The 54984-nt window shown below is 65.7% G+C and carries 56 protein-coding genes, 1 tRNA gene and 1 pseudogene (1 of these 58 only partly in view); 36 read left to right on the top strand and 22 right to left on the bottom strand.

The features are described from left to right. The 4 genes in view from VFW84_RS01280 to VFW84_RS01265 are tightly spaced (at most 26 nt apart) and all read left to right on the top strand, a layout consistent with a single transcriptional unit that may run on beyond the window. On the top strand, positions 1 to 11 hold the 3' portion of the coding sequence (locus tag VFW84_RS01280) for an indolepyruvate ferredoxin oxidoreductase family protein (RefSeq protein WP_329678617.1). It extends 3565 nt beyond the left edge of the window; the window shows 11 of its 3576 coding nt (coding positions 3566-3576); its start codon lies off the left edge, out of view; it ends in the stop codon at positions 9 to 11. Between the two features lie 18 nt (positions 12 to 29). Continuing rightward, positions 30 to 323, top strand: coding sequence for a 2Fe-2S iron-sulfur cluster-binding protein (locus VFW84_RS01275; protein WP_329678616.1), 294 nt, complete (start codon positions 30 to 32; stop codon positions 321 to 323). 1 nt (position 324) lies between these two features. Beyond that, positions 325 to 999: an MgtC/SapB family protein gene (locus VFW84_RS01270; RefSeq protein WP_329678615.1), complete on the top strand. Its 675-nt coding sequence runs from the start codon at positions 325 to 327 to the stop codon at positions 997 to 999. A gap of 26 nt (positions 1000 to 1025) precedes the next feature. Beyond that, entirely contained in the window at positions 1026 to 1271 is a 246-nt protein-coding gene (locus VFW84_RS01265; protein WP_329678614.1) for a DUF1653 domain-containing protein, read from the top strand. 3 nt (positions 1272 to 1274) lie between these two features. Here the strand turns inward: VFW84_RS01265 and VFW84_RS01260 are convergent, their stop codons facing one another. From VFW84_RS01260 to VFW84_RS01215, 10 genes are all read right to left on the bottom strand, one after another. Continuing rightward, positions 1275 to 2702, bottom strand: a complete 1428-nt coding sequence (locus tag VFW84_RS01260) for a serine hydrolase (RefSeq protein ID WP_329678613.1) — start codon at positions 2700 to 2702, stop codon at positions 1275 to 1277. After that, positions 2699 to 3292, bottom strand: a complete 594-nt coding sequence (locus VFW84_RS01255) for a TetR/AcrR family transcriptional regulator (RefSeq protein WP_329678612.1) — start codon at positions 3290 to 3292, stop codon at positions 2699 to 2701. The genes VFW84_RS01260 and VFW84_RS01255 overlap by 4 nt, the downstream gene beginning before the upstream one ends. Before the next feature lie 84 nt (positions 3293 to 3376). Further along, the gene (locus VFW84_RS01250) at positions 3377 to 3625 is read right to left on the bottom strand and encodes a hypothetical protein (protein WP_329678611.1); all 249 of its coding nucleotides are present in this window, start codon (positions 3623 to 3625) and stop codon (positions 3377 to 3379) included. A gap of 38 nt (positions 3626 to 3663) precedes the next feature. Then, positions 3664 to 4563: a 3-keto-5-aminohexanoate cleavage protein gene (locus tag VFW84_RS01245; RefSeq protein WP_329678610.1), complete on the bottom strand. Its 900-nt coding sequence runs from the start codon at positions 4561 to 4563 to the stop codon at positions 3664 to 3666. Continuing rightward, entirely contained in the window at positions 4563 to 6539 is a 1977-nt protein-coding gene (locus tag VFW84_RS01240) for an acetyl/propionyl/methylcrotonyl-CoA carboxylase subunit alpha (protein WP_329678609.1), read from the bottom strand. The genes VFW84_RS01245 and VFW84_RS01240 overlap by 1 nt, the downstream gene beginning before the upstream one ends. Then, positions 6536 to 7366, bottom strand: coding sequence for an enoyl-CoA hydratase/isomerase family protein (locus VFW84_RS01235; RefSeq protein WP_329678608.1), 831 nt, complete (start codon positions 7364 to 7366; stop codon positions 6536 to 6538). Before VFW84_RS01235 ends, VFW84_RS01240 begins: the two co-directional genes overlap by 4 nt. A gap of 14 nt (positions 7367 to 7380) precedes the next feature. Further along, positions 7381 to 8535 carry an acyl-CoA dehydrogenase family protein gene (locus tag VFW84_RS01230; protein WP_329678607.1) on the bottom strand — a complete coding sequence of 385 codons (1155 nt, stop codon included), beginning with the start codon at positions 8533 to 8535 and terminating at the stop codon, positions 7381 to 7383. Positions 8536 to 8574: 39 nt separating this feature from the next. Further along, positions 8575 to 10188 carry an acyl-CoA carboxylase subunit beta gene (locus tag VFW84_RS01225; protein ID WP_329678606.1) on the bottom strand — a complete coding sequence of 538 codons (1614 nt, stop codon included), beginning with the start codon at positions 10186 to 10188 and terminating at the stop codon, positions 8575 to 8577. 17 nt (positions 10189 to 10205) lie between these two features. After that, positions 10206 to 11099, bottom strand: coding sequence for an SDR family oxidoreductase (locus VFW84_RS01220; RefSeq protein WP_329678605.1), 894 nt, complete (start codon positions 11097 to 11099; stop codon positions 10206 to 10208). A gap of 15 nt (positions 11100 to 11114) precedes the next feature. Continuing rightward, entirely contained in the window at positions 11115 to 12275 is a 1161-nt protein-coding gene (locus VFW84_RS01215) for an acyl-CoA dehydrogenase family protein (RefSeq protein WP_329678604.1), read from the bottom strand. A 129-nt stretch (positions 12276 to 12404) separates the two neighbouring features. On the opposite strand from VFW84_RS01215, the gene VFW84_RS01210 reads away from it, so the two are divergent. After that, positions 12405 to 12875, top strand: coding sequence for a MerR family DNA-binding transcriptional regulator (locus VFW84_RS01210; RefSeq protein ID WP_329678603.1), 471 nt, complete (start codon positions 12405 to 12407; stop codon positions 12873 to 12875). Here VFW84_RS01210 and VFW84_RS01205 read toward each other — a convergent pair. Further along, complete coding sequence (locus VFW84_RS01205; protein ID WP_329678602.1) at positions 12864 to 13817, bottom strand: alpha/beta fold hydrolase; 954 nt, start codon at positions 13815 to 13817, stop codon at positions 12864 to 12866. The two genes, VFW84_RS01210 and VFW84_RS01205, sit on opposite strands and share 12 nt — an antisense overlap. A 136-nt stretch (positions 13818 to 13953) precedes the next feature. Continuing rightward, positions 13954 to 14256, bottom strand: coding sequence for a flagellar basal body rod protein (locus VFW84_RS01200; RefSeq protein WP_329678601.1), 303 nt, complete (start codon positions 14254 to 14256; stop codon positions 13954 to 13956). A 237-nt stretch (positions 14257 to 14493) separates the two neighbouring features. On the opposite strand from VFW84_RS01200, the gene VFW84_RS01195 reads away from it, so the two are divergent. From VFW84_RS01195 to VFW84_RS01185, 3 genes are read left to right on the top strand one after another with little or no spacing between them, the layout of a single operon-like run. Further along, positions 14494 to 15345: a DUF4394 domain-containing protein gene (locus VFW84_RS01195; protein WP_329678600.1), complete on the top strand. Its 852-nt coding sequence runs from the start codon at positions 14494 to 14496 to the stop codon at positions 15343 to 15345. Positions 15346 to 15364: 19 nt separating this feature from the next. After that, positions 15365 to 15949, top strand: coding sequence for a sigma-70 family RNA polymerase sigma factor (locus tag VFW84_RS01190; RefSeq protein WP_329678599.1), 585 nt, complete (start codon positions 15365 to 15367; stop codon positions 15947 to 15949). Beyond that, the gene (locus VFW84_RS01185) at positions 15946 to 16674 is read left to right on the top strand and encodes an anti-sigma factor (RefSeq protein ID WP_329678598.1); all 729 of its coding nucleotides are present in this window, start codon (positions 15946 to 15948) and stop codon (positions 16672 to 16674) included. The genes VFW84_RS01190 and VFW84_RS01185 overlap by 4 nt, the downstream gene beginning before the upstream one ends. Positions 16675 to 16689: 15 nt before the next feature. Here the strand turns inward: VFW84_RS01185 and VFW84_RS01180 are convergent, their stop codons facing one another. Next, positions 16690 to 17331, bottom strand: coding sequence for a TetR/AcrR family transcriptional regulator (locus VFW84_RS01180; RefSeq protein ID WP_329678597.1), 642 nt, complete (start codon positions 17329 to 17331; stop codon positions 16690 to 16692). A 289-nt stretch (positions 17332 to 17620) separates the two neighbouring features. Between VFW84_RS01180 and VFW84_RS01175 the strand changes: the two genes are divergently transcribed. The 6 genes from VFW84_RS01175 to VFW84_RS01150 all read left to right on the top strand — a co-directional run bounded on the left by VFW84_RS01175 (position 17621) and on the right by VFW84_RS01150 (position 25671). After that, positions 17621 to 18775: an acyl-CoA dehydrogenase family protein gene (locus VFW84_RS01175; RefSeq protein ID WP_329678596.1), complete on the top strand. Its 1155-nt coding sequence runs from the start codon at positions 17621 to 17623 to the stop codon at positions 18773 to 18775. A gap of 49 nt (positions 18776 to 18824) precedes the next feature. Beyond that, the gene (locus VFW84_RS01170; protein WP_329678595.1) at positions 18825 to 20030 is read left to right on the top strand and encodes an acetyl-CoA C-acetyltransferase; all 1206 of its coding nucleotides are present in this window, start codon (positions 18825 to 18827) and stop codon (positions 20028 to 20030) included. A 13-nt stretch (positions 20031 to 20043) separates the two neighbouring features. Continuing rightward, the gene (locus VFW84_RS01165; protein WP_329678594.1) at positions 20044 to 22194 is read left to right on the top strand and encodes a 3-hydroxyacyl-CoA dehydrogenase NAD-binding domain-containing protein; all 2151 of its coding nucleotides are present in this window, start codon (positions 20044 to 20046) and stop codon (positions 22192 to 22194) included. Beyond that, a complete protein-coding gene (locus tag VFW84_RS01160; protein ID WP_329678593.1) occupies positions 22191 to 23249 on the top strand; it encodes a CaiB/BaiF CoA-transferase family protein in 1059 nt (352 codons plus the stop codon). Before VFW84_RS01165 ends, VFW84_RS01160 begins: the two co-directional genes overlap by 4 nt. Before the next feature lie 63 nt (positions 23250 to 23312). Continuing rightward, positions 23313 to 24488, top strand: coding sequence for a GGDEF domain-containing protein (locus tag VFW84_RS01155; RefSeq protein WP_329678592.1), 1176 nt, complete (start codon positions 23313 to 23315; stop codon positions 24486 to 24488). A 10-nt stretch (positions 24489 to 24498) separates the two neighbouring features. Then, positions 24499 to 25671, top strand: coding sequence for a GGDEF domain-containing protein (locus VFW84_RS01150; RefSeq protein WP_329678591.1), 1173 nt, complete (start codon positions 24499 to 24501; stop codon positions 25669 to 25671). On the opposite strand, the gene VFW84_RS01145 is transcribed toward VFW84_RS01150, so the two are convergent. The 4 genes from VFW84_RS01145 to VFW84_RS01130 all read right to left on the bottom strand — a co-directional run bounded on the left by VFW84_RS01145 (position 25672) and on the right by VFW84_RS01130 (position 30510). After that, the gene (locus tag VFW84_RS01145; protein ID WP_329678590.1) at positions 25672 to 27057 is read right to left on the bottom strand and encodes an L-serine ammonia-lyase; all 1386 of its coding nucleotides are present in this window, start codon (positions 27055 to 27057) and stop codon (positions 25672 to 25674) included. Between the two features lie 54 nt (positions 27058 to 27111). After that, positions 27112 to 28599, bottom strand: a complete 1488-nt coding sequence (locus VFW84_RS01140; protein ID WP_329678589.1) for a flavin monoamine oxidase family protein — start codon at positions 28597 to 28599, stop codon at positions 27112 to 27114. Positions 28600 to 28705: 106 nt separating this feature from the next. Further along, positions 28706 to 30055: a tRNA (N6-isopentenyl adenosine(37)-C2)-methylthiotransferase MiaB gene (gene miaB / locus VFW84_RS01135; protein ID WP_329678588.1), complete on the bottom strand. Its 1350-nt coding sequence runs from the start codon at positions 30053 to 30055 to the stop codon at positions 28706 to 28708. After that, a complete protein-coding gene (locus VFW84_RS01130; RefSeq protein ID WP_329678587.1) occupies positions 30052 to 30510 on the bottom strand; it encodes a hypothetical protein in 459 nt (152 codons plus the stop codon). The genes miaB and VFW84_RS01130 overlap by 4 nt, the downstream gene beginning before the upstream one ends. A gap of 496 nt (positions 30511 to 31006) precedes the next feature. On the opposite strand from VFW84_RS01130, the gene VFW84_RS01125 reads away from it, so the two are divergent. The 6 genes from VFW84_RS01125 to VFW84_RS01100 all read left to right on the top strand — a co-directional run bounded on the left by VFW84_RS01125 (position 31007) and on the right by VFW84_RS01100 (position 38254). After that, the gene (locus VFW84_RS01125) at positions 31007 to 31771 is read left to right on the top strand and encodes a hypothetical protein (protein ID WP_329678586.1); all 765 of its coding nucleotides are present in this window, start codon (positions 31007 to 31009) and stop codon (positions 31769 to 31771) included. A gap of 264 nt (positions 31772 to 32035) precedes the next feature. After that, positions 32036 to 33073, top strand: a complete 1038-nt coding sequence (locus tag VFW84_RS01120) for an SPFH domain-containing protein (RefSeq protein WP_329678585.1) — start codon at positions 32036 to 32038, stop codon at positions 33071 to 33073. Between the two features lie 5 nt (positions 33074 to 33078). Beyond that, on the top strand, positions 33079 to 34689 hold the full coding sequence (locus tag VFW84_RS01115; RefSeq protein ID WP_329678584.1) for a DUF4178 domain-containing protein: 1611 nt from the start codon (positions 33079 to 33081) through the stop codon (positions 34687 to 34689). Between the two features lie 33 nt (positions 34690 to 34722). Then, positions 34723 to 34947, top strand: coding sequence for a DUF350 domain-containing protein (locus tag VFW84_RS01110; RefSeq protein WP_329678583.1), 225 nt, complete (start codon positions 34723 to 34725; stop codon positions 34945 to 34947). Beyond that, positions 34947 to 36524: a polyamine aminopropyltransferase gene (locus tag VFW84_RS01105; protein ID WP_329678582.1), complete on the top strand. Its 1578-nt coding sequence runs from the start codon at positions 34947 to 34949 to the stop codon at positions 36522 to 36524. The genes VFW84_RS01110 and VFW84_RS01105 overlap by 1 nt, the downstream gene beginning before the upstream one ends. A gap of 2 nt (positions 36525 to 36526) precedes the next feature. Then, positions 36527 to 38254, top strand: a complete 1728-nt coding sequence (locus VFW84_RS01100; RefSeq protein WP_329678581.1) for an FAD-dependent oxidoreductase — start codon at positions 36527 to 36529, stop codon at positions 38252 to 38254. Here VFW84_RS01100 and speD read toward each other — a convergent pair. Further along, entirely contained in the window at positions 38212 to 38640 is a 429-nt protein-coding gene (gene speD, locus VFW84_RS01095; protein WP_329678580.1) for an adenosylmethionine decarboxylase, read from the bottom strand. The genes VFW84_RS01100 and speD overlap by 43 nt on opposite strands. A gap of 76 nt (positions 38641 to 38716) precedes the next feature. Between speD and VFW84_RS01090 the strand changes: the two are divergent. From VFW84_RS01090 to hypE, 6 genes and pseudogenes are all read left to right on the top strand, one after another. Next, positions 38717 to 38923: pseudogene (locus VFW84_RS01090) on the top strand (hydrogenase maturation nickel metallochaperone HypA); the annotation flags it as partial. 62 nt (positions 38924 to 38985) lie between these two features. Continuing rightward, positions 38986 to 39843, top strand: coding sequence for a hydrogenase nickel incorporation protein HypB (hypB, locus tag VFW84_RS01085; protein WP_329678578.1), 858 nt, complete (start codon positions 38986 to 38988; stop codon positions 39841 to 39843). Then, entirely contained in the window at positions 39843 to 41009 is a 1167-nt protein-coding gene (locus tag VFW84_RS01080; protein WP_329678577.1) for a carbamoyltransferase HypF, read from the top strand. The genes hypB and VFW84_RS01080 overlap by 1 nt, the downstream gene beginning before the upstream one ends. A 6-nt stretch (positions 41010 to 41015) precedes the next feature. After that, complete coding sequence (locus VFW84_RS01075; protein ID WP_329678576.1) at positions 41016 to 41249, top strand: HypC/HybG/HupF family hydrogenase formation chaperone; 234 nt, start codon at positions 41016 to 41018, stop codon at positions 41247 to 41249. Further along, positions 41246 to 42367, top strand: coding sequence for a hydrogenase formation protein HypD (gene hypD, locus VFW84_RS01070; RefSeq protein ID WP_329678575.1), 1122 nt, complete (start codon positions 41246 to 41248; stop codon positions 42365 to 42367). Before VFW84_RS01075 ends, hypD begins: the two co-directional genes overlap by 4 nt. Continuing rightward, positions 42364 to 43428, top strand: a complete 1065-nt coding sequence (hypE, locus tag VFW84_RS01065) for a hydrogenase expression/formation protein HypE (RefSeq protein ID WP_329678574.1) — start codon at positions 42364 to 42366, stop codon at positions 43426 to 43428. The genes hypD and hypE overlap by 4 nt, the downstream gene beginning before the upstream one ends. A gap of 16 nt (positions 43429 to 43444) precedes the next feature. Here hypE and murU read toward each other — a convergent pair whose 3' ends face one another. Then, the gene (gene murU / locus VFW84_RS01060) at positions 43445 to 44161 is read right to left on the bottom strand and encodes an N-acetylmuramate alpha-1-phosphate uridylyltransferase MurU (protein WP_329678573.1); all 717 of its coding nucleotides are present in this window, start codon (positions 44159 to 44161) and stop codon (positions 43445 to 43447) included. Positions 44162 to 44320: 159 nt separating this feature from the next. Here murU and VFW84_RS01055 point away from each other — a divergent pair, with 159 nt between their 5' ends. From VFW84_RS01055 to VFW84_RS01045, 3 genes are all read left to right on the top strand, one after another. Further along, entirely contained in the window at positions 44321 to 45895 is a 1575-nt protein-coding gene (locus tag VFW84_RS01055) for a methyl-accepting chemotaxis protein (RefSeq protein WP_329678572.1), read from the top strand. A 94-nt stretch (positions 45896 to 45989) separates the two neighbouring features. After that, positions 45990 to 46286 carry a type II toxin-antitoxin system MqsR family toxin gene (locus tag VFW84_RS01050; protein WP_329678571.1) on the top strand — a complete coding sequence of 99 codons (297 nt, stop codon included), beginning with the start codon at positions 45990 to 45992 and terminating at the stop codon, positions 46284 to 46286. Positions 46287 to 46288: 2 nt separating this feature from the next. Next, positions 46289 to 46690 carry a type II toxin-antitoxin system MqsA family antitoxin gene (locus VFW84_RS01045; RefSeq protein WP_329678570.1) on the top strand — a complete coding sequence of 134 codons (402 nt, stop codon included), beginning with the start codon at positions 46289 to 46291 and terminating at the stop codon, positions 46688 to 46690. Between the two features lie 99 nt (positions 46691 to 46789). On the opposite strand, the gene VFW84_RS01040 is transcribed toward VFW84_RS01045, so the two are convergent. Continuing rightward, positions 46790 to 46866: transfer RNA gene (locus tag VFW84_RS01040), tRNA-Met, on the bottom strand. Between the two features lie 173 nt (positions 46867 to 47039). Here VFW84_RS01040 and htpG point away from each other — a divergent pair. Next, on the top strand, positions 47040 to 48920 hold the full coding sequence (gene htpG, locus VFW84_RS01035) for a molecular chaperone HtpG (protein ID WP_329678569.1): 1881 nt from the start codon (positions 47040 to 47042) through the stop codon (positions 48918 to 48920). Between the two features lie 31 nt (positions 48921 to 48951). Here the strand turns inward: htpG and VFW84_RS01030 are convergent, their stop codons facing one another. Both VFW84_RS01030 and VFW84_RS01025 read right to left on the bottom strand, forming a co-directional pair. Beyond that, positions 48952 to 49707: a DUF2726 domain-containing protein gene (locus tag VFW84_RS01030; RefSeq protein WP_329678568.1), complete on the bottom strand. Its 756-nt coding sequence runs from the start codon at positions 49705 to 49707 to the stop codon at positions 48952 to 48954. Positions 49708 to 49880: 173 nt separating this feature from the next. Continuing rightward, positions 49881 to 50579, bottom strand: a complete 699-nt coding sequence (locus VFW84_RS01025; protein ID WP_329678567.1) for a GNAT family N-acetyltransferase — start codon at positions 50577 to 50579, stop codon at positions 49881 to 49883. Positions 50580 to 50882: 303 nt separating this feature from the next. On the opposite strand from VFW84_RS01025, the gene rplM reads away from it, so the two are divergent. The 6 genes from rplM to erpA all read left to right on the top strand — a co-directional run bounded on the left by rplM (position 50883) and on the right by erpA (position 54492). Continuing rightward, positions 50883 to 51311 (top strand): 50S ribosomal protein L13, encoded by a 429-nt coding sequence (gene rplM, locus VFW84_RS01020; protein ID WP_329678566.1) that lies wholly within the window; start codon positions 50883 to 50885, stop codon positions 51309 to 51311. A gap of 9 nt (positions 51312 to 51320) precedes the next feature. Beyond that, positions 51321 to 51716, top strand: a complete 396-nt coding sequence (rpsI, locus tag VFW84_RS01015; RefSeq protein WP_329678565.1) for a 30S ribosomal protein S9 — start codon at positions 51321 to 51323, stop codon at positions 51714 to 51716. Between the two features lie 109 nt (positions 51717 to 51825). Next, positions 51826 to 52863, top strand: coding sequence for an N-acetyl-gamma-glutamyl-phosphate reductase (gene argC / locus VFW84_RS01010; protein ID WP_329678564.1), 1038 nt, complete (start codon positions 51826 to 51828; stop codon positions 52861 to 52863). Beyond that, positions 52863 to 53582, top strand: a complete 720-nt coding sequence (locus tag VFW84_RS01005) for a DUF6776 family protein (protein ID WP_329678563.1) — start codon at positions 52863 to 52865, stop codon at positions 53580 to 53582. Before argC ends, VFW84_RS01005 begins: the two co-directional genes overlap by 1 nt. A gap of 105 nt (positions 53583 to 53687) precedes the next feature. Then, positions 53688 to 54080 (top strand): polymer-forming cytoskeletal protein, encoded by a 393-nt coding sequence (locus VFW84_RS01000; protein WP_329678562.1) that lies wholly within the window; start codon positions 53688 to 53690, stop codon positions 54078 to 54080. Positions 54081 to 54108: 28 nt separating this feature from the next. Then, complete coding sequence (gene erpA / locus VFW84_RS00995; protein ID WP_329678561.1) at positions 54109 to 54492, top strand: iron-sulfur cluster insertion protein ErpA; 384 nt, start codon at positions 54109 to 54111, stop codon at positions 54490 to 54492. The last annotated feature ends 492 nt before the right edge of the window (positions 54493 to 54984 follow it).

Below are 54984 nucleotides of genomic sequence, written 5' to 3'. Positions count from 1 at the left end.
GAGACGGCTGAGCGCCGGCGCGAGGCCTGATGCCGCGCGTCACCCTCGAACCTCAGGGCTGGAGCTTCCACGCGGATGAGGCGGTCACGCTGGTGGTGGCCGCTCAGCAAGCCGGCATCCGGCTGGCACGCTCCTGCCGCAACGGCACGTGTCGCGCCTGTCTGTGCCGCTTGCGCAGTGGATCGATCCGCTACACCATCGACTGGCCCGGTGTCAGCGCCGATGAAAAGGACGAAGGCCTGATCCTCCCATGTGTGGCCTGTGCCCTGGGGCCCCTCGTCATCGATGCGCCGTCCGCCACCCTTCTGACGCCCGAGGCCTGACATGGACCTGCTCACCTTTTTCTTGCAATTGATCGCCTCCTTGCTGCTGGGCTCGGTGGTCGGGCTGGAGCGGCAGTGGCACCGCCGCCTGATGGACCTCAAGACCAATGCCCTGGTCAGCATGGGCGCCTGCCTGTTCATGGCCGTCGCCGCCACACCGCTGGGCTATGTCGAGCCCATCCGCATCGCGGCCCAGATCGTGGTGGGCGTGGGCTTCATCGGCGGGGGGCTGCTGTGGCGTCAGGGCACCATGCCCCGGGGCATCAACACCGCGGCCACGCTCTGGTGCTCGGCGGCCATTGGCACCTTGTGCGGCATGGGGCAGTGGCAACACGCGGTGGTGGCCACCTCGGTGCTGGTGGCGGCCAACACCGTGCTGCGGGACGTGGCGCACCGCTTCAACCTGCGCATGGGTTACACCGACACGCTCAGCGAGCAGGTGGTCTTTGATCTGGAGTGCGATCCGACACGGGTCGTGCAGGTGCGTGAGCATCTGCTGCGTGCGGTGGCCAACGCCGATGTGCGCGCCATCACCGAGACCCGCACCGACCGTGGGCAGGCCCTGATCTCCGTGGTGGCCTTGTTCGAGTCGGCGGACATCCGCGGCGAGATCAAGGGGGTGCTCGACGCCGTGCCGGTCGACCTGATTCACACGGTGTCCTGGCGCAGGGCCTGAGCGGTGCGTCTCCGTATCATGTCGGCATGACCGACGATCGACCTGTTCCCCCGCTGCCCGCCATCACACCGGGCATCTATGTGCACTACAAGGGCCAGCGCTACCAGGTGTATGGCGTGGCACGCCACAGCGAAACCCTGGAGCCTTTGGTGCTCTACCGGCCCCTCTACGGCGAGGGCGCCCTGTGGGTGCGCCCCCATGCGATGTTCACGGGCCAGGTCGAGGTGGATGGGCAGTCGAGGGCGCGGTTCCAGTGGGTGGAGCCGGGCTGAGGCTCAGGGCTGATCCAGCAGGTCCGCGACGGCGCTGAACACGCGGCGAATGGTCTCAGGCTTGTCGAACGAGGCCCCCATGCGCGCCACCACCACCTGCCGGCTGGGCACGATGACCACATACTGACCCATGTGGCCCGCGAACCAGACCAGATCGCCGGGCAGGCGTGCGCGCAGCTCTGCAGGGATGGCTTGTGCGGGTTGACGCCAGATCATGCCGCCGTACTCAGCGGAGGCAGGCGACGGCGCCAGCAGAAAGTCCATGGTGGGTGGGTCGATCAGCGTCTGCCCGCGCCACACACCGCCTTGGGCCACCAGTTGACCCAGGCGCAGCCAGTCCACGGGGCGCAACACGCCCCGTGCGCCGCCCACCGGGGTGCCCGATGCGTCGGGCTCGATCACGCCCCCCGTGATGCCCAGCGGCGCGAACAGGCGTTGCTGGTAGTAGTCGTACAGGGCCTGGTGACTGCCTCCCAGGATCTGACGCATGCGCCACATCGCCACATTGGCAAAGCCGGTGGAGTAGGTGAACACCGTGCCTGGTGTCGAGGTGAGCGGGCGATCCGCCGCCCATTGCCCCTCATTGCCCTGAGAGAAGAGCATCTCGGTGGCATCGCTGGCGCCTTCGTAGCCTTCGTCCCAGGCCAGGCCGGGGGCCATGTTGAGCAACTGCCGCCAGGTGATGGCGGCCTTGGGGCTGCCTGACCACTGAGGCAGGCCCACCGGTGCATCCAGTGACAGGCGTTGGTCGGTGGCCATGGCTCCCGCGAGCATGGCCGTGAGGGATTTGGTCATGGACCAACCCAGTTGCGCTTGCTGACGCTGATAGCCTTTGGCATAGCGTTCGTAGATCAGATGACCATCGCGTGCCACCAGGAAGGCGATGGTGTTCTGCTTCTGATTGGCCTGCGTCGTCGTCTCGGCGAAGATCGCATCGCCATGCGAGGCCAGCAGGCGGGCTTGCTCCGGGCTGGACAGATGGGATTCCACCGGGCCATCGCCCAGGGGCCAGGCTTGCGTCGAACTCGCAGGCGTCGCCACGGCTCGGAAAGCCTGCGCGCGCACGCTGCTTTCACTGATGCCCGGTGGCACGATGGTGCATCCCAGGCCCTGGCGGAAGATGGCGGTGCGCTTGTGGGTGATGAAGGGCACGTAGCTCTGCACATCCACCTTGACGCCGGCCTTGTAGTTCACGAGCCAGACGGCGGGCAGGGGCTGCACCTTCGGCACCACATAGTTCCAGCGCACCTTGAGGTAGTCGTCGCCACTTTGCATGGTGCGAGTGCACAGGTCCAGGGCGGCATAGCCCGTGCCTGCGGGGATGTCGTCGATCAGGTTGGCCTGGGCGGATCCGACGGCCAGCACGCAGGCCGACAGGCACAGCAAGGCAGGGCGTGTCAGGCGTGAGCGAGAGAGGGGCTTGAGGGTCATGGGGTCTCCTGTGGCTCGTGGGATGAGGTGTGTCGTGCGTACCAGCGGATGGCCTGTGTGGTGCCTGCGCGATCACCCGTGGTGATCAGATCCAGCATCAGGCCGCGCATGAGGGCCAGCTCCACACGCGCGCGGGCTCGGGCGGCGCTGGGGCTCAGGCCGTGTTGTCGTGCCATGGCCGGGGCCAGGCGCTCCAGCCAGCCGTGGATGACTTGTTCCAGAAAGGCGCTGAAGCGCTCGCGGTCGCGCAGGGCCTTGATGTAGATCTCGAACATCAGCTGGAACACTGGCAGATGGCTCGGCGAGGTGAAATAGGTCCACACCTCTTCGATGGGGGGCAAGCGGGTGGTGGATGCCGCCAGGAAGCCCGCCTGGCGGTGGGCTTCGGTCTCCCGCAGGTGATCGATCACGGCCAGCCAGAAGCCATCGGCATGGCCGAAGTGGTAGCTGAGCATGCGGTGGCTGGTACCCAACTCGGTCGCGATCGTGCGCAGGGACTGGTCGGTGTAACCCACCACCAGCAGATGCTCGATGGCTCGCTCCAGGATCGCCCGGGCGGGTTCTGTGAGGGGTGTTGAGGTGGGGGTCATGGATTGGCAGTGTACCAAGTGGTACATGCTCGGCCATGCGTGCTTACCCTGCAGACCGCCCAGGTCACGTTTGCATGCGGGGGGTCAGCGCTGCCGTGTGATGTACAGGGCCGCGCACAGGCCCGCCCCCAGGCCGTAGAGCAGCCGGGTGTCGGTCACGGCATAGGGGTAGAACATCAGCACCACGCCCAGCCAGCGTGTCCAGGCGTTCTCACGGATCTTGCCCACCCGCCAGGCCGCAAAACCGATGAGGCCAAAGAGGATGGAGCCAAAGATGTAGGCGGGTGATGGCAGCGCAAAACCCAGGGACTGGAGCGAAGGGGCTGGATTCATGCCCCCAGTGTAGTGTTTGACGCTGCCTTGTCGGGGCCTCAGGCGGCTGCGCGGGCGGCCGCCACACCGTGGGCGGCGCTGTCCTGCAGGCCCAGCATGGCGCGGGCTTCGGCCGGGCTGGCCACCGCGCGGCCGGCGTTGCGGGCGCATTGCGCCAGGGCCTCGATCAGGGGCCCATTGCCGCTGGTGCGCTCGCCGCCGGGCAGGTAGAAGGTGTCTTCCACTCCGGTGCGCAGCATGCCGCCCAGATCGGCGGTGGCCTGGTGCACAGCCCAGATCTCCTCGCGGCCGATCAGGGTGGTCTGCCAGACGGTGTCCGGTTCGCGGTACTTGACCAGCAGCTTGAGCAGGTCCGCATCGACCGGCATGCCCGAGGCCACGCCCATCACAAAGTTGTACTCCAGGTGGTCGGCCATGCCGGCTTTGCGGTACATGCCCACCGATCGCACGATGCCCACATCAAAACATTCGAACTCCGGGCGGGTGCCGGTGTCCTTCATCACGTCCAGCATGCCCTTGACCTTGTCGACCTGGTTGTCGAACAGCATCGGGGGCCAGGCCCACTGACCGTTCTCCTTGATCTTGAGGTAGTTGAGGCTGCCGGCATTGCAGGCGGCGATCTCGGGGCGCACCGCGCGGATGCAGGCCACCGGCCCGGAGATGTCGGGGCCGACCACGCCGGTCGTCAGGTTGATGATGACGCCGGGGCAGGCCGCGCGGATGGCGGTGTCGATCTCGGCGGCCACCGCCGGGTCCCAGCTGGGGAAGCGCCCCATGCCGGGCTCCTGGCGACGCAGGTGCACGTGCATGATGGAGGCGCCTGCGTTGTAGGCTTCGCGTGCGGCAGCGGCCATCTCCTGGGCCGTGACAGGCACAGGATGCTGGGTGGGATCGGTCAGCACGCCCGTGAGCGCGCAGGTGAGAATGGCCTTGTCCATCAGTCTTCCTTGGTGATGTCGATGTCGATCAGCAGGGTCTTGGCCTGCACCTGTTCGCCCGCGGTGGCGTAGACCGCCTTGACCACGCCCGGGGCTTGCGCAGACAGCCACATTTCCATCTTCATGGCTTCGATGCTCAGCAGCGGCTGGCCGGCCACCACGCGGTCGCCCGCCTGGACCAGCACCTGGGCCACCGTGCCTGCCACCGGAGACAGGCCGCGGCTGGGGTCCTGTCCGGCGCCCTGATCGGGCCAGGCCGAGACCTCCTGGAACACGAAGATCGCGGCGTCGACCACCAGGTGGAGCTCGTCACCACACCACACGCCACGCACGCGCCGCTGGATGCCATCGAGTTCAAAGCGCACCCAGCCGGTGGCCGGGTCCTGTGAGATCAGGCGCAAGGGCTGGGCCGGTGCATCCGGTGCGGGGTGCACCCGATAGCTTGGGCCGCTGCTGTGCTGCACACGCAGGGTGCGCTGGTTCTGATCGCACGACAGGGCCAGGTCATAGCCTGTGACGCTGGCGGCGCGCAGCCCCGTGGCATGGCCTTCGCGGTGCGCGGCATGCAGGGCCGCTGCGAGCCACCAGGTCGACTCCGCAGGCAGAGGGCGCTGCAGCAAGGGCTCGCCATCCGTCTGCCACTGATCGATCAGGGTGGTGGTCATGGTGCCGGCGCGGAAGCGCTCGTGATCCACCAGGTCCCGCAGGAAGCGGGCGTTGTGCTTGAGGCCGATCAGGGGGGCATCGTCCAGCGTGGCGATCAGTCGACGGATCGCGTCCGCGCGGTCCTGGCCATGCACGATGAGCTTGGCCACCATGGGGTCGTAGTGGGGCGTGACCTCGCCGCCTTCCCGGATGCCGTCGTCGATGCGCACCCCGGGATACAGTGCCAGTTGAGGGCGCCACCAGGCGATGCGTCCGGTCTGCGGTGCAAACCCCGCATAGGGATCTTCGGTGTAGAGACGCGCCTCGATGGCATGGCCGCTCAGGGTGATCTGGTCCTGCCTCAGGGGCAGCGGCTGACCGTCGGCCACGCGCAGTTGCCAGGCCACCAGATCCAGCCCCGAGACCATCTCGGTGACCGGATGCTCCACCTGCAGGCGGGTGTTCATCTCCAGGAAGTAGTGGTTCAGATCCTGGTCGACGATGTACTCGATGGTGCCGGCACCGCAGTAGCCAATGGCCTGAGCGGCCCGCACGGCGTCACGGCCCATGGCCTCGCGCAAGGCGGGGCTGACCACGGGCGAGGGCGATTCTTCGATGACCTTCTGGCGTCGGCGCTGCGCGGTGCAGTCGCGCTCGCCGATGTAGACGGCGTTGCCGTGGCTGTCGGCAAAGACCTGGATCTCGATGTGGCGGCCATCAAGGATCAGGCGCTCCAGCATCAGGGTGCCATCGCCAAAGGCGCTCTGGGCCTCACGGCGGGCGCTGACGATGGCCTGGGCCAGCTCGTCGTGGCGGTGGACCAGGCGCATGCCCCGGCCGCCGCCGCCGCTGACGGCCTTGACCAGCAGGGGATAGCCCAGGCGCTCGGCCTCGGCGATCAGGTGCTGATCGTCCTGGTTGGCGCCCAGGTAGCCCGGAGCGGTGGGCACGCCAGCCTTCATCATCTCGGCCTTGGCCCCGGCCTTGTCGCCCATCACGCGGATGGCCTCGGGCGAGGGCCCGATGAAGACCACGCCGGCGTCACGGCTGGCCTGGGCAAAGTCGGCGTTTTCCGACAGGAAGCCGTAGCCGGGGTGCAGGGCATCGGCGCCCGTGCGGCGGCAGGCGTCCAGCAGCACCTCGGCCTTCAGGTAGGACTCGGCCGCCGGTGCCGGGCCGATGCAGACGGCCTCGTCGGCCAGCGAGACATGCGGTGCCTGCGCATCGGCTTCGCTGTACACGGCCACCGTGCGGTAGCCCAACTGGCGCGCGGTGCGGATGACCCGGCAGGCGATTTCCCCGCGGTTGGCAATCAAGATCTTGTTGATCATGTGTTCCACACTGGTTTGCGTTTTTGCATGAAGGCGCTCGTGCCTTCCTGGCCTTCCTCGCTCAGCACGGCGCGGGCAAACAGCGCCGCGGCGTCGTCGATCAGGTCTTCGGCCGGGGTCTGGCGGGCGCGTTGCAGCAGGCCCTTGGTGGTGGCAATGGCCTGGGGGCCGCAGGCCAGGATGCGCTCGACGGTCTGTTGCAGGGCATCTTGCAGGCTGGCGGCGTCACCGTGCACCTCATGCACCAGGCGGATGCTCAGGGCTTCAGCAGCAGCGACCTTGGCACCGGTGACGGACAGGCGCTTGGCCTCGGCATACCCCAGGCGCTCGACCAGGAAGGGCGCGATCTGGGCCGGGATGATGCCCAGCGAGGTCTCGGGCAGACGAAAGCTCACGGTGTCCAGGGCCAGGCTGACGTCGGACACGCAGGCCAGGCCGAAGCCACCGCCCATCACGGTGCCTTCCAGCACGGTCACGATGGGCAGGGGCGAGCGGGCGTAGGCCAGACACAGGCGCCCGAAGGCGGCGTTGACTTCCTCGATGGGGTTGCGGGCCTGTGGCGTCTGGCCTGCTGCGGCCTCGGCCTGCTGCTGGGCCAGTTGCATGCGGGCCCGGGCCATGTCGCCGATGTCGCCCCCGGCGCAGAAGTGGCCGCCTGCGCCTCGCAGCACCAGCACGCGCACGGCGGGGTTGGCCTCGGCGTCCTGCAAGGCCTGCAGCAGCTCGTGGACCATGGCCAGGGACATGGCATTGCGCACCTCGGGTCGGTTCAGCGTGAGGGTGCAGACGCCCTGGTCCAACTGGACCTCAAGGGTGGATGTGCTCATGGTCAAAGGGCCTCTCAACGGGCTTTCTTGGGCAGGGTGCCTTCGAGCTTGGCGATGATGCCCAGCATGATCTCGTCGGCGCCACCGCCAATGGACACCAGTCGGCCATCGCGGTAGGCCTGGGAGATGGGGTTGTCCCAGGTGAAGCCCATGCCGCCCCAGTACTGCAGGCAGGAGTCGGCCACTTCGCGGATCAGGCGGCCACACTTGAGCTTGGCCATGGAGGCCAGGCGGGTCACGTCCTTGCCGGCCACGTACTCTTCGACGGCGCGGTAGGTCAGCGAGCGCAGGGCCTCGACCTCGGTGCGCAGCTCGGCCAGGCGGAAATGGATGACCTGGTTGTTGATCAGGGGCTGGCCGAAGGTATGGCGCTCCTTGCAGTACTCGATGGTCTGGTCGATCAGTCGGTCGAGCATCTTCAGGGAGTTGGCCGCGCCATAGAGGCGCTCTTCCTGGAACTGCAGCATCTGCATCATGAAGCCTGTGCCTTCGATGCCGATCAGGTTGCGGCGCGGCACGCGCACGTTGTCAAAGAAGATCTGGGCCGTGTCCGACGAGTTCATGCCGATCTTCTTGATCTTCTGCTTGTCGATGCCCTTGGCGTCCATGGGCACGATGATCAGGGACTTGTTCTCGTGGACCTTGCCTTCGGAGGTGTTGGCCAGCAGGCAGCACCAGTCGGCCTGCATGGCGTTGGTGATCCACATCTTGGAGCCGTTGATGACGTAGTCATCGCCGTCCTTGCGGGCCGTGGTCTTGAGGGCCGCCACATCCGAGCCACCGCCGGCCTCCGACACGCCGATGCGGCCGACCATGTCGCCCGCGATGGCCGGGGCCAGGTACTCGCGCTTGAGCTCGTCCGAGCCGAAGCGGTGCAGGGCGGGGGTGCACATGTCGGTCTGCACGCCAATGGCCATGGGCACCCCGCCGCAGGGGATGGCGCCCAGGGTCTCGGCCATCACCATGGAGTAGGAAAAGTCCAGGCCCATGCCACCGTAGGCGGTGTCGTACTTCACGCCCAGCAGGCCCAACTGGCCCATCTTCTTGAAGACCTCGTGGGCGGGGAAGATCTCGGCCTCTTCCCACTCCTTGACGTAGGGGTTGATCTCGGCCTCGCAGAAACGCTGGACAGTGTCGGCGAGTTGGGTGTGTTCGGGGGTGAATTGCATGGGTCGTCCTCGGTCGGGTATGGGGTGCGGTGGCCGGGCTTACAGGCGGGCCACACCAAAGGTGTTGGGGCGCAGGGTGCGCTGCTCGGCCTCGCGGGCCATGTCCAGGCACATGGACAGCACGCGGCGGGTGTCGCGCGGGTCGATGACCCCGTCGTCCCACAGACGGGCGGTACCGAACAGCACATGGGCCTCGGCATCCAGGCGCTTTCTGATCTCGCCGGACATGCCCTCGAGCATGGCGTCGTTGACGGGCATGCCGGCGCGCTCCATCTTGCCGCGCGTGATGATGTCCATCACCTTGGCGGCCTGGGCACCACCCATCACGGCGGTGCGGGCCGATGGCCAGGAGAAGATGAAGCGCGGATCAAAGCCGCGTCCGCACATGCCATAGTTGCCGGCCCCGAAGGAGCCACCCAGCACCACGGTGAACTTGGGCACCCGTGCGTTGGCCACGGCCTGGATCATCTTGGAGCCATGCTTGATGGCGCCGCCGTGTTCGGCGGCCGAGCCCACCATGTAGCCGGTCGTGTTCTGCAAAAAGAGCAAGGGCGTGCCCGACTGGTCGCACAACTGGATGAACTGCGCGGCCTTGGTCGAGCCTTGCGGCTGGATGGGCCCGTTGTTGCCCAGGATGCCCACCACGTGGCCGTGGATGCGGGCATGGCCGCACAGGGTCTCGCTGCCGTACTCGGCCTTGAACTCCAGGAAGTCTGAGCCATCGACGATGCGGGCGATGACCTCGCGGGTGTCGAAGGGCTCACGCTCATCGGCCGGGATGCAGCCCAGCAGTTCTTCTTCCGGAAAGAGCGGGGCGGCGACATCGGCACGCGGAGGCGTGGCGCTGTCCCAGTTGAGCTTGTCGAGCAGGTCGCGCGTCAGGGCGATGGCGTGGGCATCGTTGTCGGTGAGGTACTCGCCCAGACCGGTCACGCTGGCATGCATCTCGGCGCCGCCGAGGTCTTCGTCGGTGGCATCTTCGCCGATGGCTGCCTTGACCAGCGGGGGGCCCGCCAGGTAGATGCTGGAGCGTCCCTTCACCAGCACCACATAGTCCGACAGGCCGGGCAGGTAGGCGCCACCGGCGGTGGACGAGCCATGCACCACGGCGATCTGGGGGATGCCCATGGCCGACAGGCGGGCCTGGTTGGCAAAGCTGCGGCCGCCGTCGACAAAGATGTCGGCCTGGTACATCAGGTTGGCGCCGCCGCTCTCGACCAGGCAGATCAGGGGCAGCTTGTTCTCGCGGGCGATTTCCTGGGCGCGCAGACCCTTCTTGAGACCCATGGGCGAGATGGTGCCGCCCTTGAGGGCGCTGTCGCTGGCGGTGATCAGGCAGCGCTTGCCGGCCACCAGGCCCACACCGATGATGGTGCCGCCACCGAGCACGGATTTCTTGCCATCGTCATCGTGCATGCCCAGACCGGCCAGGGTGCTGAACTCCAGGAAGGGCGAACCGCGATCGAGCAGGCGGGCCACGCGTTCACGCGGCAGCAGCTGGCCGCGTTGGTCGAACTTGGCACGCTTGGCGGCCGAGCCATCGCGCACCTGGGCTTCCAGGGCGCGGACCTGATCCAGGCGCTCGGTCATGCGCGCCACATTGGCGGCAAAAGCGTCGGACTTGGGGTTGAGGGAGGAGCGCAGTGCGGGCATGTCGGTGATCTGGTGAATCAAAGGCCTTGCAGCACCTTGGGTTGCGAGGCACGGTGGAAGCCGTCGAAGGTGGGGGCGGGCGCGTGGTCGGCGATGGGGTAGAGCGGGCTGTTGAGCGGCGCCCCCCCGTCAATGGGGATGGTCACCCCCGTGACAAAGGCGGCTCCGGGGCTGAGCAGGAAGCAGATGACGGCACTGACCTCGGCCTCCAGGCCCATGCGCTTCATGGGGGTGTTGTCCTTGAGGCTGCGGATCACGCCAGCCATGCCGGGGCCATAAGCGTCCATGCCACTGGAGGCGATCCAGCCCGGGGCCACGGCGTTGACCCGCACATTCGAGCCCGACCATTCGTAGGCGGCGGTCTTGGTCAGGTTGACCATGCCGGCACGGGCGGCGCCGGAGTGCCCCATGCCGGGCATGCCGTTCCACATGTCGGCCACCATGTTGACGATGGCGCCCCCGTGCTTCTGCATGCTCTGGTTGAAGACCTCGCGTGCCATCAGGAAGCCGCCGGTGAGGTTGTTGGCCACCACCGCATCAAAGCCACGCTTGGAGATCATCTGCAGCGGCGATGGGAACTGCCCGCCCGCGTTGTTGACCAGGCCATGCAGGCGGCCATGGCGCTCAACCAGGGCGGCCACCGCGGCCTTGACCTGGTCCTCGTCGCGGATGTCGAAGGCGGCGGTGTCGACCTGGCCGCCATCTTCGGTGATCTCGGCGGCCACCGTGTCGAGCTTGGCCTGGGTGCGGCCCGTGATGACCACGGTGGCGCCCAGCGAGGCCAGCTCATGGGCCACGCAGCGCCCGATGCCGCTGCCGCCGCCGGTGACGATGTGCACCTGACCTGCGAAGGCGTCGGGCCGCAGGATGCTGGCGTAGCGTGAGGGAGGAGGGGTGTGTGTCGAAGACATGGTGTGGGGTTCAGTTCACAGGCCGATCTGCTTGGCGATGATCTCGTTCATGATCTCGTGCGTGCCACCGCCGATGGAGAGGATGCGGTTGTCGCGGTAGAGCCGCTCGACCAGGGATTCGCGCATATAGCCCATGCCTCCGAAGATCTGCACCGCCTCGTAGGTGACGTGATCCGACACCTCGGTGGCGAAGTTCTTGGCCATGGACACCTCCTTGATCACCTGCTCGCCCGCATCCATGCGGGCGGCGCAGCGCAGGGTGTACTCGCGGGCCACGTCCACCTTGGTGGACATCTCGGCCAGCTTGTGGCGGATCACCTGGTGCTTGGACAGGGGTTTGCCGAAGGTGACGCGCTCATGCACATAGGCCATGCAGGCCTCCAGGGCCATCTGGGCGGTCATGTAGGCCATCACCGCCAGGGCCAGACGTTCGGACTGGAAATTGGCCATGATGGTCAGGAAGCCCGAGTTCTCGGGGCCGATCAGGTGGCTGGCGGGCACGCGGCAGTTCTCAAAGAACAGCTCGGCGGTGTCCGAGCACCACCAGCCCATCTTGCGCAGCTTGCGCCCCACCGAAAAGCCCGGCGTGTCCTTGTCGACCAGCAGCAGGGAGATGCCGGCAAAGCCTGGCTCGCCCGTGCGCACGGCCACGGTGATGTGATCGGCGCGCGTGCCCGAGGTGATGAAGGTTTTGGCGCCGTTGATGACATAGTGATCACCATCGCGCACGGCGCGGGTGCGCAGATTGGCCACGTCCGAGCCGCCACCCGGTTCGGTCACGGCCAGGGCGGCGATCTTGTCGCCCGCCAGCACACCGGGTACCACGCGCTGCTTGAGGTCTTCGCCGCCCATGCGCCACACAGGCGGCAGGCCGATGTCCAGCGAACCCAGTCCTGCAGCGAAACCGCCTGAGCCACTGCGCATGAACTCTTCGGCCACGGCCAGCTTCATGAAGACGTCACCCTCGCCGCTGCCGCCCAGGGCCTCGGGATGGCCGATGCCCAGCAGGCCCAGATCACCCGCCTTCTTGTAGATCTCGCGGGGGAATCCACCGGCTTCTTCCCACGCGTCGATGTACGGTGTGACCTCCTGGGCGATGAAGCGCCGGGCTGTCTCGCGCACCATGTCGTGGGTCTCGTTGAAGTAGCCGAGTGCTGATCTGTCCTGCGCGCCCATGACCTGATCCTGTCGTGGAGAGAGTGTGAATGGACATGAATCTAGCGCTTGTTGACGTTAACGTCAACCAAATAACTCATAGGTTATTTACCAATGCGGACCTGAAAGTCGGGGCAGAATAATGACGGTATGGACAGCACTCATGACAAGCATGCCACGTCAGCCCAGGCGCGTGGTGACGATCCTGCAGCGATGGCGGACAGCGATGCCCTGATGGGCATCGCGGACATGTGCGCGGCCTTCGATGTGTCGCCCCGAACCCTGCGCTTCTACGAGACCAAGGGGCTGCTCGCCCCTCGGCGCATCAATGGCACCCGTGTCTATTCCAAGGTGGATCGTGCCCGTCTGTCGCGCATCCTGCGCGCCAAGTCGCTGGGCATGCCCCTGGCCGAGATCAAGGCCTATCTGGACATGTACGGGGACCACGGCGAAGGGCGGGTGCAGCAGCTCTCGTATGTCATCGAGATGACTGGCAACGCCATCCGGGATCTGGAGGCCAAGCGTGCCGAGATCGACACCTCGCTGGCGGAGTTGCGGCTGATCCATGAGCGCAGCCGCCAGATGCTGGAGGCCAAGCGCAAGGGGCGTTCAGGCGCTTGACAGCTCCTGCCGGATTGGCGCCTGGTGGCGCTCGACGAAGCGCACGAAGCGCCGCACGGCGCCTGCCATCTCGGTGGTATGGGACAGCGGCATCCAGTGGCCGGCATGGAACTCGCGGCGCCACAACACGGTGACCCATTTGCCCACGTCCTCGGTGAGGGCCGGGCTGACAAACAGGTCCTTGCGGGGCACCAGGATCTGCACCGGGGCATGGGCCCGGCGCTCGCGCGGCGCCAGCAGGCGCTGGAACACGTTGGCACGGTAGAGCTGCACGCCATGGCAGCCATCGGAGACCTGGGTGGGGCGGGCCTCTGTCTTCACGCCTTCGAGCAGCCGGAGCAGGCTCGGCCAGATGCGACCCAGACCCAGGCGCCATTGCAGGCCGGGCAGCAGGGGCAACTGGAACATGAAGACATACCAGGACTTGAGGGTCTGCAGGGCGATCTGACCCAGACCCTTGAGGGTGGGCTGACGCAGGCGGTCGCGGAACCAGTGCCCCATGTGGTCCAGGCACGGCCCGGAGCAGGACGTGAAGGAGGCGATGCGGCCCTGCATGGAGGGGTCGGTCACGCTTTCCCAGCTTTGGACCGAGCCCCAGTCATGTGCCACGATGTGCACAGGACGGTCGGGGCTCACGTGGTCGATCACGGCCTTGAAGTCCGCCATCAGCAGGGGCAGCTTGTAGTCGGCGCGGCGGGCTGGCTTGTCGGAGGCGCCTGCGCCTCTCACGTCATAGGCGACCACATGGAAGTGGCTGGACAGCAGCTGCGCCAGGGGGTGCCAGACATCGCTGGCGTCCGGGTAGCCATGCACCAGCACGATGGTGGGCTGGCTGGGGTTGCCCCAGCGCTTGGTGGCCAGCCGGACATCGCCCGAGCGCACCACGCCCAGCAAGGGATCGCTGACGGCAGGAGCGGCGGGTGGGTGAGAAGGGGCGGCCATGACGTGTCTGTGCAAAGGTCAGCAGGCACTGTAGTGGATTCAAGGCCGCCAGGCGAGGATGGCGAGCGACAGGCAGGAAGCATGGGCGACAGCGCCGCCCCAGGGTTCTCCCGGGGTGGTGCTCGGTCTGGCGCGTTCAGGCTTGCGTGTTGAGCAGGGTGCCGCTCATCTCGCTGGCCGTCTCGATCACCTGCAGATTGGCTTTGTAGGTGTAGCTGGCGCTGAGCTGGGTGATGATGTCCGTGGACAGCTCCGCGCCGCTGGCGGGCAGGCGCTGCACCGTGGCGCTCACGCCGCCGGTGGGTTGCTCCACCTGGGTCACCACCTGTCGCCTGAACTGCGGTGTCTGCGCATTGGCGATGTTGTGCGAGGCGGTGTCGAGGTGGGCTGTGGCGGCGGCGATGCCGGACAGGGCAATGGAGTTGACAGTACTGCTCATGGCCAGGGGCTCCTTGCGGCCTTGTTGGCCGTTACGCGTTCTATCGGAGCGCCGGGCATCGACTTGAGTCCCACCCTGGTGGGACCGTGATGGATGACACGTTCGAAAAAAATTCTTACCCAACTGCATCCGTCCGGCGTGCTCATGCGTAGTGACTGCTGTGAGCGTGGATGGACCGACCGGTCCCGAATACGCGTCACGCATCCACACCTTGTCAACCACACGGAGAACATCCCTATGCGCAAACACCTCACCCTGTCCCTGCTTTGTGCCCTGCTGAGCGCCGCCTCTGCCGCGCAGGCCTCGTCCTGGTTCCGGTCCGCCGACCGGGCGGATGATCTGGATGTGGTCGCCCTGACCCGCGATGGTCGGCTGGTGGATTTCCACCTGAAGCGTCCAGGCAAGGTGCGCGTGCTCGCCACCGTCAGCGGTCTGCAGGGCGACGCCCGCCTGGTGGGCATCGACTACCGCGTGCAAGATGGCCGCCTCTATGGCGTAGGCGACGCCGGGGGGATTTACACCCTGGACACCCGCACCGGCGCTGCCACCCTGGTCAATCGTCTGAGCGTGACCTTGTCGGGCACGGCCTTCGCGGTGGACTTCAATCCCGCGGCCGATCGTCTGCGCATCATCAGCAATGAGGGGCAGAACCTGCGTCACAACGTCAATGCCGGCGGGGTCACCGTGTCCGACGGTGCCTTGAACTACACCGCAGGTGCCGTGGTGACGGGCGTGGCGGCGGCGGCCTACACAAACAACGATCTGAGCGCGACCACGACAGCCACCACCTTGTTCGTGCTGGATGCTGCGCTGGACCAGGTGGCGCTGCAGTCGCCTCCCAATGCCGGTGTTCTGGTGGGCACGGGCAAGCTCGGCGTGGATGCGGGGGCCGATGTCGGCTTCGACATCTACAGCGAGGTTCGGGATGGTGTCTCGGTGAGCAACCGAGGGGTGGCGGTGATCACTGCCAGCAATGGGGTGGTCGGCCTCTACGATGTGGACCTGTTGACGGGTCGTGCCACCTTGCGGGGCCAGATGTCTGGTGACGTCCCCATCATCGACATGGCCATCCCGGTCCATCAGAATTGACGTTTCACGCCCGGCATCCATGCATCGCATGCGTGCCGGGCAGCCGCTGATCGACCTGGATGCCGCCATGTCTGCCGATTTCGACTATGACGCCGCGCTGGAAGCCTGCGCCCGAGGGGAGCGCTTCGCCTTGCAAGCCCTCTATGAGCGCGAGTCCCGCTGGTTGCTGGCCGTGGCGCAGCGCATCGTGCGTGACCGTGATCTGGCGCACGATGTGCTGCAGGACGCTTTTGTCCAGATCTGGCAGCGCGCTGGCAGCTTCGAGCGTGCATTGGGCACCGGGCGCGGCTGGATCTATACCGTGGTGCGTCACCGCGCGCTGGACGAGGCGCGCCGATCAGGGCGTGAGATCCCCATGGGCGAGGAGCTCACCGGGATCATCGACGCCAGCCATGCCCACCACGACGAGGATCCGCACATGGATGAGCAGGCGCTCATGCGCTGCCTGGATCAACTCGACGAGAGCAAGCGGCAATGTGTGATCGACGCCTATGTCGAGGGCTACACGCATGAGCAGATGGCTCAGCGGCGCAACAAACCCGTTGGCACCATCAAATCCTGGGTGCGGCGTGGGCTGCAAGCCCTCAAGGAGTGCCTCACATGAATCTGCAAGACACACAGGAGCGCAGCGCCAATGCGGGGGAGTACGTGCTGGGCACGCTGTCCGAGCAGGAGCGCGACACTTTCGAGGCGCAGCTCAAGCGAGATCGTGCACTGCAGGCAGAGGTCTATGCCTGGCAAGACCATCTTCTGGGTTTCCATGCCCGCGCCGTGCCTGCCGATGTTCGGCCTGAGCTATGGCGGCGCATCGTTGAGCGCCTGGGGCCTTGGACCGGCGCGCGGCACGATGGCGCGCGCGCGCCTGCTGCCAATGAATCGCTGTGGCAAGGTGTCGCAGTCTGGCGCTTGATCAGTGGCGTGGCGCTGGCGGCGTCCCTGGTGCTGGCGACGGTGCTGCTGACCTCGCGCCTGCAGTCGCCCGCAACGCCTGAGGCCCGTTACCTGGCGGTGCTGCAGGCGCCGGACCGATCCACGGCCTGGATCGTGGAGGCCCAGGCCAGCGGCGACGTGCGCCTGGTGCCGGTGGGCGTCATGCCGCCGGTGCCTGCGGGCAAGGCGATGGAATTCTGGACCAAGCCCGAGGGGGCCAAGGGCCCGACCTCGCTGGGCCTGGTTCAGCGCGGTCAGACCTATGTGGTGCCCGCCTCGAAGCTGCCCGCGCTGGGCGCGCGCCAGCTCTTCGAACTGACGATGGAGCCAGCCACGGGCTCGCCCATCGGGCGGCCCACCGGCCCCATCCTGGCGGTGGGGCAAACGGTGCGGCTGTGAGGGGCGCACGCGGCGTCAGTCATCCGACATGGCGCGCCACACGATGTTGAAGAGTTCGTCGAACTGCTCGATCAGCGAGGCCTTTTCGCGGCGCACGATGTGCATCAGCACCACGCGCCCGATGATGCCCATGAAGACATCGAGCAGGATCTTGCTGGAGACCCGCTTGTTGAGCACGCCCCGCTGCTGCCCGTCCTTGAGCACGCCCATGAAGGCGCCCATCAGCTCGGGGCTCTCGTAGATGCGGATGTTGCGGTGCCGCGAAACCGGCACAGCCGTGAACAGCAGCAGCATCACCGCCGGGTGGCGGTCCATGTAATCGAGTGTCACCCAGCAGGTCTTGCGCAGGCGCTCGCGCGCATCGTCGATGCCTTGCAGGTGGTCGATCATGCGCTCGGCCAGACGGCCCAGCATCACGTCCAGCATGGCGTAGACCAGCACCTCCTTGCTGCCGAAGTACTTGTAGATGGTCTGCAGGGACACGTGCGCCGCCTTGGCCACATCCAGCAGGCTCACTTCATGGAAGTCGCGGTACGCGAACAGCTCCAGCACCGCCTTTTCGATGCGCTTGAGGGTGTCGGGCCGCATGGTGGACAAGACGGCTCTCCGGTCGTCGTGGCCGGGGTCGTGCGCGGGACGTGGGGGCAGGGAGCTCATGACAAGGGTTCATTCCACAGTGGAAATCCATATTACCAAATGAGCGCGAAATGCCGGAAATTGCACCAGCGGGCTTGCCAGATGACAGCGCAATTGACACCATGGTCAGGCGTTGACGTGCACGTCATGCAGAGGAATTTCCGGCGACAAAACCACCCACTCTGTCGCCGGGAAAACCCTGGAGTGGGGGTGATGCGGTGGTAATTGAAATTACCGTTTCAGCCGTTCTTCCCTCTCCCTGGCGTGCCGTCCCCCTGTGTGAACATTGACCGAGGAAAGACAAGAAGCCATGGCGATTCAGAACTTTGCCCCTGCGTGGATGACAGAAGAGCACACCATGCTCTACGACTCTGCCACCCGTTTCTTCAAGGAGCAATGGTCTCCCAAGGATGAAGCCTGGCGCGCGGCCGGCATGATGGACCGTGAAGCCTGGCGCGAAGCCGGTGCCAATGGCTTCCTGTGCGCCTCCATGCCCGAGGAATATGGCGGTGCGGGCGGTGACTTCGGCCACGAGGCCGTGCTGATCCTGGCCCAGGGCGAGGCGGCCATCTCGGGCTTCGGGGGCTCGCTGCACTCGGGCATCGTGGCACCCTACATCCTGCATTACGGCACCGAAGAGCAGAAAAAGCGCTGGTTGCCCAAGCTGGCCACGGGCGAGCTGGTGGGGGCCATCGCCATGACCGAACCCGGCACGGGCTCGGACCTGCAAGGCGTGCGCACCCTGGCCCTCAAGGACGGCGACACCTACAAGATCAATGGCAGCAAGACCTTCATCACCAACGGCCAACTGGCCAATCTGGTGATCGTGGTCTGCAAGACCGACAAGGACAAAGGGGCACAGGGCATCTCCCTGTTCGTGGTCGAAACCGACGAGGCTCCAGGCTTCCGCCGGGGCCGCAACCTCGACAAGATCGGCATGGAAGCGCAGGACACCTCCGAGCTCTTCTTTGACGACGTGGTCGTGCCCGCCGCCAACCTGCTGGGCGGCCAGGAAGGCCTGGGCTTCTTCCAGCTGATGCAGGAACTGCCCCAGGAGCGCCTGATCGTGGCCGTGGCCGGCATTGCCGCCATGGAGCTGGCCATGAAGGTCACGCTGGAGTACACCAAGGAGCGCAAGGCCTTTGGCAAGCCCATCTTCTCCTTCCAGAACACGCGCTTCAAGCTGGCCGAATGTCAGGCCTTGCTGATGGCCTCGCGCGCCCTGGTCGATGCGGCCATGGTGGCCCACCTCAAGGGCGAGCTGGGCGTGGACCGTGCGGCGCTGCTCAAGTACTGGATCACCGACAACCAGTGCAAGCTGATCGACGAATGCCTGCAACTCTTTGGTGGCTATGGCTACATGAAGGAGTACCCGATTGCGCGCCTGTGGGCCGACGCCCGTGTGCAGCGCATCTATGGCGGCACCAATGAAATCATGAAGGAGCTGGCTTCGCGCTTCCTGTGAGGCGCCAGGCTCCGACACACCGCAGACACAGTCCATTGAAGGAACTTCCATGATCGAAGCCTATATCTACGACGCCGTGCGCACCCCGCGCGGCAAGGGCAAGAAAGACGGCAGCCTGCACCAGGCCACGCCCGTGTGGCTGCTGCGCACCTTGCTGCAGGCCTTGCAGCAGCGCAACCAGCTTGACACCTCGCTGGTCGACGATGTCATCCTGGGTTGCGTCACCCCCGTGGGCGAGCAGGGCGCGGACATTGCCCGCACCGCCGTGCTGGATGCGGGTTGGGCCGAGTCCGTGGCCGGCGTGACCTTGTCGCGCTTTTGTGCCTCGGGCCTGGAGGCCATCAACATGGCGGCCGCCAAGATCCGTGCAGGTCTGGACGACATGGTTGTGGCCGGCGGCGTCGAATCCATGAGCCGCTGGCCCATGGGGTCGGACGGCGGCGCCTGGGTCATGGACCCCCGCATCAACACCGGCACGGCCTTTGTGCCTCAGGGCATCAGTGCCGACCTCATCGCGACGCTGGAAGGCTTCAGCCGCGCCGACCTGGACGCCTTTGCCGCCGAGTCGCACCGCCGTGCAGCCCTGGCCCAGGCCGAGGGGCGCTTTGACCGCTCTGTCGTGCCGGTCACGGACATCAACGGCATGCTGATGCTGGCCAAGGACGAGACCATCCGCCCCGGCACCTCGGTCGAGACCCTGTCCAAGCTGATGCCCTCCTTCGAGATGATGGGCACCATGGGCTTTGACGCCACGGCCCTGGACAAATACACCACCATCGAAAAGATCCTCCACGCCCACCATGCCGGCAATTCCTCTGGCATCGTTGATGGTGCGGCCCTGGTGCTGCTGGGCAGCAAGGAAGCGGGCCAGAAGGCCGGCCTCAAGCCCCGTGCTCGCGTGCGCATGGCCGTGGAGTGCGGCTCCGAGCCCACCATCATGCTGACCGGCCCGACCCCGGCCTGCCACAAGGCCCTGAACAAGCTGGGCATGACCGCAGGCGACATCGACCTGTGGGAAATCAACGAAGCCTTTGCCACCGTGCCCATGAAGACCGCCCGAGACATGGGCGTGTCGCTGGACCGTGTGAACGTCAACGGCGGCGCCATCGCCATGGGCCACCCCCTGGGGGCCACGGGCGCCATCATCCTGGGCACGGCCCTCGATGAGCTCGAGCGCACCGGCAAGGCCACCGCATTGGCCACCCTGTGCATCGGTGCCGGCATGGGCATCGCCACCATCATCGAACGCGTCTGAAGAGGGCCGCACCATGAATCAAGCACAAGCCTTCACCTTTGAACTCGATGCCGACGGCATCGGCCTGGTCACCATCGACATGCCCGATCGGGCCATGAACGTGCTCAACCCGACCCTGACGGCACCGTTTGCCGAGCTGGTGCAGCGTCTGGAAACCGACGCCGCGCTCAAGGGTCTGGTGATCACCTCGGGCAAGCCCACCTTCATCGTGGGCGCCGACATTGACCAGCTCACCCGGATCACCACGGCCGAAGAAGCCTACACCCTGTGCGAAGCCCTCAAGGGCATGATGCGTCGCATGGAAAAGTGCGGCAAGCCCGTGGTGGCCGCCATCAATGGCACGGCCCTGGGCGGCGGCCTGGAGCTGGCCCTGGCCTGCCATGCCCGCATCGCGCTCGACGACCCCAAGCTCAAGCTGGGTCTGCCCGAGGTCAAGCTGGGCCTGCTGCCCGGCGGTGGCGGCACGCAGCGTGTGCCCCGCCTGATCGGCATCCAGAAAGCCATGGACCTGATCACCCAGGGCAAGGAGCTCACCGCCGCCAAGGCCAAGGAGATGGGCCTGGTGACCGACATCGCCGCCACGCGCGACGAGCTGCTGGCCAAGGCCAAGGCCTGGTGCCTGGCCAACCCCAAGGCCGCCGCGCCCTGGGACACCAAGGGCTTCCGCATCCCCGGTGGCGACAGCAAGAGCCCGGCCGTGGTGCAGGTGCTGGCCATTGCGCCGTCCATGGCCAATGCCAAGGCGCACGGCAACTACCCGGCCCTCACCCACATCATGTCCTGCCTGTTCGAGGGCTGCCTGCTGGACTTCGATGCCGGCTCGCAGGTGGAGTCGCGTTACTTCGCGGCCTGCGTGGTCTCCCAGACCAGCAAGAACATGATCAACACGCTGTGGCACCAGCTCAACGCCATCAAGAAGGGGCAGTCCCGCCCCAAGGGTGTGGCCGAATCCTCGGTCAAGAAGGTGGGCATCCTGGGCGCGGGCATGATGGGCGCGGGCATCGCCTATGTGTCGGCCAAGGCCGGCATCGATGTCGTGCTGCTGGACACCACGCAAGAGAACGCCGACAAGGGCAAGGCCTATTCGCAAGGCCTGCTGGACAAGGCCATCTCGCGGGGGCGCAGCACGCCGGACAAGCGTGATGCCCTGCTGGCCCGCATCCAGACCACCACCGCCTATGAGGATCTGAAGGGCTGCGACCTGGTGATCGAGGCCGTGTTCGAAGACCGTGGCATCAAGGCCGAGTGCACCCGCCAGGCCGAGGCCGTCATCGCCGCCGATGCGGTGTATGCCTCCAACACCTCGACCCTGCCCATCACTGGTCTGGCCAAGGCCAGCGCGCGTCCTGGCAACTTCATCGGCCTGCACTTCTTCTCGCCCGTGGACAAGATGCCGCTGGTGGAGATCATCGTGGGCCAGGAGACCTCCGACGAGACCCTGGCGCGTGGCTTCGACTACGTGCAGCAGATCGGCAAGACCCCCATCGTGGTCAACGACAAGCGGGGCTTTTACACCTCGCGCGTGTTCACGACCTACATCATGGAAGGCATGGCCATGCTGGGCGAGGGCATCCACCCCCGCTCGGTCGAAGTCGCCGGCCTGAAGGCGGGCATGCCCATGCCGCCGCTGGCCCTGCAGGACGAGGTCTCGCTGGCGCTGTCCCTGCACATCGCCGAGCAGACCCGCAAGGACCTGGAAGCCGAAGGCACCACGATTCCCGTGCACCCCGGTTTTGCCGTGGTGCAGAAGATCGGTGGCGAGCAGGGCCGCATCGGCAAGAAATCCGGCCAGGGTTTCTACGATTACCAGGGCAAGGACAAGTCCCTGTGGCCTGGCCTGCTGGACATCTACCCGCCCAAGGCCGTTCAGCCCAGCCAGCAGGAGCTGGTCGACCGCCTGCTCTATGCCCAGGCCAACGAGGCCGCGCGCTGTTATGAGGAGAAGGTGGTGCGTTCGGTGGCCGACACCAACATCGGCTCGATCTTCGGCTGGGGCTTTGCGCCCAACCAGGGTGGCGCCTTGCAGTTCATCAACGCGGTCGGGGCGAAGAAGTTCGTCGAGCGTGCGCGTGAGCTGGCCCGAGCCTACGGCCCGCGCTTCGAGCCGGCGGCCATCGTCGTGCAGCAGGCGGCCGAGGGCGGGCGCTTCGAGGACGTGGCGTGAGCCTGCTCACCGCCCTGGGGCCCCTGGCGGGCCTGCTCGACGGCGTGCGCGTGATCGATCTCACGCGCAACCTGCCCGGGCCCTTTGCCACGCGCATGCTGGCGGACCTGGGGGCCGAGGTGATCAAGGTCGAACCACCGGAAGGTGACCCGGCCCGTCCCCTGGCTCCCTTGTTCGAGGCGCTCAACCACGGCAAGGACTGCCGCACGATCGATTTTCGGCAAAGCGCCGACCTGGACCGCCTGCGCGAATGGGTGAGCCAGGCCGACCTGATGATCGACAGCTTCCGGCCGGGCATCCTGGCCTCGATGGGGCTGGGGCACGAGCGCCTGGCGGCACTGAACCCTCGCTTGCTGATGGTGTCCATCACCGGCTACGGTCAGCAGGGCCCCTGGGCTCAGCGGGCCGGTCATGACCTCAACTTCATGGCCATGTCGGGGGTGCTCGATCAGATGCGCTCGCCCCTCACGGGGGAGCTGGCCTTGTCCAATGTGCAGTGGGGCGACATGGCGGCGGGCAGTTCCATGGCCTGCATCGCTGCGCTGGCGGGCTTGCTGGACGCGCGTCGTCGCGGCCGGGGGCGCCACATCGACGTGAGCATGACCCATGGTCTGCACGCGCATCTGGTGATGCCCCAGGCCACGGGCAGCCTCATGGCGCCCCTGCTGGGGCGCTGGCCTGGCGCGGGGGAGGACCTGCTCAGCGGTGTGCTGCCTTGCTACAACCTCTACCGCACCCAAGATGGCCGTACCCTGGCGGTGGGCGCGCTGGAGTTCAAGTTCTGGAAGCTGGCCTGCGAGGCCTTCGAGCGGCCCGACTGGGTGAACCAGCACTGGCAACGCGGGCAGATGCCACACTCACCCGAGAGCCTGGCCTTGCGTGAGGCCGTGGCCACCCTGGTGGCCAGCCGCCCCCTGGCGGACTGGGTGGCGCGCTTCGACTCGGTGGACGCCTGCGTCACGCCGGTGCTGACCCTGCAGGAGGCCCAGGCCCATCCCCTGTTTGCCTCGCAAGGGCCTCAACCCTGGGCCGAGGTGGGGGCGCTTCCCACCTGATGAGATGCGCGGGGCTTAACCTTCACGTCAAGGTGGCCGATAAGAGGGTGACAAGTGCAGTCCATGACGTCACCCTCCTTTTTCACCTCTCTCCTTGATCTGCTGATCGGGCACCACACGCTGGTGCGGCGGTACAGCGGCTTGACCCTGGCCACCGCGCAGTTCTATGTGATCAGCATTGGGGTGACCTACCACGCTGCATCGGCTGGGCTGGTGCCCTGGCCGGTGGCGCATGGTCTGGCTGCCACCATGGTGCTGGTCTTTTCCCTGTTCTACGCCCTGGTGCGCAGCGGCTGGTCCCTGCGCTGCAGCGACCCGGTGCTGACGATGCAGCACGTCCTGCTGTCCCAGTTGATCGTGGTGGCGGCGTATGTGCTCATCGGCCCCACGCGGTCCAACATCGTGGTGCTGATGGGACAGGGCATCGCCGTGTCCATGTTCCGGCTCAAGCCCCGTCAGACCCTGATGCTGGGCTTGTGGTCCGTGGGCTGGCTCAGCCTGGCCCAGCTCTGGCTGGTGCTGTCGGGGGCGCCTGGTTTCTCCGGGGCCCGTGCACTGGGGCATTTCCTGGTCAGCTCCTCCGGCCTGATGGCCCTGGCGCTGGTGGCCATGTGGATCAGCGCCATCCGTGTGCGCATCTCCAGCCAGGCCGAGGAACTGCGGGCCACCTTGACGCAGGCCCAGTCGCTGGCCACCATCGATGTGCTCACCGGCCTGCTCAATCGCCGCTGCATGATCGAGCGTCTGGAGGACGAGCTGACCCATAACCGCCGCGCCGGGCGGCCCCTGAGCGTGGCCCTGATCGACATCGATCACTTCAAGCGCCTCAACGATGTGTACGGTCACCGCTCGGGTGACGAGGTCTTGCGTGAATTTGCCGCACGCGCACAGGCCGAACTGCGGCAGGTCGATCACTTGGCCCGCTGGGGCGGTGAAGAGTTCCTCCTGCTCATGCCCGCCGTGGACGAGGCTCAGGCCTGGACGGCGGTGGATCGTCTGCGCCAGCGCGTGGCCGCCCACCCCATGGGCGAGAGCGGGGCCCTGAACGTCACCTTGTCTGCGGGCGTGGCGCAGTGGCAGCGAGGTGAGTCGATGGAGAACTGGCTGGAGCGGGCCGACAAGGCCATGTACGCGGCCAAGCAGGATGGACGCAACCGCTGCCTGATGGCCGGCAGCGTGGATGTCCCTACACCCGTTCCGCCCCCGACGCCGTCCCTGGCCGAGGCGGGATCGCCATGAGGTGGACACCATGTCGCAGCCACTGACTTTTCAGCAGGCCATCACGCCCCTGATGCACTGGGTGCTGGGCCCCGACCGTGCCACCCGCTCACGGGTCATAGGCGTGGCGCTGTGCCTGATGGTTTACCTCTTGTGCTGCCTGGCCGCCAGCGAGGCGGCCAAGGTGGGCATCATGGCCAGTTGGGCCATCCCGGTGCTGCTGAGCGTGACCATCCCCATCAACGTGCTAGTGCTGGTGCTGGTGCGCATGGGCAAGACGCGCCAGAGCAAGGATCCGGCCTTGATGATGCCGCAGAACATCTTGGCGCTGGCGTCCATCACCCTGTCCTATGTGGCACTGGGGCCCGAGGATCGCGGGCTGGTGTTCGTGCTGCTGACCCTGGTCATCGTCTTCGGCATGTACACGCACACGCCTCAGCAGACCATGATGTTCGGTGGCGCGGCCATGTTGCTGCTGGGCGGGATCATGGCCGTCCTGTCTCGCGTTAACCCGACCTACTATCCACCTACCGAAGAGCTGATCCGCTTCGAGTTGCTGGCCGGTTGCGTGCCGGTCCTGATCTACACCGCGCACCAGTTGGTGCAGTGGCGCAACCGCCTGCGCCAGCAGCGCGCCGAGCTGACCCAGGCCCTGGCCACCGTGCAGCAGCTCGTGACCCGGGACACCCTGACGGGCCTGGTCAATCGCCGGCACATGCAGGAGAAGCTGGAGGCCTGTGTCTACCGCCAGGAGCGCTATGGCGAACACTTCTCCGTGGCCCTGATCGATCTGGACCACTTCAAGCGCATCAATGACCAGTATGGCCACCGCGTGGGTGACGAAGTGTTGCTGGGCTTTGCACAGGCGGCATCGTCGGTGCTGCGCGACTCGGATGTGCTGGCACGCTGGGGCGGCGAGGAATTCCTGATTCTCTTCCCGGACACCGAGCCCGAACAGGCGCGCCCGCCCTTGCAGCGTCTGCAGGCGCAACTGGTCCATCGCGTGATGTCGGCAAGAGAGCCCGCCTTGCGTGTGACCTTCTCGGCGGGCCTGTCGCTGCACATTGCCAGTGCGACACTGGACCACACCCTGGAGCGCGCCGATGCCGCCCTGTATGCGGCCAAGGACCAGGGGCGCAACCGCGTGGTGCTGGCGCCCCGGCCGCCCGTGATGATCGACGACGACGAAGAGCCGCCGTACTGATCAGCACTCCACGATGTTGACAGCCAGACCGCCGCGGGCGGTCTCCTTGTATTTGCTCTTCATGTCGGCGCCCGTTTCGCGCATGGTCTTGATGACCCGGTCCAGGCTGACACGGTGCTGCCCATCGCCGCGCAGGGCCAGCCGCGCGGCATTGATGGCCGTGACCGAGGCCACGGCATTGCGCTCGATGCAGGGGATCTGCACCAGGCCGCCTACCGGGTCGCAGGTCAGGCCCAAATGGTGCTCCATGCCGATCTCAGCGGCATTCTCGACCTGGGCGGGTGAGCCGCCCATCACCGCGCACAGTCCGGCTGCGGCCATCGAGCAGGCCACGCCCACCTCGCCCTGGCAGCCCACTTCAGCCCCCGAGATCGAGGCGTTCTCCTTGTAGAGCAGGCCGATGGCCCCCGCAGTGAGCAGGAAGTCGATCACGCCCTGATCGCTGCAGCCCGGCACGAAACGCCGGTAGTAATGCAGCACGGCCGGCACGATGCCGGCGGCGCCATTGGTGGGGGCGGTCACCACCCGGCCACCGGCGGCATTCTCTTCGTTGACCGCCAGGGCGAACAGGTTCACCCAGTCCATCACCTGCAGGGGATCGCCCAGCCCCGTGCCTGAGCTCAACTGGCGGTGCAGGGCCGGGGCCCGCCGCGCCAGCTTCAGGCCCCCAGGCAAGAGGCCTTCGCGCTCGCAGCCACGGGCGACGCAGGCCTGCATCACCGACCACAGTTGCAGCAGGCCACGGTCGATCTCGTCGTCAGCACGCCAGTGGCCTTCATTGCGACGCATCACCCCCGCGATGCTCAGGCCCTCGCGGGCGCACAGCGCCAGCAGGTCGGCACCACTGTGAAAGGGCAGGGGCAGCACGCTGGGGTCGGGGGCGATCTGCGGGTGCCGGGCGCCATCGCTGGCCAGCGCCTCGCTGACGACGAAGCCGCCCCCCACCGAGTAGTAGCAGCGCTGCTCCAGCACCTCGCCTTGCGCATCGAAGGCACTCAGGCGCAGGCCATTGGGATGAAAGGGCAGGCTCTGGCGTTTGAGGAAGAGCAGGTCGCGTTCGGGCTCAAACGCCAGCACCCGTTGATCCAGCACCCGCAGGGTGTGGTGCTCACGGATGTCCTGCAGCCAGCCTTCGATGGCATCGACGGGCACCGATTCCGGCTCGTGTCCGCACAGGCCCAGCATGACCGCCTTGTCGCTGCCGTGGCCGCGCCCGGTGGCCCCCAGCGAGCCATAGAGCTCGGCCTGCAGCCGCTCGGTGCGGGCCAGCAGCCCTTGTGATGACAGCCTCAGCGCGAACAGCCGGGCGGCCCGCATGGGGCCCACGGTGTGGGAGCTCGATGGGCCGATGCCCACCTTGAAGAGATCGAAGACGGAGACAGCCATGCGTACCTCTGGCTGTCATTGTCGGCCCGCCGGGCCGACCTTGTCCACGAGGGTTCAACCCAGGGCGATGATGTCGCGGGCGGCGCGCTCACCGGCGCGCACGGCGCCTTCCATATAGCCCAGCCAGACGGTGGACGTTTCGGTGCCCGCCCAGTGCAGTCGGCCCACGGGGCGGCGCAGGCAGGGGCCAAACGCGGTCAGCGTGCCCGGGGTGGCGATGCCGGTGGGGCCGCCGCCGCTGTAGTTGGACATCTGCCAGTTGTGCTCCAGATAACTCAGCGGGTTGGCCGCCTTGGCACCGAAGTAGGTGGTGAAGGCTTCGAGCACCTTGGCACGGCGTTCGGCCTGGGTCATGGTCAGGGCCTGGACGGCGTCGATGCCATCGATGAAGCCCATCATCACGCCCGGCGCGCCTGCGCCCGAGGGCGTGTTGTCAAAGGTGACCTTGGTGATGAACTTGTCGCTGGTGACCTGACCATTGAGGCCGTCGTCACGCCAGAAGGGGCGGTCGTAGACACAGTGCACCTTCCAGATCGTGCCCATGGGCATGCGCTGCATCAGCTGCATGCGCTGCTGCATGGCGCCGCTCAACTCGCCGTCATAGGCGATGCGACCGGCGATCCAGGGCGAGGTGGCCACCACGCACTGCTTGGCGCGCACGGAGAAGTCGGCCCCCGAGACCAGGATGCCGTCGGCGTCCTGCTCGATGTTCTGCACGGGGGCATTGAAGTAGATGCGATCGCCCAGGGTCTGGGCCATGGCCAGGGCGATGAGCTGCGAGCCGCCCACCACGCGGTCCTGCTGGCCGCCCCCCTCGGTGCCCAGCAAGGTCTGCAGGCTGCCGCTGGCGCGGATGTAGTTCAGCACGAAGAGCAGGGAGACCTCACGCGGCTCGCACGAGATCAGGCTCAGGATGGCCAGGCGCAGCAGGTCCTTGGTGTTGGGGGCCAGGATGTTGCGATCGATCCAGGTCTGGAAGGTCTGGTTGTCCCACTCGATGGCCTTGCTGGCCTGCCAGGGGGCATCGATGGGCAGGGTCTTGGCCATGGCGTCCAGGCGCAGGATGGCGATGGCGCCTTCGCTGGCCGCGACCAGATTGGCCAGGGGGATCAGGCCCGAATACGTCGAGCGCATGCCGCCCGTGTAGTTCACCGTCTTGCCGGTGTTGTAGGTGCGGTAGGTCTGGATGCCGAACTCGCTGCACAGCTCGTACATGCGCGTCTGGGTGGGGCCCAGGAACTCGGCCCCCGCTTCGACCGCGAAGGCGTTGTAGGGCGCGGGCAGCTTGCTGTTGACGCAACGGCCCCCCACGCGACCACGCGCTTCGAGCACCATCACCCGCTTGCCGGCGGCCACCAGGGCACGCGCACAGGCCAGGCCGGAGTAGCCCGCGCCGACCACGACCACATCCGTGTCGTAGCTGCCGGAGACCGTTGTGGCGGCTTGTGCCTGCTGTGAGGTGGGGCCGAGCACCGTGGCGGCGGCGGCGGACGCAGTCACACCACTCAACCAGCGGCGGCGTGACAGTTGACGATCAGACATGAAGGGGCTCCCGGCGAATCACGAAATAACGCATCAAAGCGTAACGGAATTCACACCCGGCCCCTTGGGGGATAGCCAGCAAACAGGGGGGCGCAGCCCCCCTCGATCAGGTGGTGATGATCTCTGCGCGCAACGAGTGCGGGTAAGCCTTTGTAATGTTCACGTCAATGAGTTGACCCATCAAACGCACCGCGTTCGGCCCGCCCGGGAAATTGACGATGCGATTGCACTCCGTGCGGCCCATCAATTCACTGGGGTCCTTGCGGCTCGGGCCTTCGACCAGAATGCGCTGGCGGCGCCCCACCAGGGCCTCGCTGTAGCGGGTCACATTGGCCTCCAGCACGGCCTGCAAGGTCTGCAGACGCTGCAGTTTCACCTCGTGCGGTGTGCTGTCTTCCAGGGCGGCGGCCGGGGTGCCCGGGCGCGCGCTGAAGATGAAGCTGAACGAGGCATCGAACTCCAGCTCGTGCACCAGCTTCATCATCTTGTCGAAGTCCTCATCGGTCTCACCGGGGAAGCCCACGATGAAATCCGACGACAGGCTGATGGTGGGCCGCACCGCGCGCAGCTTGCGGATGGTGCTCTTGAACTCCAGGGCCGTGTAGCCGCGCTTCATGGCCATGAGGATGCGGTCCGAGCCATGCTGCACGGGCAGGTGCACATGGTTCACCAGCTTGTCGGTCTTGCCATAGACATCGATCAGGCGCTGGCTGAACTCGTTGGGGTGGCTGGTGGTGTAGCGGATGCGCTCGATGCCAGGCATCTCGGCCACGTACTCCAGCAGCATGGCGAAATCGGCGATCTCGGTCGTGTCGCCCATCTTGCCTCGGTAGCCATTGACGTTCTGGCCCAGCAGGGTCACTTCTTTCACGCCCTGGTCGGCCAGATCGGCCACCTCGGTCAGCACATCGTCAAAGGGGCGCGAGACCTCTTCACCCCGGGTGTAGGGCACCACGCAATAGCTGCAGTACTTGGAGCAGCCCTCCATGATGGACACGAAGGCCGAGGCCCCCTCCTTGCGCGGCGGGGGCAGGTGGTCGAACTTCTCGATCTCGGGGAAGCTGATGTCCACCTGCGGGCGCTTGAGTTGCTGGCGCTTTTCCAGCATGGCGGGCAGGCGGTGCAGGGTTTGCGGACCGAAGACCACGTCCACATACGGCGCGCGCTCGATGATGGCTGCGCCCTCCTGGCTGGCCACGCAACCGCCGACACCAATCATCACACCCTTTGCTTTCAGATGCTTGACGCGGCCCAGATCGGAGAAGACCTTTTCCTGGGCCTTCTCGCGGATCGAGCAGGTGTTGAAGAGGATCAGATCGGCCTCTTCGGGATCGTTGGTGGGCGTGTAGCCTTTGGCGGCATTCATGACATCGGACATCTTGTCCGAGTCGTATTCATTCATCTGACAGCCATAGGTCTTGATGTAGACCTTCTTGCCGGTCTCGGTACTGCTCATGGTTTCGTCCAGGTCTGTGTCAGGGGATCGAAGCGCCACTTGGCGGCTTCTTCGGCGGTCTTGGGCCACGTCTGGGCGATCTCGTCCGGGCGGAGCACCCACACATCCAGGATCAGGCCATAGCTCTCACGGGTGTAGTTGACGACCAGCTTCTGGCCAATGGCCGCACCGGGAAAGACCAGCATGTTGTTCTGCCCCCGGATGCGGGCGCCCGGCGCCAGACGGTCGGGCTGGCCATTGAGCACCACCTCGGGCGGGTTGGTGAGCGTGAGCTCGCCACGCAGCGACCCCACGGGCAACTGCCGCTGGATGGCCATGGGCACGATGGTGGTGGCGGTGGTGGCGGTGCTGCCGGACTGGGCCTGCGCGGGCAGGGCAGAAAGCAGGCAGACCAGGCTCAGGCAAGTGCCGAGCCAGACCGCCCTGGGGGCGGCTGTGCTGTGACAGCGGGTCATGGTGTAGATCCAGAGGCTGTGGATGGAGGGGGGATTCTAGCCTGTGCCGGTCTGGGCGGTGGTCCCTCTGCTGCGTGGGCGACTTCGGCATGCGCCAGCGCAAGACCAAGGGCTAAAAAGTGGCTTTCCCCCATGAGAGGGGACTGAATTCATCGGAAACAGTGGGCTGATCGCCAATACTGTATCGGTCTCAGCCAACTCATCGATTGCAAGGACACAACTGCATGTTCAATCGTATTCCATGGGCTTTGGTGGCTGCCGTGTGCTTCACCTGTTCTCTGGCTGGATGCGGCCACGGACACCCGACTTGAATGGAACGAAGGTGTGCAACTGCGCGACAGCAACCAAATGGTCATGGTGCGAACGGCGCGGTTGTCTTCCAACAGCATCGCCGGAGGGGGCTCATTCAACAAAGGCATGACGATCCTTTTCATTGGCAGTCAAGTTGGCGCACCACGTCGTTGGAGCGATGTCGACGTTCCCAGGATGCTGGACCGTGATTCCGATTCCGACGAATGGCTGTTGGCTGCCACTTTTCCCCGCTGCGACGCTTGGCATAGGATGGGACGGCCATACTTGCCTTGCTCGGAATATCGTTCCCAGCACGAAAAACTGCCTATTTCTGAAAGAGGGTGATGTCGTGAGGGTGTCAGTCGGAAAATTTTTACCTCTTCTTCTTATGTCAGTCGTCGCATTAATGGTGTTTGCGAAGACGGTGGGTTTGTATCCGCGATATTTTTATTTAGAGTGGGATGAGGAGGTTCGGCTTCATGATGGGCGTTTAATTGTGGTGCATTTGAAGCGTCGATATGAAAGGTTGGGTAAACAATTTCTTCCATATTCTTCTGTTGTTCGTAGGGATACTGAATTTGGATTCAATCCGGATAACAAAAACTACAACGTTCAATTGTTTCGTGGATTTAGTCCAATGTTTTTGGGGTGTTATGATAATGTCTGGTATATGGTTCTCTATGGGGGTTACTATTCTGGCTCCCGTAACTTGCCTGGTCAAGATTGGGGTGAGCTTGAGGGGCCTTATGGTCAATGGGCAGTAATGTTTGAAGGCGGCCGATGGCGCCCCATATCTATGACTCGTCTTCCTAGCGTATTTCAAGAGCCAAATATGTTGCTGACTTATGGTGAGGTTGAGGAGCTCTTGGGTTTTGATGGCGGAGTGATTTCTCTGGAGGATAAGAGAAGTTGGCTGAAAAAGCATCCGTTGGTATATAGTGATGTAAAACTAACTCGGCCTAATTTATAAAGCGATGATGGCTGATAAGGTCGATCAACTGGTCAATGCTATGGCGGGATTTGTTGCTCCCAGCACAGGTCAAACTGTGTTGCCCAACGATTACCAAACTGCCCTGCATCCCGTGTTGACCGCGTTCTGGGGCTGCTGCCTGAGTCCGTGATCTCGGGGCTGGCGGTGAGCTGATGCCTCTTTGCGTTCGAACATTTGGCGCGAGCAGCTCCTCCCGTGCCCTAAGATGCTGTCTCTTCACCAGGGAGCACGGGAGGGCCCACCATGGCTTTGATGGATTTCATCAAGAAACAGTTCGTTGACGTCATCGAGTGGACGGAGTCCACCGACGGGGTGCTGGCTTGGCGCTACCCCTTTCAGGATCGTGAAATCCAGAACGGTGCCCAACTGGTGGTGCGTGAATCCCAGGTGGCCCTGTTCGTCAACGAAGGCAAGGTGGCTGACCTGTTCGGCCCCGGCACCCACACCCTGACGACGCAAACCCTGCCGGTGCTGACCAACCTGAAGAACTGGGACAAGCTCTTTGATTCGCCCTTCAAGAGCGATGTCTACTTCTTCAGCACCCGCCAGCAACTCGATCTGCGCTGGGGCACCAGCCAGCCCATCACCCTGCGTGACAAGGATTTTGGCGCCGTTCGTCTGCGCGCCTTCGGCAACTATGGCGTGCGCCTGAAAGATCCGCGCCGCTTCCACACCGAGGTGTCGGGCACGCGCGAGACCTACAGCGTGGTGGACCTGGACGGCCAGTTGCGTGGCGTGCTGCTGCAGCACCTCAGCGATGCGGTGGCGCAAAGCGGCATCCCCTTCCTGGATCTGGCGGCCAATCAGGTCGAGTTCGCCAAGGCCCTGCAGACCGCCACGGCCCCGGCCTTCGAGGCGCTGGGCCTGAGTCTGGAGGGCCTGACGGTGCAGAACGTGTCCTTGCCCGAGGACCTGCAGAAAGTGCTCGATCAGAAGATCGGCATGGGCATGGTCGGCAATGACATGGGCAAGTTCGTGCAGTACCAGACGGCCCAGGCCCTGCCCACCATTGCCGCGCAGGGCGGCGGCGAGGGCGGTGTGGCCGGCGATGCGGCGGCGCTGGGCGCGGGCCTGGCCATGGGCCAGGTGATGGCCCAGACCCTGCAGCAAGGGCTGCAAGGCGGCCTGGCGCCGACGGGGGCTGCAGCACCCGTCACCGGCCTGCAACCCGACGAGATCATGAACACGATCGAGAAGCTGGCCGATCTCAAGGCCCGGGGCATCCTGACGGATGAGGAGTTCTCAGCCAAGAAGGCCGAATTGCTCAAGAAACTGGTCTGAGTCTCATGGCGGAGTCGACGCCTCAGCGCGTCTGGCGGGCATCCTGCTCCTTCTGTGGTGCGCCGGTCGAGTTCCGATCGGCGGCCTCGCCCATGGCGGTGTGCTCTTACTGCAAGAGCACGCTGGTGCGCCAGGGCGACACCCTGCGCCGCATCGGCGAGAGCGGGGCGCTGTTCGACGACCACAGTCCGCTGGCCCTGGGCGCACGCGGGCGCTGGCAGGGGGAGCCCTTCACACTGGTGGGCCGCATCCAGATGGCCTACCGTCCGATCACGGACAACGCAGCGGCCGATGCGGGCCGCTGGAGCGAATGGCATGCCCTGTTCGACAACGGCCGCTCGGCCTGGTTGAGCGAGGACAACGGCGCCTACGTGATGAGTCTGGAGCAGCCCGCGCGCCAGGCCTTGCCCGATCTGCTGCAGGCCCGCCCGGGCGAGACGCTCTTCATCGAGCAGCAGCCCTGGGTGCTGGGCTCGGTGGTGCTGGCACGGGTGATCGGCGCGCAGGGCGAGTTGGCCTTCGTGCCCGACTTCAAGAACAGCAGCCGCCTCTTCGAGCTGCGCAACACGCAGGACCAGGTCCTGAGCATCGACACGGGCGAGCAGCCGCCCCGGCGTTATGTCGGGCACCCGGTCGAGTTGTCGGCACTGCAGCTCAGTGGCTTGAACGATCTGAAGCAGCCCGCCGAGGCGCAGCTCGATGGCCAGGGCATCAGTTGCCCGCAGTGCGGTGCCGCCCTGAGCCCGCGCCTGAGCGACAGCCAGTCCATCGTCTGCGGGGCCTGCCACAGCGTGGTCGACATCAGCCAGGGCCTGGGCGGCGCGCTGGCCCACTACCAGCAGGACAACGGCGATGAACCCCTGATCCCCCTGGGCACCACCGGCAAGCTGCTGGTCGATGGGCGGCGCGATGACTGGCAGGTCGTGGGCTATCAGGAGCGCTGCGATGTGCCTACGCCGGCCAGCGGCGACGAGAGCACCTTCTGGCGCGAGTACCTGCTCTACAACCGCCAGCGCGGTTTCGCCTTTCTGGTGGATGCCGAAGATGGCTGGAGCGTGGTCAAGCCCACCACCGGTGTGCCCTCGACCCCATCGCTGGACAAGGCGCTGCTGCGCGGCAAGACCTTCCGCAAGCAGTACAGCTACCAGGCCATGACCACCTATGCCCTGGGCGAGTTCTACTGGGTGGTGCGGCGCGGCCAGCGCAGCCTCAATGCCGACTATGTCGGCACCGGCCCGGACCGCAGCTGGCGCCTCAGCCGCGAAGAGGCCGACGGCGAGATCACCTGGTCCGTCGGGCAGGTGCTGGAGGCCACGGCCGTGATGGGCTCCTTTGGCCTGGCAGCGCAGCCCAAGGCCCGTTTCGAGCGCGATGTCAGCCCCCTGAGCGCGTCGACCGAGCTGCCGGGTTGGGTCTCGCAAGCGGTGATCTGGGGCGTCATCATCCTCATCTTCCTGCTGGTGACGCAGTGTTCGGACGATTGCGACGAGGTCCGCGATCGTTATGGCAGCAGCAGCGTCGAATACCAGCAGTGCCGGGGCAGCTCGGGCAGCGGATCGCATGGCAGCTATGGGGGCTCGTATGGTGGCTACAGCAGTGGCGGCTTTCACAAATGATCAGGGCACCCTCGGTGCCCGCAGGAGAAGCAGATGATCGCTCTGGAATGGTTCAAGTTGGATGTGTTCGTGGGCTCCATGGCCTTTGCGCTGATGGGGGTGGCCCTGTTCTTTCTGTGCTTCATCGTGGTCGACAAGCTCACGCCGCATGACCTGTGGGCCGAGATCGTGGAAAAGCGCAATGTGGCGCTGGCCCTGGTCGTGGCCTCGGTGTGCCTGTCCATCGGGATGATCGTGGCTGCCGCCATCCATGGTTGATGAACACGGTGGATGAGGTCCTGAGCCCCACCAGACGGGAGCGCTTGCAGCCCGCCGAGCTGGTGCTGCTGGTGTCGGTGTTCCTGGTCGCGGCCTGCGGCCTGGTGTATGAGCTGGCGGCCGGTGCCCTGGCCAGCTACCTGCTGGGTGACTCCATCCTGCAGTTCTCCACGGTGATCGGCACCTACCTGTTTGCCATGGGGGTGGGTTCGTGGTTGTCGCGTTTCCTGGTGCGGCAACTGGTGGCGCACTTCCTGCGCATCGAGCTGCTGGTGGGCCTGATCGGGGGGCTGATGCCGGCGGCCCTGTTCGCCGCGCATGCCGTCCTGCCCGTGGGGGGCGAGGGCAGCTTCCGGGTGCTGCTGTATGGCCTGGTCTTCGTGATCGGCACCCTGGTGGGCCTGGAGATCCCCCTGGTCATGCGCATCCTCAAGCGGCATTTCAGTGATCGCTATGCGCTCAAGGACCTGGTCTCCGAGGTGCTCACCTTTGATTACCTCGGGGCCCTGGCGGTCTCGCTGGCCTTTCCTCTGCTGCTGGTGCCTCACCTGGGCGTGGTGCGCACCGGGGTGCTGTTCGGCTTGCTCAATGCGGCGGTGGCGGCCTGGGCGCTGATGCTGTTTCGCCATGAGCTGCGGGGCTGGTGGCGCCATGCCCTGGCCTGCGCCGTGGTCGTGGCGATCCTGGCCGCCGCCATGGTGGGCGCCCGCCCCCTGACCACCTGGGCCGAAGACCGCTTCTACGGCAGCGGTGTCGTGCTGCGTGAGGACACGCCCTACCAGCGCATCGTCATCACCCAGAGCGGCGAGGTGACGCGCCTCTACCTCAATGGCAATCTGCAGTTCTCCTCGCGCGACGAGCACCGCTATCACGAGGCCCTGGTGCACCCGGCCATGAGCGCGCATGGCGCCCCCCGGCGCGTGCTGGTGCTGGGCGGCGGCGATGGTCTGGCCGTGCGCGAGATCCTCAAGTACCCCAGCGTGCAGCAGGTCACGCTGGTGGAGCTGGACCCGGCCATGACGCGCCTGTTCAGCCAGGATCCGCGCCTGGTGGCCTTGAACCAGGGCGCCTTGCGATCCAGCAAGGTCCGGGTGGTTCATGCCGATGCCTTCACCTGGCTGAACACGCACGACGAGGTGTTCGACGTGATCGTGGTGGACTTCCCCGATCCGACCAACCACGCCGTGGGCAAGCTCTACACCACCACCTTCTATGCGGCGATGGAGCAGCACCTGTCGGCCTCGGGTTATGCGGTGGTGCAGACCACCTCGCCCCTGATCGCGCGTCGCAGTTTCTGGACGGTGGTGAGCACCCTGGAGGCTGTGGGCCTGCGGGCCTCGCCCTACCACGCCCATGTGCCCAGCTTCGGCGAGTGGGGTTTCGTGCTGGCGCACCATCGCCCCTGGCGCATGCCGACGTCGGTCCCTGCCGGCCTGACGTTCCTGACCGCCCAAGGGCTGCCCGCCTTGTTCGACTTTCCGCCTGACATGAACCGGGTGCCCGCCGAGGCCAACCGCCTGAGCCAGCAGTCGCTGGTGCAGATCTTCGAAGAAGAATGGGGCAAGGTGCAACAGTGAGCATGCCGGGGCGCGCACGTCGCGCGGTCTTGCAAGGGGCACTGGCCATGGCGGGCGCCGCCGTGCTGCCCGCGTGTCGACCGCGTGAAGCCTTGTACGTGGCCGGTCAGCGTCTGCCTGCGCACATCACGGGGGGCTGGGTCGGCCCCCAGATTGATCGCGGCCATGCCGCGCGTGATGGCCGCTGGCCTGTGGCCTCTGCTGGCATGCCGGTCCGCCGCGTGCACACCCTGGTGATGGGCGCAGGCGTGGCCGGTCTGTCGGCAGCGCGCACCCTGATGCAGGGCGGCCTGGACGACATCGCCGTGCTGGATCTGGAGGACCACTGCGGTGGTGCGGCCCGAGGCCATGAACTGGCCGGGCTGCCCTGCCCTCTCGGGGCACACTATTTGCCCGTGCCAGGTGAAGACGCCCGCGATGTGGCGCAATGGCTGGAGGAGATCGGTCTGATCCGGCGCGAGCAAGGGCGCTGGCGTGGCGACGAGCGCCACCTGTGCCACAGCCCGCAGGAGCGCCTGTTCCTGCCAGAGTTGGCGCCGGTGCCTGTGGACGAGCTCTGGCGCGGCCATTGGCAGGACGGCCTGCTGCCCCTGCCGTCGCGTGGCAGCGCCGCATGGCAGCAGATGCAGGCTTTTTCTCGCGAGATCGAGGCTCTGCGGCAGTCTGCGGGGTTTGCCATGCCCACCACCAGCCGCCCCTGGAACACGGCGCTGGCTGCGCTGGATGGGCAGACCTTTGCGCAATGGCTGGACGCGCGTGGCTACACCGACCCGGCTTTGCGCTGGGTGCTGGACTACGCCTGTCGGGACGACTACGGAGCCCAGCTGACGCGGGTGTCGGCCTGGGCGGGCATCCACTACTTTGCCAGCCGCCATGGCTTTGAGATGCCGGGGGCTGCGCATGAGGACCATGATGCGGTCCTGACCTGGCCGCAAGGCAATGCTTGGCTGGTGCAGCGCCTGAGCGCTTCCCTGGCCGATCGCTGGCAGGGCGGCACCGTGGTGCTGCGCGTGCAGGCCGGGCGCCGTGAGGTGGTGGTGGACACCTGGTCCGTGGCGCGCCAGCAGGCACAACGCTGGGTGGCCCGTGAGGCGATCATGGCCACGCCCCTGTTCATGTCCGCACGCCTGTTGCACCCGGTGCCCGCGCCGCTGCAGGCTCTGCGCCCGCTCTTGCACCAGGCCCCCTGGCTGGTCAGCAATGTGCTGCTGGACGAGGCCCCGCACGCGCGGCCGGGCGCGCCCTTGTCCTGGGACAACGTGGTCTACACCTCGCAAGGTGTGGGCACCGTGGACACGCCCTCTCTAGGCTATGTCGATGCGCGCCATCAAAGCCTGGCGCCCGTGACCGGGCCCACGGTGTGGACCCATTACTGGGCTCTGGGGGGCCGCAGCACCGCCATGGGCCTGGCGCATCGGCAGCAGTTGCTGTCACAGCCCTGGTCGCACTGGGCCTCGCTGGTGCTGGCCGATCTGGCGCGGGTGCAGCCCGACATCGTGGCGCGGGTGCGGCAGATGGACCTGATGCGCTGGGGGCATGGCATGGTCATCCCCGTGCCAGGCCTGCGGGGGCACCCTGCGCTGGCGGCCTTGCAGCAGCCTCAGGGCCGGCTGCATTTTGCGCACAGTGACCTGTCGGCCTATTCGGTGTTCGAGGAGGCCTTCACCCATGGGGTGAGGGCGGCCCGTCAGGTGCTGGCGTCCACCGGCCTGCCACGCCGCAAGGTCTGACGCTGCACCGTGGCGGGGGCAAAGCCCCGGATCATGGCTTCCAGCAGATCGCGGGCGCGCTGGGTGTTGTCGGTGCTCATGTTGCAGACAAAGACATCCAGGGTCACATGGCCGCTTTCGGGCCAGGTGTGCACGGCCAGATGCGATTCGGCCAGCAGCACCATGCCCGTGACCCCGCCCGCCGATCCGGGGTGAGGCGAGGGGAAACTGTAGAAGCATTCACCCACCGCTTGCAGGCCCACGCTGTGGACCCAGTCCGTGCAGGCCTGGCGCAGCACCACCACTTCGGTCATCCAGGGGTTGTCTGCCGCACAACCGGCGAGGTCGGCGGTCAGGTGCAGACCATGCAGCGAGGAGGGCATCGGTGTAGACAAGCGTTGAGCCATGTCACATTGTCGGGCATCTGATCGATGGGGTCGGCGCAGATAATGCCCAGTCCATCCACCGTGGAGTGCAAGGGTCGTGCATGAGTTGAGTCTGGCGGGCAGCATCCTGCAGATGGTTGAAGACGCCGCTCGGCGCGAGGGCTTTGCGCGGGTGCAGGTGCTGCACCTGGAGGCGGGCAGCGCCTCCGGGGTCGAAGTCTCGGCTCTGCGTTTTGCGCTGGAGGCCATCGCGCCTGGCACCTGCCTGGCAGGCGCGCGGATCGACATCGACGAGCCGGTGGGTGGGGGCCTGAGGGTGGTCGACCTGTGGGTGGCCGATGACAACAAGGGTGTGGAGACTTAGACATGTGTGTCGTATGTGGTTGTGGTGAGTCGCAGGCGCACGGTGATCTGCATTACGGGCAGGACGCCGCGCGCGTCAGCGTGCCGGGCATGAGCCCTGCGCGGCTCATCAAGCTGGAGGCCGATGTGCTGGGCGAGAACCAGCGCCTGGCCACGGGCAACCGTGCGCATTTCCACGCCCACGGGGTGACGGCGCTCAACCTGGTCTCCAGCCCGGGCTCGGGCAAAACCACCTTGCTGTGCGCCACCATCGAGGCCCTGCGCCAGGCACACCCCGATCTGCCCGTGGCCGTGATCGAAGGCGATCAGCAGACCACGCTGGATGCCGACCGCATCCGTGCCACCGGCACGCCTGCCATCCAGGTCAACACGGGCAAGGGCTGTCACCTCGATGCCCGCATGGTGGCCGACGCCTTCGCGCGCCTGCCGCTGCACGATCACCACCACCACCACCACCACCACGAGGGGCATGAGCACCATGACGATCACGCCCATCACGCCCATCACGACCATGCCGAGCGTCTGCTCTTCATCGAGAACGTGGGCAACCTGGTGTGCCCCGCGCTGTGGGATCTGGGTGAAGCTGCCAAGGTGGCCATCCTGTCGGTGACCGAAGGCGATGACAAGCCTTTGAAGTACCCCGACATGTTCGCGGCCAGCCGCCTGATGATCATCAACAAGATCGATCTGCTGCCCTATGTGCGTTTCGATGTGGCGCGCTGCGTGGCCCATGCCCGCAGCGTGAACCCGGGCATCGCGGTGCTGCAGGTGTCGGCCACCACGGGTGAGGGGCTGCCGGCCTGGCTGGATTGGCTGATGCACCTGCTGCCCGAGGCCCCGGCGGGCCACGAGGTTGTTTGATGGTGGCTCAGGCCTTCACCTCGCAGCGTGTGCCGGTGCCAGCACCTCGCTCGGTGCTGGCCTGTGGTGCCTGGCTCAAGAACACGGCCTGCCGCCTGGATGGCGATCACGTGCGCGGGTCGGCCCTGCATGGCGACTTGAGCGATCCCGCCGCCTGCGATGCGCTGCAAGCGTCGGTGCAGGCGCTCCGAGCCTTCGGGCCGGTGGAGGCCGTGGCCCATGACCTGCATCCCGACTTCTACAGCACGCGCGTGGCGGTGTCGCTGGCCGAATCCCTGGGGGTTCCGGCGATCGCGGTGCAACACCACCATGCCCACATCGCCGCGCTGCAGGCCGAGCACGGCTTGACACGGCCCGTGATCGGTCTGGCCCTCGATGGGGTGGGCTTGGGCACCGATGGCCTGCCCTGGGGGGGCGAGTTGCTGTGGGTGCACGGGGCTCGGTGGCGGCGTCTGGGGCACCTGTCGCCCCTGGCGCTGCCCGGGGGCGATGCCGCCGCACGCGAGCCTTGGCGCATGGCCGCGTCGGCCCTGCACGCGCAAGGGCGCGGCGACGAGATCGAACCCCGCCTGGGCGCAGCGCATGGCATCGAGGCTGTGCGCACCGTGCGGACCTTGCTGGACCGGCACCTGAACGCCCCCATGAGCAGCAGCGCCGGGCGCTGGTTCGATGCGGCGGCCGGCTCGCTGGGCTGGGGCCAGGCGCAGGCCTTCGAGGCCCAGGCCGCGATCGCGCTGGAACAGGCGGCCGCGCAGTGGCTGGCCGGGCACGAGCTGCGTGTCGACGAGGCCGATGCCCCCCTGACCGCCGAGGGTGACCTGGATCTGCACCCCCTGATGCGCCGCCTGTGGGCGCTCGATGCCACCCGGCAGGCCGAGGGCGCCGCCCGCTTCCATGTGACGCTGGCCGATGGCCTGGCGCGCTGGGCCTTGCAGGCCGCGCACCAGCACGATGTCGACACCATCGTGCTGGGTGGGGGCTGCTTCATGAACCGTGTGCTGAGCACGCATCTGGTCCAGGGCATCGAGCGCCTCAGTCGTTCGCAGGGCCACCCCGGCATGCGTGTGCGGCAGGCGCAAGCCTGGTCCTGTGGCGATGCCGGTCTGGCCCTGGGTCAGGCCTGGGTGGCCGCCCACACCGATCTGTCGTCACACCCTGGAGGATGATGGCCCATGTGCCTTGCCTTGCCCGCCCTGATCGTAGAACGCACCCCCGATGACCGTGCCGTGGTCGAACTGGGGGGCGTGCGCACCTCAGTGTCGCTGGCCCTGGTACCCGAGGCCGTGGTGGGTGACTATGTCATCGTGCACGTGGGCCATGCCATCGGCTGGCTCGACCCCGACGAGGCGCAGCACACCCTGGCCCTGTTCGCGCAGATGACGACCCAGGCCGGGGAGCCGCCATGAAATACGTCGACGAGTTTCGCGACGGCGAGCTGGCGCGCCACATCGGCGAGCGCCTGGCCGCCGAGGTGCAGCCCGATCGCGCCTATCGCTTCATGGAGTTCTGCGGCGGCCACACCCATGCCTTGTCGCGCTATGGCGTGCTCGATCTGCTGCCCTCGCAGATCCGCATGATCCATGGGCCGGGCTGCCCTGTGTGTGTGCTGCCCATCGGCCGCATCGACATGGCCATCGACCTGGCGCTGAACCGTGGCGCCATCGTCTGCACCTATGGGGACACGCTGCGTGTGCCGGCCTCCGAGGGCCTGTCGATGATGCGTGCCAAGGCGCGCGGCGCGGACATCCGCATGGTGCTGTCCCCCACCGATGCGCTGGCGGTCGCGCGGGCCCACCCCGAGCGTGAGGTCGTGTTCTTTGCCATCGGCTTTGAAACCACCACCCCGCCCACCGCTTTGATCGTGCAGCAGGCCGACCGCGAGGGCCTGGGCAACTTCAGCGTGCTGTGCAGCCATGTGCTGACCCCGGCCGCCATCGATCACATCCTGACCGGCGCAGCCGTTGCGGGCGAGCCGGGTGTCGAGCTCGATGGCTTCGTGGGGCCGGCACATGTCAGCATCATCATCGGCTGGGCCCCTTACGTGCCCTTTGCGCAGCGCTGGCACAAGAGCGTGGTCATCGCCGGGTTCGAGCCCCTGGACATCATGCAGGCCATCTTGATGCTGGTGCGCCAGGTCAACGAGGGCCGTGCCGAGGTGGAAAACGAGTTCATCCGCGCAGTCACCCGTGAGGGCAATGTGGCGGCGCAGCGCCGGGTCGATGAGGTCTTCGAGGTTCGCGAGTCCTTCGAGTGGCGTGGCCTGGGCACGATCCCGCACAGCGCCTTGCGCCTGCGAGAGCGCTACGCGAGCTTCGACGCCGAGCGGCGCTTCGAGCTGCCCTACCGCACCGTGCCGGACCACAAGGCCTGCGAGTGTGGCCCCATCCTGCGCGGGGTGCGTCAGCCCACCGACTGCAAGCTCTTTGGCAATGTGTGCACGCCCGACCATCCGGTGGGCTCGTGCATGGTCTCCAGCGAGGGCGCCTGTGCCGCCCACTACAGCTACGGCCGATTCCGGACATGAGTGCACGCATCGACTACATCCGCCCGCTGGACTTCAAGTCTGGCCGCATCGACATGAACCACGGCGCGGGCGGTCGCGCCTCGGCCCAACTGGTGGACGAGCTGTTTGCGCCGGCCTTCGACAATGACTGGCTGCGCCAGGGCAATGACCAGGCCCAGTTCGATCCGCCACCTGAGCTGGCGCAAGGCGGGCGCCTGGTCATGTCCACCGATGCCCATGTGGTCACGCCGCTGTTCTTCCCCGGCGGGGATCTGGGCTGCCTCAGCGTCCACGGCACCGTCAACGACGTGGCCATGGCCGGTGCGCGCCCGCTGTACCTGTCGGCCAGCTTCATCCTGGAAGAAGGCCTGCCCCTGAAGGTGCTCCAGGCCGTGGTGCAGTCCATGGCACGCGCCAGCCACGAGGCCGGGGTGCCCATCGTCACGGGCGACACCAAGGTGGTTGAGCAAGGCAAGGCCGATGGCATCTTCATCACCACCACGGGCGTGGGCGTGGTGCCTGCGGGCATTCACATCGATGGCGCTCAGGCGCGGCCCGGCGATGTGGTGCTGCTGTCGGGCAGCATCGGCGAGCATGGGGTGGCGGTCTTGTCCCAGCGCGAATCCCTGAGCTTCGAAACAGCCATCGAGTCTGATACCGCCGCCCTGCATGGCCTGGTGGCCGAGATGGTGCGCGTGGCCGGGGCGGGCTTGCGCGTGATGCGTGACCCCACGCGCGGTGGGCTGGCCACCACGCTCAACGAGATCGCCCGACAGTCGCGCTGCGGCGTGCATCTGCAGGAAAGCGCCATCCCGGTGCTGCCGCAGGTGGCTGCGGCCTGCGAGCTGCTGGGGCTGGACACCCTCTATGTGGCCAATGAGGGCAAGCTCGTGGCCGTGTGCGCCCCCGAGGTGGCCGATGCCCTGTTGGCGGCCATGCGGGCCCATCCGCTCGGTCAGCGCGCGGCCCGCATCGGCGTGATCACGCCAGACGAGCACGGCTTCGTGCAGATGAGCACCCGCCTGGGCGGACGCCGCGTGGTGGACTGGTTGACGGGCGAGCAACTGCCCCGCATCTGCTGAGCGGGGCGGTCGCCGATCAGCGCTGGTTGAGTGCCGCCAGGCGTTCGGGCGTGCCTACATCCGTCCAGGCGCCCGCATAGTGCGTGCCTGACAGGCGCCCCCGGTCGATGGCGCGCTCCAGGCAAGGCCGCAAGGCGGCCTTCTGCCCGACGGCCAGGCCCTCGACCATGGCCGAACGGAAGAGCCCGATGGTGGAGTAGGTCAGGGCGCGACCGCCCGGTGGAAGGGCCCCATCGGCCGCCTTGCCCTGCACCCGCCCTTGCGCATCGAGCACGAAGTCTCCCGCGGGGTTGTGCTCGGGGTTATCGACCAGCCACAGATGGGCCCAGTCCTCACGGGTGGCGAAGGCGTCGGCGCGTTCAGCCTCGAAGCGGAAGTCGGGCACAAACACATCCCCGGCCAGCACCCAGAAGGCCTCGCCCAGCCAGGGCAGGGCTTTGGCCATGCCGCCAGCGGTTTCCAGGGCGCCACCGTGGTCACGCCCCTCCATCGAATAGCGGATGCGCAGGCCCCAGCGCGAACCATCGCCCAGGGTGGCGGGGAACTGGTCTTCCAGGTGGGCGGTGTTGATGACCACCTCGCGGACACCATCGCGCGCCAGCGCGCGCAGATGCCACTCGATCAGGGGCACGCCCTGCACGGTCAGCAGCGGCTTGGGGGTGTGATCGGTCAGGGGGCGCATGCGCTCGCCGCGACCGGCGGCCAGGATGAGGGCGGGGAGCTGGGTAGGCATCGGGCGATTATCGGTGGCATGTCACATGCGCATCGCCGCGTGGATGTCATTTCGCTATCGGATGCATGTGTTCTTTCAATTGAGGCCGGAGAGCGTGAGGTCGAAAACACGTCGAGCGGCACATGACCCGCCCAAGCATTTGTCACCCTGGAGAGCACCATGATGGAACAAGGCGGTACCTGGACTGTGAAAGGCCGTTTGACGGCTGGTTTTTCCCTGATCCTGCTGATCCTGGTCATCCTGACCGTGGTGGGGGTGCACGAGGTGCGCTCCATCCGCACTGCGCTGGAAGAGAACGCGCGCCAGAACGCGCTCATCCAGCGCTATGCCATCAATTTCCGGGGCAGTGCGCACGACCGCGCCATCGCCATCCGTGATGTCGTGCTCGCCAGCAACGACCAGGAAATGCAAAAGGAGGTCGCCGAGATCCGGCGCCTCGCCGCGTTCTATGCCCAGTCCTCGGATGCCCTGCGTGAGCTGATGGCTCGTGACGCCAGCGTGTCACCCCAGGTGGTGCCGCTGTCCGCAGCGATCGCCGAGACCGAAGGCAAGGTGCTGCCCCTGATCGAGCGCGCCATCACGCTGCGTGCCGGCGGCCAGCAGGAGGAGGCGCACCAACTGGTCTGGCGCGAGGCCAAGCCCCTGTTTGTCGAGTGGCTGGCGCGCATCAATGCGCTGATCGACCACGAGGAAAAGCTCATCCAGGCGCGCCTGGGTGAGGCCGAAGCCGTGGCCGATCGATTCCAGAGCGTGATGATCACGCTCACCGTCGTCGCAGTGCTGATTGGCGCGGCCTACGCGACCTTCATCTCGCGCTCCATCCGCCGCGCCCTGGGGGCCGAACCCTGGCAGGTCAAGGCGGTGGCCGACGCCGTGCGCCAGGGCGATCTCAGCCGCGACATCGACGTGGCGCAGGCCGATCCGGGCAGCGTGATCGTGGCCATGAAGGCCATGCGCGACGGCCTGGTGCGTGTCGTCACCGACGTGCGCGCCAGCGCCGAGAGCGTGGCAGATTTCGCAGCCAAGGTGGAGCAAGGCAACCACGATCTGCACGGCCGCACGGAGAACCAGGCCAGTGCCCTGCAGCAGACCGCCAGCTCCATGAGCCAGCTCAGCAGCACGGTCAAGCTCAATGCCGACCATGCCCAACAGGCCAACCACATGGCGCAAAGCGCCTCCAGCGTGGCCGTCAAGGGCGGCGAGGTCGTGAGCCAGGTGGTGCGCACCATGGACGACATCACGGCCAGTTCCAAGAAGATCGCCGACATCATTGGCGTGATCGACGGCATCGCCTTCCAGACCAACATCCTGGCGCTCAATGCGGCGGTGGAGGCCGCCCGTGCCGGTGAACAAGGCCGTGGCTTTGCCGTCGTCGCCACCGAGGTGCGCTCACTGGCGCAGCGCAGTGCGGATGCGGCCAGGGAAATCAAGCAACTGATCTCCGCCAGCGTGGAGCGTGTGGAGCAGGGCAGCGAGCTGGTGGGCCAGGCGGGCGCCACGATGAACGAAGTGGTCTCGGCCATCCGCCATGTGACCGACATCGTCTCTGACATCAAGACCGCCAGCATCGAGCAGAGCCAGGGCGTGGCCCAGGTCAGCGATGCGGTCGTGCAGATGGACGAGGTGACCCAGCAAAACGCCCGTCAGGTGGATGGCATGGCGGCGGTGGCCAGCAGCCTGAAGGGCCGCTCGCAGGAGCTGGTGCGGGCGGTGGGGGTGTTTCAGCTGGCCTGAGTCAGCCCATGTGGCGGCAGATCTTCGTTGAGGGGCGATGCTGCCTCTTTAACCTACTTGCCATATTTTGGCAAGTAGGTTAACCTTTCTTCCCATGGAGAAGCGAACCCCACACTGCAAGCTGGCGATGGTGAAAGCGCTGGTTGAAGCCAACAAGGTACGCACCACACACGCAGCGCGTGTCGGAGCCACCGAGTTGGGGTTTGACTTCGCAGACATGTTGGCTGTGGTGATGGCACTCACGCCAACTGACTTCTACAAGAGCATGACCACACATGCCGATCACACGATCTGGCAAGACGTCTACCGCCCCAGCACGCAGGCCGGTGATGTGTACCTGAAGCTCACAGTCATTGATGATGTGCTGATTGTTTCCTTCAAGGAGCTATGAACATGAAGTGCCCTGTTTGCGGAGCGGCTGATCTGATCCATGACACCCGCGATTTGCCTTACACCTACAAAGGTGAGACCACCCACATCGCAGCCGTGCAGGGCGACTTCTGCCCAGCCTGTGCTGAGTCGGTTCTCGATGCGCCGGAGTCTGACCGGGTGATGCGTGAGATGCGCGCTTTCCAGAAGCAAGTGAATGCCGCTATCGTGGATCCAGAGTTCATCGCCAGCGTACGCAAGAAGCTGGCCCTGGATCAACGCGAGGCCGCCGAGATCTTCGGCGGTGGTGCCAATGCGTTTTCTCGCTACGAGAACGGCAAGACCAAGCCACCCCTGGCTTTGGTGAAGCTGCTCAAGGTGCTTGAACGTCACCCCGATCTGCTGGCCGAGGTTCGGGCCTCTTGACTCGAAGTGGGCTACATGAAGCCCCAAGCGCCCCAAAGCAAAAAGCCACCGCTAGGGTGGCTTTCGCTTCTCAGTGCTTGATGCACCAAGACAATTGGGTGGTGGCGCTTCACGGATTCGAACCGCGGACCTGTGGATTATGATTCCATCGCTCTAACCGACTGAGCTAAAGCGCCATCAAGACCAAAATTATATGACAAGTTTTTGGTGGTTTGCAAGTGGTCCGCATTTTTTGCATGCGCCCGCTGTCGTGCCCGTCGGCGCCCCTTGAAATCCGCGCACCTCATCCCCAGATGTCCGCCCGGAGCCTTTCCCTTCACCCCTTTCCTTGTGTGCAGAAGAACACGCCATGAACAAGCAAACCCATTCCTTTCAGGCTGAAGTCAAGCAACTGCTGCATCTGGTCACCCACTCGCTCTACTCCAACAAGGAGATCTTCCTGCGTGAGCTGATCTCCAACGCCTCGGACGCCTGCGACAAGCTGCGTTTCGAAGCCCTGGACAACAGCGCCTTGTACGAGGATGCCCCTAATCTGGAGGTGCGCGTGCTGGTCGACAAGGCCAACAAGACCATCACCATCCGCGACAACGGCATCGGCATGAGCGAGGCCGAAGCCATCGACCACCTGGGCACCATCGCCAAGAGCGGCACCAAGGAGTTCATGGGCCGCCTCTCGGGCGATCAGAAGAAGGACGCCCAGCTCATCGGCCAGTTTGGCGTGGGCTTTTACAGCGGCTACATCGTGGCCGATCGCATCACCGTCGAGACCCGCCGCGCCGGCCTGGGGGCCAGCGAAGGCGTGCGCTGGGTCAGTGAAGGCACGGGCGATTTCGAGGTCGAGACCATCGACAAGCCCACCCGTGGCACCGACATCATCTTGCACCTGCGCGACGGCGAGGAAGAATTCCTCAACCTCTGGAAGCTGCGCAGCATCATCGGCAAGTACTCCGACCACATCTCCCTGCCCATCCTGATGCAGAAGGAAGAGTGGGATGCCGAAAAGCAGGAGCAGGTCCTCAAGGACGAGTGGGAAACCGTCAACCGCGCTGCCGCCCTGTGGACACGCTCCAAGGGCGACATCACCGAAGAGCAGTACCGCGAGTTCTACAAGCAGATCAGCCACGACAGCGAAGACCCGCTGGCCTACACCCACAACCGCGTCGAAGGCCGCAGCGAATACACCCAACTGCTCTATGTGCCCGCCAAGGCGCCGTATGACCTGTGGAACCGTGACAAGCGCGGCGGTCTCAAGCTCTACGTCAAGCGCGTCTTCATCATGGACGATGCCGAGGCCCTGCTGCCCAGCTACCTGCGCTTCGTCAAGGGCGTGGTCGACAGCGCCGATCTGCCCCTCAATGTCAGCCGCGAGATCCTGCAGGAAAGCCGTGACGTCAAGGCCATCCGCGAGGGCTGCACCAAGCGCGTGTTGTCCATGCTCGAAGACCTGGCCAACCATGAGGACGCAGCCAAGCGTGAGCAATACGCCGCCTTCTGGGACGAGTTTGGCTCTGTCCTCAAGGAGGGCATCGGCGAGGACTTCGCCAACCGCGAGCGCCTGGCCAAGCTGTTCCGTTTTGCCTCGACGCACGCCGACAAGGGCGTGTCCTTTGCCGACTATGTCAGCCGCATGAAAGAAGGGCAGGAGGCCATCTACGTGATCACGGCCGACACCCTGGCGGCGGCCAAGAACAGCCCGCAACTCGAACTCTTCAAGAAGAAGGGCATCGAGGTGCTGCTGCTGACCGACCGCGTCGACGAATGGCTGCTCTCACATCTCTACGAGTTCGAGGGCCATTCGCTGCAGAGCGTGGCCAAGGGCGCGGTCGACCTGGGCAAGCTGCAGGACGAGGACGAGAAGAAGAAGGCCGAAGAAGCCGCTGAGCACCTCAAGCCCCTGCTGGAGCGCCTGAGCGCCTCGCTCAAGGACAAGGCCAAGGATGTGCGTGTCACCACCCGCCTGGTCGATTCACCTGCCTGCCTGGTGATGGAGGAGGGCGATGTGAGTGGCCACCTGGCGCGCTTGCTCAAGCAGGCCGGTCAGGCTGCGCCCAACGCCCTGCCGACTCTGGAGATCAACCCCGAGCACAGCCTGGTCAAGAAGCTCGACACCAGCGAGCACTTTGATGACCTGGCGCACATCCTGTTTGACCAGGCGCTGCTGGCCGAAGGGGGGCACCTGGACGATCCGGCGGCCTATGTGCGCCGTGTCAATGCCTTGCTGACGGCCTGAGTGCCGCCACCATCGTGGCGGGCTGGCTCTCTCAGCGGGCCGCCACGATGATGTCCGGCAGGGGCGCTTCGTTGCCGCTGTCGAGCTGCCCGGGTACCGAATTGGCGGCCGTGTCGAAGCGGCTGTCCATGGCGAAGAAGGAGTCCGATGCAAAGCTCGAGTCATGGAAGCGTGAGGCCCGCTCGGCGCGGCGCTGCGTGAGCTTCTGGGCCAGTTCGGCCCGCGCAACCGTCAGCGGGGACGAAGCTGCAGGCTCCATGCTGCGGCGACCGGTGTTGACGGGCAGATCCTGGCTGATGTGGCGGCCCAAGGCCCATTCGGCCAGCAGGGCCGGCTGGGGCCAATGCCCCGGCGAGCAGCGCAAATAACGCACGCGACAGGCCTCCAGCACGGCCTCTTTGAGGCGCTGACCGCGCTCCGACGCCGCGCGCTGGGGCGCCACCAAGTCGATCACCGACACCACCGACCCATTGGGCGTGCAGACGGCAAAGCTCACATTGATGGGATGCAGGCGGTCAAACCAGAGGCGGGCGTCGTCGTCCGAGGCGCTCTGGCAAAAGCGCAGCAGATTGACCTTGGCCAGCACCACGTGCTGGGGCAGGGCCGATTTGAGCTCGCGGTACAGCAAGCGCTCTTCGGTGTTGAACATCGGCCGGGCGATCAGGTTGAAATCGCGCGGCCAGGCCTTGACCCGTCGAAGACCCCGCTGGTGCCACACGTGGGCCAACACCATGCCCAGCACACATGCCAGCAGGGAGCAGAGAATCAACAGTGTGTTGCTGTGCATAGAGAGCCTCTTGAGACCGGATGGAGGCAAAAAGGAGCGCCAAGCCAGCGGGCCGCCATTGTGGCGTGAACCCGCAAATAACCATATCGCCAAGCTGGGGGGCGTGAAGGTGTCAGCAGGTAAGCACAACCCTGCATTTGTAACAAATGCCCCCCGTGGGCGGCCCGTGCCGCTCAGAACAAGCCAAAACCGGACATCAGGAAGTTCTTGACGCGCAGTGCGAGCCGCTTGGTGCGAAACACCAACTCGGCGTGCAGGGCCAGAACCGAACCTTCAATGTGGGTGCCCAGGTTGTCCTTGGGCAGACTCAGCCAGGCCTCTGAATCCGCACCCTGGGTTTCCAGCTTGGCGCCGGCGCGCAGGGCGATGCGGATCATGGGGCGGTTCTCGGTCAGTGCGTGGATGACCAGCGCCCCCGCATGGTGATTGCGCGCATGCATGATGGCGTGTTCGAACAGGATCTGGCCCAGCCCCCGGCCACGTGCCGACGGCAGCACCGAGACACCAAACTCCATGGCTCGGACCCCGGGGCCGGCCGGGCTGGCGCCCATGGGCAGGGCGGCCAGGTGTGCCGTGGCCACCAGTTGCAGGCGGCGGTTGAAGATGCCAAAGACCTCGTCGCGCTTGAAGTCGATGGACGCGACATAGCGGCTCAGGTGCTCCAGCGGGGTGTGGCTGCCAAAACGCAGATAGCGGTCGTGCTCGTCCAACTGGATCAGGTGATCCAGGATCTGAGGGCGGTGACGGGCCTTGAGCGTGCGGATGGGAACCCAGTGAGACACAGGCGCGCGCTGGCTGGGCGTCAACTCGGCAGCGAGCCCCGCTGTTCTTTCCATGCCGAACTTCTGGAGTTCGGGGGCCGGTTTCACCATGGTCATCATTGGTCCTAGGGTTAACACTAGGGTATCGCGTGTGGCCGATCCTGGCAAGTGAGCAAAACACGGGATCTGGCCTGCATCAAGGCATTGCCAAGTTCTGAGGCGGGGTGATATAGTCGCGGATTCCCGTCTTGGCTGCCGGGAGAGTTGTATCGCGCTTGCCGCGAGGCCACCAACAGCGGTGAACTGTACCTGAGTTGCCTGAACAAGGTTGCAAGCAGGTGTGGGTTGATCGAGATCAGAAGTGGTACCAAGGCAGGCAGTCAGCCAGTTTTTAAATCCTCACAAGGAACTCTCATGAAGACCTTCAGCGCCAAGCCGGCCGAAGTTACCCACGAGTGGTTTGTGATCGACGCCACCGACAAGGTGCTCGGACGAGTAGCCAGCGAAGTTGCTCTCCGTCTGCGTGGTAAGCACAAAGCCATTTACACCCCTCACGTTGACACCGGTGATTTCATCATCATCGTCAACGCTGACAAGATCCGCGTCACGGGCACCAAGGCCACCGACAAGGTGTACTACCGTCACTCGGGCTTCCCTGGCGGCATCTACGCCACGAAGTTCAAGGACATGCAAGCCAAGCACCCTGGCCGTGCCATCGAGAAGGCCGTCAAGGGCATGCTGCCCAAGGGCCCCCTGGGCTACGCCATGATCAAGAAGCTGAAGGTCTACGGCGGTGGCGAACACCCCCACACCGCTCAGCAACCCAAGACGCTGGACATCTAAGGAGCGACCATGGCTATTGGTAACTGGAACTATGGCACGGGTCGTCGCAAGTCGTCCGTCGCTCGCGTCTTCATCAAGAAGGGCACTGGCCAGATCGTCGTGAACGGTCGTCCGGTCGAGCAGTACTTTGGTCGTCAGACCTCCATCATGATCGTCAAGCAGCCTCTGGCCCTGACGAACCATGTGGAAACCTTCGACATCAAGGTGAACGTCCACGGTGGTGGCGAATCCGGTCAGGCCGGTGCCGTCCGTCACGGCGTGACCCGCGCTCTGATCGACTACAACGCCGAGTTGAAGTCTGAACTGAGCCGCGCTGGTTTCGTGACCCGCGACGCTCGTGAAGTCGAACGTAAGAAGGTCGGTCTGCACGGCGCTCGCCGCAGGAAGCAGTTCAGCAAGCGCTGATCGGTTTTTGCCGCCTCAAAAAAACCCGCCTGGGCAACCAGTGCGGGTTTTTTCTTGCCGGCTTCTCTACAATCGCGTTTTCCCTGAGTTGAGCTGTGAAGGATTCGAGATGATCAATGTGGGCATCGTGGGCGGAACGGGTTACACCGGAGTGGAGCTGCTGCGTTTGCTGTCGCAACACCCGCAGGTGCGCCTGAAGGCCATCACCTCCCGCAAGGAAGCGGGCATGCCGGTGTCCGACATGTATCCCAGCCTGCGCGGCCATGTCGATCTGGCCTTTGTGACCCCTGATGACGCCAAATTGACCGAATGCGATGTGGTCTTCTTTGCCACCCCGCACGGTGTGGCCATGGCCCAGGCGCGCGAACTGCTGGCTGCCGGTGTCAAGGTCATCGATCTGGCCGCTGATTTCCGCCTGCAGAACGTGGCCGAGTTCGAGCAGTGGTACGGCATGCCCCACAGCTGCCCCGATCTGCTGGCCGAATCCGTCTACGGCCTGCCCGAGATCAACCGCGAGGCCATCAAGAAGGCCCGCATCATCGGCAACCCGGGCTGCTATCCCACCTCGGTGCAACTCGGTTATGCCCCCTTGCTGCGCCACAAGCTGATCGAGACCACCGGCCTGATCGCCAACTGTGCCTCGGGCGTGTCGGGGGCGGGTCGCAAGGCCGAGGTGCACACCCTCATGGCCGAGGCCAGTGACAACTTCAAGGCCTATGGCGTCAAGGGTCACCGCCATGGCCCCGAGATCAACCAGCAATTGCGGGCCATTGCCGGCGATGACTCGGTGCATTGCCTGTTCGTGCCCCACCTGCTGCCCTTGATCCGAGGCATCCATTCCACCTTGTACGCGCGCCTGAACAGCGCCGGGCAGGCGGCCGATCTGCAGGCCACGTTTGAAGACTTCTACCGTGGCGAGCGTTTCGTCGACGTGCTGCCCGCTGGCAGTGCACCCGAGACCCGCAGCGTGCGTGCCAGCAACACCGTGCGCATCGCGGTGCACCGCCCTCTGCCCGACACCGTCATGGTGCTGGTGGTGGAGGACAACCTCACCAAGGGGGCGTCCGGCCAGGCCGTGCAGTGCATGAACCTGATGTGTGGTCTGGAGGAGCACCTGGGCCTGACCCAGGTGCCGGTGCTGCCCTGATGCGTTGGCGTCTGTTCCGGCGGCGGCTGTCCATCAGCTCGCCCCGCATGACGGTGCGCAGCCACCTACCCTGGCCCTTGCGGTGGGCGGCGGTCGCCGTGGCGCTGGGCTTTTCCGGTGCACTGGCGCTGTGGGCCTTCGAGTTCGGCAAGGGCATTGCCGGGCTGGACCACGAGAGCCGCAATGCGGCCCAGGTGCTGGGTCAGTTGCGTGAGCAGATGGATGACCTCAAGCGTGACCGCGACCAGGCGCAGTCCATCGCCAACACGGCCGACAGCCTGCTCAAGGCCGAGCGTGCTACTCAGCAGCGTCTGGCCGAGCAGGTCAAGGCGCTGGAGATGGAGAACCAGGCACTCAAGGACGATCTGGGCTTTTTCGAGCGTCTGCTGCCGGCCTCGGGCGAAGGCATGACGGTCCGGGGCTTGCAGGCCAGCGTGCCGGCAGCCGGGCAGTTGCGCTTCCAGTTGCTGGTGATGCAGCAAGGGGGACGCACCCAGCCGGAGTTCCGTGGCCGCTATGAGGTCTTGCTCAGCGGGACGCAGGACGGCAAGGCCTGGGCTCCGCCCACGCCCGCGCTGACCAAGCCCTTGCAGATGCGCCAGTACCAGCGCATCGATGGATTGACGGAAATCCCTGTCAATGTGGTGGTCAGGCAGGTGCAAGTGCGTGTACTGGACGAGCAGGGTCGCCTGCACGCCACACAAAGCCTCAAACTGTGATGCTGGTCTGTGGCTTACGCCACATCCAGGGCATTGACTCCGCACCGGTTTGGTGTGAACCTCTTGGCCTTTGTGCGTGCCCCCTCGTTTTCGGAGAGTGAACCCATGTTCGGCTGGAAAAAGACCCCCCATATCCGCACCTTGATCGGCGAGGGCACCGTCGTCCAAGGCGAGGTGCGTTTCACGGATGGCCTGCGCATTGACGGCGAAGTGGTCGGCAACATCGTGGCCACGGGTGACAAGCGCACCATGCTGGTCATCAGCGAGAAGGCCAAGGTCACAGGCAAGGTCCGTGCGGGCCATGTCATCATCAATGGCCTTGTTACCGGTCCGGTTGAATCCGAGGACTTGTTGGAATTGCAGCCCAAAGCCCGTATCGTGGGCGATGTGAAGTACGAAGCCCTTGAGATGCACCAGGGTGCCACGATCGATGGCGAGTTGCATCCTATGAAAGCCGAGGACAAGCCGGCCCTGAAGCTGGCGTCCAACAATGGCTGAGTCGTTTTTGATGTCTGGAGAATGAGAGATGAGTACCGCGACCGCAGAACTGAACACCCCCGCTGAAGACCTGAGTGCGCCTCCCGCGCCGATCATCTTCACGGACAGCGCCGCCTCCAAGGTGGCCGAGCTGGTGGCTGAAGAAGGCAACCCTGAGCTGAAGCTGCGCGTGTTTGTGCAGGGCGGTGGGTGCTCGGGTTTCCAGTACGGTTTCACCTTCGATGAGATCACCAACGAAGATGACACCCAGATGCACAAGAATGGCGTGACTCTGTTGATCGACGCCATGAGCCTGCAGTATCTGATCGGTGCCGAGATCGACTACAAGGACGACCTTGAAGGCGCGCAGTTCGTGATCCGCAATCCCAATGCCCAGACCACGTGTGGTTGTGGGTCGAGCTTCTCGGTCTGATGTCAGTCTGACGCTCTGAGTCAGCTCAGAAAGAACCCGTCGGCTGCTTTGGTGCGGCCGGGCGGGTTTTTTTGTGTCTGGGCGTTGGGGCCTCTGTGGCTTGGGACGGTTTTGGCGCTTTGTCGGGGGAGCGTGGGGCGCGGGCCGAGGGGGCCTCTGGCCAGGCTTCACGGGGGCGGTCCCGCTGCGCGGGACACACCTGCGCTGCTCGCGTCGAGGTGGCGTCGGGGAACTCGCTGCGCGCCCCCTGGGCGCTCCACTCAAACAACCCCGACGAGCTTGTTGTTGAAGCGCGCTGCGCGCGCCCACCCCGACACTCCGCTGCTCGGCGCCCCCGAGGCGCCCCGCCAGAGCCCCCCTCGGCCCTTCATCGCCCCACTGGTGGCTTGCGAAGAGCGCGCGGCGCTATCGTGTGCTCTCACGCGTCAACCGATGCATGCCTCGTCCCCGGGGCCTGTGCATGCCACCAGCAGGGCGACCAAGGGCGGAGGG

Source organism: Aquabacterium sp. (assembly GCF_036279655.1).
Taxonomy (GTDB): domain Bacteria; phylum Pseudomonadota; class Gammaproteobacteria; order Burkholderiales; family Burkholderiaceae_C; genus Aquabacterium.
This window is presented reverse-complemented; position numbering and strand designations above follow the sequence as displayed.

Excerpts from the sequence above, each read along its gene's own strand:
- VFW84_RS01225 (WP_329678606.1), bottom strand. The coding sequence starts at position 10,188 with ATGCCCGCACTGCGCTCCTCCCTCAACCCCAAGTCCGACGCTTTTGCC.
- VFW84_RS01205 (WP_329678602.1), bottom strand. The coding sequence starts at position 13,817 with ATGGCCGCCCCTTCTCACCCACCCGCCGCTCCTGCCGTCAGCGATCCC.
- miaB (WP_329678588.1), bottom strand. The coding sequence starts at position 30,055 with ATGAGCAGTACCGAGACCGGCAAGAAGGTCTACATCAAGACCTATGGC.
- VFW84_RS01115 (WP_329678584.1), top strand. The coding sequence starts at position 33,079 with ATGGCGGAGTCGACGCCTCAGCGCGTCTGGCGGGCATCCTGCTCCTTC.
- VFW84_RS01120 (WP_329678585.1), top strand. The coding sequence starts at position 32,036 with ATGGCTTTGATGGATTTCATCAAGAAACAGTTCGTTGACGTCATCGAG.
- VFW84_RS01105 (WP_329678582.1), top strand. The coding sequence starts at position 34,947 with ATGAACACGGTGGATGAGGTCCTGAGCCCCACCAGACGGGAGCGCTTG.
- murU (WP_329678573.1), bottom strand. The coding sequence starts at position 44,161 with ATGCCTACCCAGCTCCCCGCCCTCATCCTGGCCGCCGGTCGCGGCGAG.
- VFW84_RS01000 (WP_329678562.1), top strand. The coding sequence starts at position 53,688 with ATGTTCGGCTGGAAAAAGACCCCCCATATCCGCACCTTGATCGGCGAG.
- VFW84_RS01150 (WP_329678591.1), top strand. The coding sequence starts at position 24,499 with ATGTCGCAGCCACTGACTTTTCAGCAGGCCATCACGCCCCTGATGCAC.
- VFW84_RS01235 (WP_329678608.1), bottom strand. The coding sequence starts at position 7,366 with ATGAGCACATCCACCCTTGAGGTCCAGTTGGACCAGGGCGTCTGCACC.
- VFW84_RS01240 (WP_329678609.1), bottom strand. The coding sequence starts at position 6,539 with ATGATCAACAAGATCTTGATTGCCAACCGCGGGGAAATCGCCTGCCGG.
- VFW84_RS01210 (WP_329678603.1), top strand. The coding sequence starts at position 12,405 with ATGGACAGCACTCATGACAAGCATGCCACGTCAGCCCAGGCGCGTGGT.
- VFW84_RS01075 (WP_329678576.1), top strand. The coding sequence starts at position 41,016 with ATGTGCCTTGCCTTGCCCGCCCTGATCGTAGAACGCACCCCCGATGAC.
- VFW84_RS01005 (WP_329678563.1), top strand. The coding sequence starts at position 52,863 with ATGCGTTGGCGTCTGTTCCGGCGGCGGCTGTCCATCAGCTCGCCCCGC.
- VFW84_RS01140 (WP_329678589.1), bottom strand. The coding sequence starts at position 28,599 with ATGTCTGATCGTCAACTGTCACGCCGCCGCTGGTTGAGTGGTGTGACT.
- VFW84_RS01265 (WP_329678614.1), top strand. The coding sequence starts at position 1,026 with ATGACCGACGATCGACCTGTTCCCCCGCTGCCCGCCATCACACCGGGC.
- VFW84_RS01055 (WP_329678572.1), top strand. The coding sequence starts at position 44,321 with ATGATGGAACAAGGCGGTACCTGGACTGTGAAAGGCCGTTTGACGGCT.
- VFW84_RS01230 (WP_329678607.1), bottom strand. The coding sequence starts at position 8,535 with ATGCAATTCACCCCCGAACACACCCAACTCGCCGACACTGTCCAGCGT.
- VFW84_RS01130 (WP_329678587.1), bottom strand. The coding sequence starts at position 30,510 with ATGACCCGCTGTCACAGCACAGCCGCCCCCAGGGCGGTCTGGCTCGGC.
- VFW84_RS01165 (WP_329678594.1), top strand. The coding sequence starts at position 20,044 with ATGAATCAAGCACAAGCCTTCACCTTTGAACTCGATGCCGACGGCATC.
- VFW84_RS01100 (WP_329678581.1), top strand. The coding sequence starts at position 36,527 with ATGCCGGGGCGCGCACGTCGCGCGGTCTTGCAAGGGGCACTGGCCATG.
- VFW84_RS01110 (WP_329678583.1), top strand. The coding sequence starts at position 34,723 with ATGATCGCTCTGGAATGGTTCAAGTTGGATGTGTTCGTGGGCTCCATG.
- rplM (WP_329678566.1), top strand. The coding sequence starts at position 50,883 with ATGAAGACCTTCAGCGCCAAGCCGGCCGAAGTTACCCACGAGTGGTTT.
- VFW84_RS01220 (WP_329678605.1), bottom strand. The coding sequence starts at position 11,099 with ATGTCTTCGACACACACCCCTCCTCCCTCACGCTACGCCAGCATCCTG.
- hypB (WP_329678578.1), top strand. The coding sequence starts at position 38,986 with ATGTGTGTCGTATGTGGTTGTGGTGAGTCGCAGGCGCACGGTGATCTG.
- VFW84_RS01275 (WP_329678616.1), top strand. The coding sequence starts at position 30 with ATGCCGCGCGTCACCCTCGAACCTCAGGGCTGGAGCTTCCACGCGGAT.
- VFW84_RS01030 (WP_329678568.1), bottom strand. The coding sequence starts at position 49,707 with ATGCACAGCAACACACTGTTGATTCTCTGCTCCCTGCTGGCATGTGTG.
- VFW84_RS01175 (WP_329678596.1), top strand. The coding sequence starts at position 17,621 with ATGGCGATTCAGAACTTTGCCCCTGCGTGGATGACAGAAGAGCACACC.
- VFW84_RS01045 (WP_329678570.1), top strand. The coding sequence starts at position 46,289 with ATGAAGTGCCCTGTTTGCGGAGCGGCTGATCTGATCCATGACACCCGC.
- VFW84_RS01080 (WP_329678577.1), top strand. The coding sequence starts at position 39,843 with ATGGTGGCTCAGGCCTTCACCTCGCAGCGTGTGCCGGTGCCAGCACCT.
- VFW84_RS01195 (WP_329678600.1), top strand. The coding sequence starts at position 14,494 with ATGCGCAAACACCTCACCCTGTCCCTGCTTTGTGCCCTGCTGAGCGCC.
- speD (WP_329678580.1), bottom strand. The coding sequence starts at position 38,640 with ATGGCTCAACGCTTGTCTACACCGATGCCCTCCTCGCTGCATGGTCTG.
- VFW84_RS01170 (WP_329678595.1), top strand. The coding sequence starts at position 18,825 with ATGATCGAAGCCTATATCTACGACGCCGTGCGCACCCCGCGCGGCAAG.
- hypE (WP_329678574.1), top strand. The coding sequence starts at position 42,364 with ATGAGTGCACGCATCGACTACATCCGCCCGCTGGACTTCAAGTCTGGC.
- VFW84_RS01260 (WP_329678613.1), bottom strand. The coding sequence starts at position 2,702 with ATGACCCTCAAGCCCCTCTCTCGCTCACGCCTGACACGCCCTGCCTTG.
- rpsI (WP_329678565.1), top strand. The coding sequence starts at position 51,321 with ATGGCTATTGGTAACTGGAACTATGGCACGGGTCGTCGCAAGTCGTCC.
- erpA (WP_329678561.1), top strand. The coding sequence starts at position 54,109 with ATGAGTACCGCGACCGCAGAACTGAACACCCCCGCTGAAGACCTGAGT.
- VFW84_RS01185 (WP_329678598.1), top strand. The coding sequence starts at position 15,946 with ATGAATCTGCAAGACACACAGGAGCGCAGCGCCAATGCGGGGGAGTAC.
- hypD (WP_329678575.1), top strand. The coding sequence starts at position 41,246 with ATGAAATACGTCGACGAGTTTCGCGACGGCGAGCTGGCGCGCCACATC.
- VFW84_RS01025 (WP_329678567.1), bottom strand. The coding sequence starts at position 50,579 with ATGGTGAAACCGGCCCCCGAACTCCAGAAGTTCGGCATGGAAAGAACA.
- VFW84_RS01190 (WP_329678599.1), top strand. The coding sequence starts at position 15,365 with ATGCATCGCATGCGTGCCGGGCAGCCGCTGATCGACCTGGATGCCGCC.
- VFW84_RS01050 (WP_329678571.1), top strand. The coding sequence starts at position 45,990 with ATGGAGAAGCGAACCCCACACTGCAAGCTGGCGATGGTGAAAGCGCTG.
- VFW84_RS01215 (WP_329678604.1), bottom strand. The coding sequence starts at position 12,275 with ATGGGCGCGCAGGACAGATCAGCACTCGGCTACTTCAACGAGACCCAC.
- VFW84_RS01155 (WP_329678592.1), top strand. The coding sequence starts at position 23,313 with ATGACGTCACCCTCCTTTTTCACCTCTCTCCTTGATCTGCTGATCGGG.
- VFW84_RS01180 (WP_329678597.1), bottom strand. The coding sequence starts at position 17,331 with ATGAGCTCCCTGCCCCCACGTCCCGCGCACGACCCCGGCCACGACGAC.
- VFW84_RS01200 (WP_329678601.1), bottom strand. The coding sequence starts at position 14,256 with ATGAGCAGTACTGTCAACTCCATTGCCCTGTCCGGCATCGCCGCCGCC.
- VFW84_RS01250 (WP_329678611.1), bottom strand. The coding sequence starts at position 3,625 with ATGAATCCAGCCCCTTCGCTCCAGTCCCTGGGTTTTGCGCTGCCATCA.
- htpG (WP_329678569.1), top strand. The coding sequence starts at position 47,040 with ATGAACAAGCAAACCCATTCCTTTCAGGCTGAAGTCAAGCAACTGCTG.
- argC (WP_329678564.1), top strand. The coding sequence starts at position 51,826 with ATGATCAATGTGGGCATCGTGGGCGGAACGGGTTACACCGGAGTGGAG.
- VFW84_RS01245 (WP_329678610.1), bottom strand. The coding sequence starts at position 4,563 with ATGGACAAGGCCATTCTCACCTGCGCGCTCACGGGCGTGCTGACCGAT.
- VFW84_RS01270 (WP_329678615.1), top strand. The coding sequence starts at position 325 with ATGGACCTGCTCACCTTTTTCTTGCAATTGATCGCCTCCTTGCTGCTG.
- VFW84_RS01145 (WP_329678590.1), bottom strand. The coding sequence starts at position 27,057 with ATGGCTGTCTCCGTCTTCGATCTCTTCAAGGTGGGCATCGGCCCATCG.
- VFW84_RS01255 (WP_329678612.1), bottom strand. The coding sequence starts at position 3,292 with ATGACCCCCACCTCAACACCCCTCACAGAACCCGCCCGGGCGATCCTG.